Below are 54,448 nucleotides of genomic sequence, written 5' to 3'. Positions count from 1 at the left end.
TCGTCGTCGTTCACGTAGACGTTCACGAAGCGGCGGAGCTTGCCCTGGTCGTCCAGGACGCGCGCGGCGATGCCCGGGTGGCTCTGCTCCAGCGAGTCGATGACCTCGGCCAGGTTCGCGCCCTCGGCGGAGACCTCGGCCTTGCCGCCGGTGTAGGTGCGCAGGATGGTGGGGATGCGGACGTTGACGCTCATGGCGCTACTGCCTTTCCGGTGTGCGAGGGGAGGGTCAGGCCAGGCCGGCGGCGCGGAAGGCGTCCAGGCTCGGGCGGATGGTGGCGGTCTGCCCGCTGTCCGCGGCCACCGCCTCCAGGGTCTTGAGGCCGTCGCCGGTGTTCAGGATGACGGTGGTCAGCGCCGGGTCGAGGTGTCCGGCCTCGATGAGCTTCTTCGTGACGCCGACGGTCACGCCGCCCGCGGTCTCGGCGAAGATGCCCTCGGTCTGCGCCAGGATCTTGATGGCCTCGACGACCTGCTCGTCGTTGACGTCGTCGACGAAGCCGCCGGTGCGCCGCGCGATGTCCAGGACGTACGGGCCGTCCGCCGGGTTGCCGATCGCCAGGGACTTGGCGATGGTGTTCGGCTTCTGCGGGCGGACCACGTCGTGACCGGCCTTGAAGGCGGTCGAGACCGGGGAGCAGCCCTCGGCCTGGGCGCCGAAGATCTTGTACGGCTTGTCCTCGACCAGGCCGAGCTTGATCAGCTCCTGGAGGCCCTTGTCGATCTTCGTGAGCTGCGATCCGGAGGCGATCGGGATGACCAGCTGGTCGGGCAGCTGCCAGCCGAGCTGCTCGCAGATCTCGTACGCGAGGGTCTTGGAGCCCTCTCCGTAGTACGGGCGCAGGTTGACGTTGACGAAGCCCCAGCCCTCGCCGAGCGGGTCGCCGATGAGCTCGGAGCAGAAGCGGTTGACGTCGTCGTAGTTGCCCTCGATGCCGACGAGGTCGCCGCCGTAGACCCCGGCCATGACGACCTTGCCCTGCTCCAGGTCGTGCGGGATGAACACGCAGGAGCGGAAGCCGGCGCGGGCGGCCGCGGCGCCGACGGCGCCGGCCAGGTTGCCGGTGGAGGAGCAGGAGAGCGTGGTGAAGCCGAAGGCGCGGGCCGCCTCCACGGCGATGGCCACGACGCGGTCCTTGAAGGAGTGCGTCGGGTTGCCGGAGTCGTCCTTGACGTACAGCTTGCCGGTGACGCCGAGCTCCTTGGCCAGGTTGGCCGCGTCCACGAGCTTGGTGAAGCCCGGGTTCAGGCTCGGCTTGGAGGCCACGTCGGCGGGGACGGGCAGCAGCGGCGCGTAGCGCCAGATGTTGTTCGGCCCGGCCTCGATCGCGGCGCGCAGGGCCTCGGGGTCGCCGGTGGGAAGGTCGTAGGAGACTTCCAGCGGTCCGAAGCACTCGACGCAGGCGAAGATCGGGCCGAGTTCGAAGCGGGTACCGCACTCGCGACAGGAAAGTCCGGTGGCGGGTCCGAGATCGACAGAGGTGGTTTCAGTCTGTACAGCCATGATGGCGAGGCCCTTTCTCCTCATCTTCCCCATGGCGCACTTCGCCATGAGACGGAATTGGCACCTTCCCTAGCCGGGGACCTCGCGGAGTGTGCGCAGAACGCATCGCGAGAACCGACTGGAGGGTTGCCGGGGCTTCAACGGGCCGTGTCCCTCTGCCCCTCTGGATGAGCGGTATGGCACCGGGCCGCGCGCTCTTGGCGCGTCCGGGCGTTTGTGCGCGAGCACCCCCGGCATGCGGTGGTGCTTCGCGTTGTTCAAGACTGTAACGGAAGGTCCGGGGGGTTGAGACAGCCGTCCGAACCGCGAGATGGATCACATTTCGGCTTATACCGCCGAGTAACCAGGGAGTGCCGAGAGTGCTGGAAGAGGTGGAGCGCTGGCTGGCCGAGCGTTCCTGGGCCGCCGCCGACCGACCGCTCGCCCAGCTGATCGAACGGAAGCGGGCGACGGGCGCCACGGTCAGCGTGGTGCTGCCCGCGCTCGACGAGGAGGCGACGGTCGGCGAGATCGTCGAGGTGATCCGGCGCGAGCTGATGGAGGGACTGCCCGTCCCCCTGGTGGACGAACTCCTCGTCGTCGACTCGGGTTCCACCGACCGGACCGCGGAGGTGGCGGCGAAGGCCGGCGCCCGGGTGGAGCACCGCGACGGGATCCTGCCCCGCATCCCGGCGCTGCCCGGCAAGGGCGAGGTGCTGTGGCGCTCGCTGCTGGCCACGACCGGGGACGTCGTGTGCTTCGTCGACGCCGACCTGCGGGACTTCTCGGCCTCCTTCGTCTCCGGCATCGTGGGACCGCTGCTGACCGACCCCGAGGTGCAGTTCGTCAAGGCGATGTACGACCGCCCGCTGGGCGGCGCCCCGGGCCAGGGCGGGCGGGTGACGGAACTGGTCGCCCGGCCCCTGCTCAACCTCCACTGGCCGCAGCTGGCGGGCTTCGTCCAGCCGCTGGGCGGCGAGTACGCCGTGCGGCGCTCGCTGCTGGAGCGGCTCCCCTTCCCCGTCGGGTACGGGGTCGAGCTGGGCCTGCTGGTGGACGCGCTGCACACCGTCGGGCTGGACGCGCTGGCCCAGGTCGACGTGGGCGTACGGGTCCACCGCCACCAGGACGGGCAGGCGCTGGGCCGGATGGCCGCGGCGATCTACCGCACGGCGCAACTGCGGCTCTCGCGCGGGCACCTCGTACGGCCGGAGCTGACGCAGTTCGAGCGGGGCCCGGACGGCTTCGTGCCGCGCACCTACGCGGTGGACACCGAGGAGCGGCCGCCGATGTGCGAGGTCGAGGAGTACGCCGTACGCCGCGTGGCGTGACGAATCGGACGGTTTGAGGGGGCCCGGGCCCGGCTAGGTTGGCGGCATGGCTTCTCAGGTACTCGTTGCAGCGAACCGCGGCCCGCTCTCCTACGCCCTCTCCGGCGACGGCGAGCTCAGCGCCCGCCGCGGCGGGGGCGGACTCGTCTCCGGGCTCTCCGCGGCCCTCGCGGAGCAGCCGGACGCGCTGTGGATCTGCGCGGCGCTCTCGGACCCCGACCGGGAGGCGGTGCGCCGGGGCGTCTCCGAGCCCGGCGTCCGGATGCTGGACATCGATCCCACGGTGTACGACGACGCGTACAACGGCATCGCGAACTCCGTGCTCTGGTTCACCCACCACCACCTGTACGACGTCCCGCGCGAGCCGGTCTTCGACGCGCGGTTCCGCCGGCAGTGGGACTCGTACACCGAGTACAACCGCGCCTTCGCGCAGGCCCTCGCGCAGGAGGCGGCGCCCGGCGCCCGCGTCCTGGTGCAGGACTACCACCTGGCGCTGGTCCCCGGGCAGCTGCGGGAGCTGCGGCCGGACCTGCGGATCGCCCACTTCACGCACACCCCGTGGGCCTCGCCCGACGTCCTCGGCATGCTTCCCGACGACGTCCGCCAGCAGCTGGTGTGGGGGATGCTCGGCGCCGACGTGCTGGGCTTCCACACGGGCGAGTGGGCGCGGAACTTCGTCGCGGGGGCGCAGGCCGACGACGCGAGCGGCGTCGCGGAGGGCTTCTGGCCCGCCGCCGGGCCCAGCGGGGTGCGGCACCGCAGGACGGTGGAGGACGGGCGGCGCGAGGAGCGGCCGGAGGAGCCCCGCTTCACCGAGGTGACCGCCTTCCCCCTGGGCGTGGACGGCGACGACCTGCGGGCGCTCGCGCACCGGCCCGAGGTCGACGCGAAGCTGGCGGAGCTGCGGGCGGAGGTCGGTGACCGCAGGACGATCGTCCGCGTGGACCGCACCGAGCTGTCGAAGAACATCCTGCGCGGGCTGCTGGCCTACCGGGAGCTGCTGACGGTCCACCCCGAGTGGCGCAGCCGGGTGGTGCACCTGGCCTCCGCGTACCCGTCGCGGCAGGACCTCAAGGTGTACCGGGACTACACGGCGGCGGTGGCCGAGCTGGCGGCCGAGATCAACGCGGAGTTCGGCACGGAGGGCTGGGAGCCGGTGCTGGTGTCGGTGAAGGACGACTTCGCGCGCTCGCTCGCCGCGTACCGGCTGGCGGACGTGGCCCTGGTGAACCCGGTGCGCGACGGGATGAACCTGGTGGCGAAGGAGATCCCGGTGGTGTCCGAGGCCGGCTGCGCCCTGGTGCTGTCGACGGGCGCGGGGGCGTACGAGGAGCTCCGCGACCACGCGCTGACGGTGAACCCGTTCGACGTGACGCGGACGGCCGAGGCCCTGAACGAGGCGCTGACCATGCCGGAGCCGGAGCGCGCGGAGCGTACGAAGCGGCTGGCGGCGGCGGCCACGGCGCTGCCCCCGGCGGCCTGGTTCCGCGCCCAGCTCGACGCCCTGGACGCCCCGGAGTCCTGACCCGCCGGGGCGGCGCGGGTTCCGGGGCCGGACCCCGGAGCCGCGCGCGCCCGGCGCGGGGGTCAGGACCGCAGCGCGTCCGCCAGGGCGGCCAGCAGGGCGACGACCTGGGCGGGGCCGGCGAGGACGATGTCGGCCCGCGAGGCCAGTTCCGGGACCTCCGCGGAGCCGCTGCACACCAGCAGGCCCGGGTGCCCGTCGGTCCGCCGCTTCTCGACGGCGGCGTACGCGGCGAGGTCGCCCAGGTCGTCCCCGGCGTACAGCACCGCCTCGGCGCCGGTCTCCTCCAGGAACTCGGTGAGGGCGACGCCCTTGTCCATGCCCGGGGGCCGCAGCTCCAGCACGGCCCGGCCGGGCTCCACCATCAGCCCGTGCCGGGCGGCCAGGTCGGCCAGCGGCTCGCGCAGGGCGTCGAAGGCGGCGGCGGGGTCGGCGGCGCGCCGGGTGTGGACGGCCAGCGCCTGGCCCTTCTCCTCGATCCAGGTGCCGCGCCAGGCCCCGATCGACTCCAGGAACCCCGGCAGCTCCGCCCGGACCGCCGCGACCCCGGGGTGCTCGGCCGGGGCGTGGACGGTGCCGGTGACGGCGTCCCAGCGCTCGGCGCCGTAGTGCCCGAGCACCACGAGGTGTTCGAGTCCGGGGACGCCGGCGAAGCCGCCGTAGCGTACGGCGACGCCCGCCGGGCGGCCGGTGACCACGGCCACGGAGGCGACCTCGGGGGCGAGCGCGGCGAGGGCCGGCACGGCTCCGGGGTGGGCGCGGGCCTGGTCGGGGTCGGGAACGATGTCGGCCAGGGTGCCGTCGAAGTCGAGGGCGACCACGGAGCGGCGGGGCGCGCGGAGCAGGGCTTCGAGGCCCTCGCGTCCGGCTGCGGTGACGGGCATCGGCAGGTCGTGCGGATGGCTCCCCATACGGACGACCCTAACGGGCGAGCCCGGCGACGGCTACGGCGCGGTACCGGTCCGCGGCGACCGGCCCCGTTCGGTCACCGCCGCGCCCGCTGGGCCTCGCGGATGCGTCGCAGCCGGTTCACCGTGCCCGGGGCGTGGGCGAGCGCCCGGGGATCGTCCATCAGCGCGTTGAGCAGCTGGTAGTACCGGACCGGGGTCATCCCCAGTCCCTCCCGTACCGCCCGCTCCTTGGCGCCGGGTCCCGGCCAGGTCCGGGCCTCGTACGCGAGCACCTCGGCCTCCGTGGCCGTCAGCCGCCCCTCGTCCGTCATACGGCCAGATTAACGCCGCCCGCCGACACCGGCCCGCGCCGGGCGGGCCGGTGGTCCGGCGGGCGTACCGGCGGGCGCCGGTCAGCTCGGGTCGGCCTTGCGGGCCGCCGTGGCGATCTCCTCCAGCACCTTCGCGGGCTGGCCGCCGGGCTGCACGGTCTTGCCGATCTTCTGCTTGATGTCCTCGCTCACGCCCGCCCAGGACTCCTTGCCGACGGGGTAGAGCCGGGAGTTCGGCAGGGCCGCCAGGAACGTCTTGAGCTGCGGGGAGGAGCCGCCCGTGCCCGCCTCGGCGGCCCGGTAGCCGCTCGTGGTGACCGGCAGGAGGTCGTACTTCTCGGTGAAGGCCGTCACGTTCTTCGCCTCGTACAGGTAGTCGAGGAACTTGCCGGACTCCTTGCGGTGCCCGTTCTTGAAGGCCATCACCCAGTCCGCGACGCCCATCGTCGGGTGGTCGGTGCCGTCGGCGGTCGGCAGGGCCACCATGCCGAACTTCACGCCCCGGTCGCCGGCCTGCTTGAGCAGCGTCGGGTGGCCGTTGAGCATGCCGACCTCGCCGCGCGCGAAGGCGTCGAAGGCGGCCTGCCGGTCCAGCTTGCCCGGCTCGACCGAGCCGGTCAGGCCCTGGCCGACCAGCTTGTCCCGCAGGAACTCCAGCGTCTTGGTGTTGTCGGCGGAGTCGAGGGAGTAGTTCTCCTCGTTGTCCGTGTAGCCGCCGCCGCCCGCGAGCATCCACATCATCGTCTCGGCCTGGGCCTCCTCGCGGCCCAGCGGCAGCGCGAAGGGGGTCGGGACGCCGGAGCCCTTCAGCTTCTTCGCGGCGGCCTCCAGCTCGCTCCAGCTCTTCGGCTGCCAGGCGGTCCTGCCGTCCTTGGGGACGACGCCGGCCTCGCCGAGCAGCTTCTCGTTGTAGAAGAGCAGCCGGGTGCTGGCGACGAAGGGCAGGCCGTACTGGACCCGCTTGACCTTGCCCGCGTCGGCGAGCGGCGCCAGGAAGTCCGCCTCGGTCTTCACGGAGAGCAGCTCGTCCGCGGTGTACAGCTTGCCGTCGGCCGCGTAGTCGGCGTAGGCGCCGATCTGGGCGATGTCGGGGGCCTTGCCGGCCTTGACCATCGCCGCGACCTTGGCGTCGACCTCCGACCAGTTGAAGACGCTGACCTCGACCTTGATGCCGGGGTGCTCCTTCGCGAAGGCGTCGCCGAGGTCCTTCCAGTAGCCGGCGGAGGAGTTCTGCGGATTGTCCCCGTAGTCGGCCGCCACGACCCGGAGGGTCACCTCGTTGTCCCCGGCGAGTCCGTCGACGGCTCCGCAGCCCGTCAGCGTCACGCCCGTCAGGCAGAGTGCGGCGCCGGAGGCGGCCAGGCTCAGGTAACGGCGCTTCACAGTTCTCGTTCCACCCCTTGTTGTACGTACGATCCACGTAAGGTCTACACCACTTTGGCGACTGGCTCACATCCCGGGAGCGGTCCGTGTCCGCTTCGTACCCGGACCGGCGTCCCGATTTTGTATGGCCACTCAACAATCCCTCCCAATGGACTAGACCTTTCCCCGTCGAGCACGCGAGACTGTCACCTGTGAAACCCGTGAAACACGTCATCGCCCTCGATGTGGGCGGCACCGGGATGAAGGCCGCCCTCGTCGCCGACGACGGCACCCTGCTGCACGAGGCGCGCCGCGCCACGGACCGCGAGCGGGGCCCCGACGCCGTCGTCGAGACGATCCAGGACTTCGCCGCGGAGCTGCTGCGCACCGGCGAGGAGCGCTTCGGGCGGCCCGCCTCGGCCGCAGGGGTCGCCGTACCCGGCATCGTCGACGCCGAGAACGGGATCGCCGTCTACGCGGCGAACCTGGGCTGGCGCGACGTCCCCCTGCGCGCCCTGATCGGCAGACGCCTGGGCGGCATCCCGGTGGCCCTGGGCCACGACGTCCGCACGGGCGGCCTCGCCGAGGGCCGCATCGGCGCCGGCCGCGGCGCCGACCGCTTCCTCTTCGTCCCCCTGGGCACCGGCATCGCCGGCGCCATCGGGATCGCCGGCCGCATCGAGGCCGGCGCCCACGGCTACGCGGGCGAGATCGGTCACATCGTGGTGCGCCCCGGCGGCCCCGCGTGCGGCTGCGGCCAGCGCGGCTGCCTGGAGACGCTCGCCTCCGCCTCCGCCGTCTCCCGCGCGTGGGCGGCGGCCTCCGGCGACCCCGCGGCGGACGCCGCGCAGTGCGCCGAGGCCGTCGAGGCCGGCGACGAGCGCGCCCGCACGGTCTGGCTGGCGGCGGTCGGCGCGCTCGCCGACGGCCTGGTCACGGCGATCACCCTGCTGGACCCGCGCACGCTGATCATCGGTGGCGGGCTGGCCGAGGCCGGGGAAACCTTGTTCACACCACTACGGACGGCCGTCGAGGAGCGCGTGACGTTCCAGCGGCTGCCGCACATCGTTCCGGCGGCCCTCGGGGACACGGCCGGATGCCTGGGCGCAGGGCTGCTCGCCTGGGACCTACTCGCCACGGAGGTACCCGCCTGATGTCCGGAAGCGCTCACAGCACCGTTCTCTCCGGCGCCAGGGTGGTGCTGCCCACCGGAACCGTCGCCAACGGCCGGGTCATCGTCGACGGCACCCGCATCGCCGGCAGCGCCCGGGAGGGCGCGAACGTCCTGGACCTGACCGGGCACTGGATCGTCCCCGGCTTCGTCGACGTGCACAACCACGGCGGCGGCGGCGCCTCGTTCACCTCCGGCACCCCCGAGGAGGTCCTCAAGGGCGTACGGACGCACCGCGAGCACGGGACCACCACCCTGGTCGCCTCCACCGTCACCGGCGACCTGGACGAGCTCGCCCGCCGCGCCGGGCTGCTCGCCGAGCTGACCCAGCAGGGCGAGATCGCGGGCATCCACTTCGAGGGGCCGTTCATCAACCCCTGCCGCAAGGGCGCGCACAAGGAGGAGCTGCTCCGCCACCCCGACCCGGCCGAGGTCCGCAAGCTGATCGACGCCGCGCAGGGCGCCGCCCGGATGGTCACCCTCGCCACCGAGCTGCCGGGCGGCCTGGACTCCGTACGGCTCCTCGCCGAGCACGGGGTCATCGCGGCCATCGGCCACACCGACTCCACGTACGAGCAGACCCGCCAGGCCATCGACGCGGGCGCGACCGTGGCCACCCACCTCTACAACGCCATGCCGGGCCTGGAGCACCGCGCCCCGGGCCCCATCGCGGCGCTGCTGGAGGACGAGCGGGTCACCGTCGAGCTGATCAACGACGGCGTCCACCTGCACCCGGCCATGCTGGAGCTGGCCTTCCACCACGCCGGCGCGCACCGCGTGGCGCTGATCACCGACGCGATGGACGCGGCCGGCTTCGGCGACGGGACCTACCACCTCGGCCCGCTGGAGGTCGAGGTCAAGGAGGGCGTGGCCCGGCTCGTGGAGGGCGGCTCCATCGCCGGTTCGACCCTCACCCTGGACACCGCCTTCAAGCGGTCGGTGACCCTGGACCGGCTGCCGGTGGAGTCCGTGGTCCAGGCGATCTCCGCGAACCCGGCCAAACTGATCGGCCTGTACGGCGAGATCGGCTCGCTGGAGGCCGGCAAGTACGCCGACCTGGTCGTCCTCGACGCCGCGTTCGACGTCAAGGGCGTCATGCGCCGCGGCGAATGGATCGTCACCCCGGCCGTACGGGCCGGTTCCTGACGGTCCGGCACGCCGGCAGGACACGCACGGAAGGCGGTCGGCCCGCGGGACTGGGCCGACCGCCTTCCGTTTGGCATGATCCCGGCAGCAACAGATCCGGGAGTGCCCATGATCCTGACCGTCACGCTCAACACGGCGCTGGACGTCACCTACCGCGTGCCGCGGCTGCTCCCGCACGCCTCGCACCGCGTCTCGGACGTCGCCGAACGCCCCGGCGGCAAGGGCCTCAACGTCGCCCGCGTCCTGGCCGCGCTCGACCACGAGGTCACCGCCACCGGCTTCGCGGGCGGCCGGACCGGCGGCGTCGTACGGGACCTGCTGGCGCACTCCGCCGGGGTGACCGACGCACTGGTCCCCTGCGCGGGCACCACCCGCCGCACCGTGGCCGTGGTCGACGCCGCCTCGGGGGACACCACGCAGTTCAACGAGCCGGGCCCGCTGATCACTGCTCCGGAGTGGTCGGCGTTCCTGACCCGGTACGACGCCCTGCTGGCCGGCGCCGAGGCCGTGGCCCTGTGCGGCAGCCTCCCGCCGGGCGTGCCGGTGGGCGCGTACGCCGTGCTCGTACGGGCCGCCCGCGCGGCCGGGGTCCCGGTGCTCCTGGACACCGCCGGCGAGGCCCTGCGCCGCGGGGTCGCCGCCCGGCCGGAGGTCATCAAGCCGAACGCCGCCGAGCTGGCGGAGCTCACCGGGTCCCGCGACCCGCTCCCCGCCACCCGTGACGCCCGCCGCCGGGGCGCCCACGCGGTGGTCACCTCGCTCGGCCCGGGCGGGCTGCTGGCCGCCACCCCCGACGGCACCTGGCAGGCCGCCCCGCCGCGCCCGCTGGCCGGCAACCCCACCGGGGCCGGCGACTCCGCGGTCGCGGGGCTGCTGTCCGCCCTGACGCAGGGCCTGGACTGGCCGGCCCGCCTGACCCGTGCGGTCGCCCTGTCGGCGGCGACGGTCATCGCCCCGGTGGCGGGAGAGTTCGACCCCCGCACCTACGAGGAGGTACGGGGGTCGGTCAAGATCACCGCGGCCTAGGGGGCCCGACGGGTCAGAACTGCTCCAGCCACAGCTGGTCGATGTTGACGTTGCAGCTGTTGCCCGCCTCGCACGAGAGCTTGATCGTGTTGGCGCCCTTGTCGAGGTTGACCTGGCCCCACGTCGTCTGCCAGCCCTTCTCCCAGTCCCCCTTGGGCGACTTGGCGAAGTTGCGCATGCTGATCGGCGCCTCGTTGGCCTTGCCGTTGACGGTCAGCGTGCCGTTCGCGTCCTCGCCCGGGATGCCGAACCGCACGTAGAACTTGTACTTCCCCGCCTTGGGAACGTCCAGGGTCCACGTCACGGCCGCGCCGGGCTGGTTGAACCGGCCCACGTACTGGCCGCCCGAGCTCTTCGCCCCCGGCACGGTGCTCTCCAGAGCGGCACCGCCCGTGATGGACATGCCCGCACCGGCCGCCTCGCCCTTCGGCAGCGGGGCCTCGGAGGGCTTGGCCGAGTCGCTGGGGGCCGGGGACGCCGGGTTCTGCGGGGCGGCCGACTGCTGACCGCCGTCACCGCCGCCCGCCTTGTCGTCGTTCTTCTCCTTGCCGTCGCCGCCGAAGGCGAGGGCCGCGCCGATGCCGATCACGACCGCGCCGACCACGGCGACCGCCGCGATCAGCAGGCCCTTGCGGCTGGAGCCGCCGCCGCGTCCGGTGCCGCCGTGACCGTGGGCACCGCCGCCGCCGTGCGTGGAGATCGCCTGGGTCTGGGAGGACTGCGACGGGCCGCCCTGCTGCGGCGGAACGCCGTAGCCGCCGGCCTGGAGGGCCTCGGGGGCCTGGTACTGCGCCTGGTAGGACGGCTGGCCCTGCTGGGGGACGGGGCCCCGGGGGCCGCCGCTGCTCCTGCGGTCGCCGACCGTGCGCACCTGGTGGTGGGAGGTCCGCGGGACACCGGGCTGCGTACCGGGGTGACCGCCGCCCGGGCCGGGGTAGCCGTATCCGCCCTGCCCGGGCGGGGTGGCACCGGCTGCCTGACCGTCCTCGTAGAGGTAGCCGAACGGATCGTCGTCCTCGGGCTTGTTCGCCCCACTGTGCGAGCCGTTGTTCGCAGGCGTCGTCATCGCAGGTCACTCCTTTCGACCCCCGGGAGCCTACCCCGAACGCATGCACCCACGAGCGGCCGATCGCCTCATCCGGCCCGGCGGTGCGACTTCGACCGCGACCGCTTCTCGATGTACATCCGCTGGTCGGCGGAGCGCAGCACCTCGTCGGCGGACATCCCGCAGCTCGCCCATCCGATCCCGAAACTCGCCCCCACGCGCACCGCGCGGCCGTCGACCCGGATCGGCGGGATGATCGCGTTGCGCAGCCGGACCGCGAGGTCGGCGGCGTCCGCGGCGCCCAGGCCGTCGGCGAGGACGACGAACTCGTCACCACCCAGCCGGGCGACGGTGTCACCGTCCCTGACGCCGGTCGTGAGCCGCCGGGCGACCTCGATCAGGACCGCGTCGCCCGTGTGGTGCCCGAACCGGTCGTTGATCGACTTGAAGCCGTCGAGGTCGCAGAAGAGCACCGCGAGCCCCTTCGTCCCGTCGTCGACGTCGGTCGCGGGCGCCACCGTGTGCACGTGGTGGTCGTACGGCCCGTCCGTGGGGCCCGCCACGGCCCCGGGGAACTCGAAGGCGTCGGCCCCGCCGAACCGGTCGGGACCGTCGGGCTGGAAGTCGGGCTGAAAGCCGTGCTCACCCGCACCACCCGCCTCGCCGTGCACCTCGTACCCCGTGCGCACCTCGCGGCCCTCGTAGGCCGCGTCCAGGGCCTCGACCGCGGTGGCCCGTACGGACTGCGGGCGGCGGCAGAGCCGGGCGCCGAGCCGGGATCTGAGCTCGGCGCTGTTGGGCAGGCCGGTCAGCGCGTCGTGGCTGGCCCGGTGGGCGAGCTGGAGCTCGTGCCGCTTGCGCTCCTCGATGTCCTCGACGTGGGTCAGCAGGAACCGCGGCCCGTCGGCGGCGTCCGCGACCACGGAGTTGCGCAGCGAGACCCACACGTACGTGCCGTCGCGGCGGCCGAGGCGCAGCTCGGCGCGGCCGCCCTCGGCGGAGGTGCGCAGCAGGGTGCCGATGTCCTCGGGGTGGACCAGGTCGGAGAAGGAGTAGCGGCGCAGTACGGAGGCCGGTCTGCCGAGCAGCCGGCACAGCGCGTCGTTGGTCCGCAGCAGGCGGCCGTGCTGGTCCCCGCCCATCTCGGCGATGGCCATGCCGCTGGGCGCGTACTCGAAGGCCTGGCGGAACGACTCCTCGCTGGCACGGAGCGCCTGCTGCTCGCGTTCCAGCCGGACCAGGGCCCGCTGCATGTTCGCGCGGAGCCTGGCGTTGCTGATCGCAATCGCCGCCTGGAAGGCGTACATCTGGAGCGCCTCGCGCCCCCACGCCCCGGGGCGGCGCCCGTTGCGCGGCCTGTCCACCGAAATGACACCCAGGAGTTCCCCGCCGGACGCGTACATGGGCGCGTAGAGCCGGTCCTCGGGGTGCCACTCGTCCTCGAAGCGCGGTTCGGGACCCTCGGTGTGCCACTGGGGGACGTCGTCCTCCATGAGGACCCAGCCCTCGGTGTGCGGGATGAAGCGCAGGCCGTCCCAGTTCTCGCCCATCGTCAGGCGGCGGTCCCAGGAGGCGCGGGAGCCGACCCGGCCGGTGATGAGGGCCTCGGCGGCGGGATCGCCGGCGAAGGCGGCGACGACCAGATCCCCGTCAGGGCGTACGAGGTTGACACAGGCGAGTTCGTAGCCGAGCCCCACGACGATGCCGTCCACGACGGTCTGCAGGGTGTCCGCCAGGCTCCGGGCCGTATTGAGCTCGGCCACCACCCGGTGCAGCTGCCGCAGGGTCGCAAGACGGACGTACGGCTCCGACTCGGTCTCCATTGCTCGCTCTCCCCGAGACCTCGACAGCAACTCCAGGTTTGTCATCGGCGTTTCGTTGCGGTGTCCCGTCCACTGAATCACAGTGAGCTGTGCGGCAGGTACACAGGGTCAACAAATCTTGCTCTCTGTGACTCAAGTCACATGAGATGAATAACGGTACGCAACGGACCTCCCCGGGCTGGGAGCGCTCCCCCTCCTTCCCGCGAGCAAACGATACGCCCGGGCCTAGGACAAGAGGCGGGGGCGCGACTCGGGCCGGGGCCCGATGTGCGCCCGGGGAGCGCGAGATTAGCGTTTCACCGTGCACCAGACGACCCCCGTACCCACCCTGCCCGAGCCGACCCCCCATGCTGAGGGCGTGAGCAATGACGAGTTCCGCGCCGCGATGGCCCGGCTGGCGGCGGGCGTGTGCCTGATCACCGCGCACGAGGCCCCCCTGACGGCCGGCGGTCCGCGCGGCGAGGACGTCGGCATGACGGCCACCGCCTTCATGTCCGTCTCGCTGGACCCGCCGCTGGTGGTCGTGAGCCTGCGCGAGGGCTCCCGGATGGACGACCTGCTGGCGGAGCAGCCGCTGTGGGCGGTCTCGGTGCTCGCCGACCACCAGCTCCAGATCGCGGGCCGCTTCTCGATGAAGAACCGCATCAGCGACCGCCTGCTGTTCGCGGACCTCCCGTACGTGCGCGGCGAGACCTCCGGGGCCCCGCTGCTGAGCGGCGCCCTGGCCACCCTCGAATGCCGTACGGAGAACCGCGTGGAGGCGGGCGACCACACCCTGGTCGTCGGCCGCGTGCTGACGGCGGGGCTGCCGTCGCCGGACTCGCCGCCGCTCACGTACTTCCGCGGGCGCTACCGGCACCTCGGGCAGTAGCCGGGGCCGGGGGGCGTCCGCGGGGCGGGCCGGGCAGGCTGCCCGGCCGGGCGCGTACGGACGGGGCGCAGGCCCCGGCGCACGGCGTGCGCGCCGCCCCGGAGGGGCGTGCGACGGTACGGGGGGCGTGCGGTTTCCGGCGCGCTACCAGTCGCTACCAGTCGCGGCCGGTGCGGCCGCGCTTGGTCTCCGCCCTGGCCTTCTTCTCGCGCAGCCGGCGCTCGTTGATCCCGCGCGGGATCTTGGTCGCCCGGCGCTGCCGCGGCGGCGGCGCCGTGGCCTCGGCGAGCAGCGACGTCAGCCGGACCAGCGCCATCTCCCGGTTGCGCAGCTGCGAGCGGTGCTCGGAGGCCCGTACGGTCACCACCCCGTCGACGAGGCGGGAGGCGAGCCGCTCCAGCGCCCGTTCCTTCCACACCTCGGGCAGCGCCTTGGTGGCCGCCAGGTCGAAGAGCAGTTCCGCGCGGGAGTCCGAGGTGTTCACGTGCTGTCCGCCGGGCCCCGAGGAACGCGAGAAGCGCCAGGCGAGCTCCGCCTCCGGGAGCACGACCGAACCGCGGATGACATAGGGACCAGGCATGCCCCTATGATCCGTGCCCGCCGCCGCTCCGTCACCCTTATTTCGTTCGGGAACCCGGCAGGCCCCTCCTCGCGTTAGAGGGGGCAGCGGTACTTTGGCCGCCTGTACGTGCATGTTGGATGAGGAAAGGGACATTCCCATGGCTGTAAGCCTGTCCAAGGGCGGCAACGTCTCGCTCTCGAAGGAGGCCCCCGGTCTGGCTGCCGTCACGGTCGGCCTCGGCTGGGACACCCGCACCACCACCGGTGTCGACTTCGACCTCGACGCCTCGGCCATCGCCGTCAACGCGACCGGCAAGGTCGTCTCCGACGGCCACTTCGTCTTCTTCAACAACAAGTCCACGCCGGACCAGACCATCGTCCACACCGGTGACAACCGCACCGGCGAGGGCGCGGGCGACGACGAGGCCATCAACGTCAACCTCGCCGGCCTGCCGGCCGACGTGGACAAGATCGTCTTCCCGGTCTCCATCTACGACGCCGAGACCCGCAACCAGAACTTCGGCCAGGTCCGCAACGCGTACATCCGCGTCGTGAACCAGGCCGGCGGCACCGAGATCGCCCGCTACGACCTCTCCGAGGACGCGGCGACCGAGACCGCCATGGTCTTCGGCGAGCTCTACCGCAACGGCGCCGAGTGGAAGTTCCGCGCGGTCGGCCAGGGCTACGCCTCGGGCCTCACGGGCATCGCGCAGGACTTCGGCGTCAACGTCTGATCCGTGTGACGGATCGACCGCGTGACGGGTAGGCCGATCGTCCGGCCGACCCGTCGCCGGCCCGTTGCCGGCCGGTGTGACCGCCGGCGCGCCCGCTGGTGCGTCCGCCGCCCGGCGGACACCTGTGCTGGTGAAGCCCCCTCCCGGCCGTCCGGGGAGGGGGCTTCGCTACCGTTCGGCAGGTGATCCTCCAACCGCTCGTCCCCGTGGACGGCGCCCTGCCCGGCCCGGTCCTCACCGAGATCGCCGCCCTCTACGCGACGAACCACGCGTTCTTCGAACTGAGCGGCGATTTCCCCGACCCCGGCCGCATCACGGTCGAGCAGGTCGCGGCCGCCCTCGCCGACGAACTCTCCCGCCCCGGCGCCGAGGTCCTCCTCGCCCGCTCGGCGGGCCGGCTGGTCGGCCTCGCCACCACCCTCGCCCACCATCCCGACCCGGCGTCCGAGGACCCCGACCCGTGGATCGGGCTGCTGCTGATCGACGCCACCGCGCACCGCGAGGGCTACGGCCGGACCGTGGCGGGCCTGGTCGAGGACCGCTTCCGCGCCGCGGGGCGCGCCGGACTGCGGCTCGCGGTGCTGGAGAACAACCCCGGCGCGCTCGCCTTCTGGGAGTCCCGCGGCTACGCCTTCGTACGCCGGGCCCGGGACCGCGAGCTGGGCCGCGACTGCGTGGTGCTGCGCAAGCCGCTCGACACTCCCTAGCGGGGCCCGCCCGGGCGGTCCTTCCCGTACAGCCAGACGTCCCAGACGTCCTTGAGGTCGTGTCCCGTCGACTTCTCGGCGTAGGCGGTGAAGTCGGCCGTGCTCGCGTTCCCGTGCCGGTGCGCGGCGGCCCAGCCGCGCAGGAGCGCGAAGAACTTCTCGTCGCCCACCTCCTGCCGGACGCGGTGCAGCACCATCGCCCCGCGGTAGTACACCGGGTTCCCGGAGATGTCGGCGGGTCCGGGCGGGGCGGCCGGCGGGAAGGCGTCCCAGTCGGAGTCGGCGTTCTCGTCGACCTCCGTGTCGCCCTCCACGAAGGCGTCGAACTCCTCCTGCGCCGTGGGCCCGTCGTGGTCCTCGGTCCACAGCCACTCGGCATAGGTGGCGAAGCCCTCGTTCAGCCACATGTCCTTCCAGGACTCGGGCGACACCGAGTTGCCGAACCACTGGTGGGCGAGCTCGTGCAGGACCAGTTCCTCGCTGCCGGGCGCCCCGGGGAAGACGGGCTTGGTCTGCGTCTCCAGCGCGTAGCCCAGGGTGCCGGCGGGCAGCACGACGGCGCCCGCCGTGCCGAAGGGGTACGGGCCGAACCGGCCGCTGCCCCACTCCACCATCTCCGGCAGCCGCGCGAGCACCCCGGCGCTCGACGCGGCCTCGTCGGGCGTCACGGCGTTGTAGAGGGCCACTCCGGAGGGCGTGCGCCCCGTGGTCACCCGGTACTTCCCGACGACGGCGGTGGCCAGGTAGCTCGCCATCGGCTCCGGGCTGTGCCACGCGAAGGCGGTCCGCCCGGCGCCGGCCGGGGTGCGGGAGCGCAGCGCGCCGTTCGACACGGCCTCGTAGCCGTCCGGGACGGTCAGCGTGATGTCGTACGCGGCCTTGTCGCTGGGGTGGTGGTTGCCGGGGAACCACGTCATCGAGCCGACCGGCTCGCCGACGCCGACCGCGCCGCCCGCGCTCCCGGCGCCTCCCGGGGTGGTGATCCACCCCTCCTTGGAGCCGTCCGGATCGGTGAGGGCCTTCGGGTGGCCGCTGTAGTCGACCTCCGTACGGAAGACCTCGCCCTTCTTCAGGTCCTCGGCCGGACGCACGGTCAGCTCGGTCCCGGTGCGGTTGTACCGGGCGCCCTCGCCCTGCACGGTCACGGCGTCGACGCGCAGCCCGCTCAGGTCCAGGTTGAAGGAGCTGAGGCCCTGCCCGGCGCGGGCGGTGATGACGGCGCGGCCGCGCAGCCGGTTGCCGGCGGGTTCGTAGTCCAGGTCCAGGGCGTAGTGCTCGACCTGGTAGCCGCCGTTGCCGGCCTTGGGGAAGTACGGGTCGCGCAGCCCCGACGCGCCCGGCCGTCCCTGCACGGTGCCGCCCGTACACGCCGTGGTGAGGGCGAGGAGGGCGGCAGCGGCGGGGACGGCGAGGCGGGAGGAGCGGGATCGGGCGCGGTGTTCCACGCACTCGATCCTAAGCGGGTGAAGGGGCGGGCTACTTGCCCAGCGCGTCCACGCCGGCCTTGGCGAACTTCTCGTCGAGGTCGCCGCTGGGGGCGCCGGCGACGCCGATTCCGGCCACCGGGGCGCCCTTGGCCTGCACCGGGGTGCCGCCGCCGAGGAAGAGGGTGCCGGGGATGTCCTTCAGGTTCGGGGTCTGGGCGAGGCGGCCGGCGAGGACGGAGGTGGGCGCGTTCCAGGACACGGCGGTGAAGGCCTTGCGCTCGGCGGACTCGTAGGACTGCGGGCCCGCGCCGTCGCCGCGCAGGGTGACGAGGGTGTTGCCGTTGCGGTCCACGACCGCGACCGTCACGCGCTGGTTCTCCTTCTCGGCGGCGTCCAGCGCGGCCTGGGCGGCGCGGGTGGCGGCGTCGACGGTGAGGTGGGTGGAGGTGGTGAAGTTCCGGTCGTCGTCCTTCTTCGCCGCGGCGGCGGCCGGGGCGGCGGCGGGCGCGCCGGCCGGTGCGGCGGTGGCGCTGGCGCTGACGGCCCCGAAGGTCCCGGCACCGATGACGGCGGCGAGGGCGGTACCGGTGAGGACGCGGGTACGGGTGTTCATCTCTGCTCCTGAGGACGGTGACACGGGGGTGGGCGGCATCGGTGGGGCCGTCCGCTCCGGCGGTGCGGGGCGGGCCGGCTCCTTCACTGCTCCAAGCCTGGGCCCGGAACCCCCGCCGCCCCGTCCCCGTACCGGCTCCCGCCGCCGACCGCACCGGTTGACCCGGGGGTCAACCGATCGGCCGATGCGCCGCCCCCCACCCCGGTATTGGCTGACACCACCCCACCCCAACCCCACCCCACCCCGACCACCCCAGCCCGACCACCCCGACCACCGGCACCGGTCCGGCCGCCCGGGCCCGCGCGGGAACCCCGGCTCCGGCACGGCGGGCCCGGGCGGGGCGGCAGCGCCCGTACCCGGCCCCGCGGCCCGGCGCATCCGTAACGGCGCCGGACCCCCCGCGCCGCAGCCCCGCGAGGGGTCCGCGCCGCCCCGCGTGGACCCGGCAGGATGGGAGGGCCGCACCCCCCACCCCTGGAGACCCCGTGAGCCACCCCCCGCCGCGGCGACCGGACACCCGCACCCTGGCCACCGTCACGCACGCGGCGTTCTTCCTGCTCCTCGGCGCCTCCCTGGCCCGGTTCCTCCTCCGCCACCCCGGCGAACCCCGCACCCCGTGGATCATCGCGCTCAGCATCGCCCTGTCCCTGCTGTACGTGCTCGGCCCCGCGGTCGGCGCCACCCCGCCCCCCGGTGCCCGGGCCGCCGGAGGCCCCGCACCGGCCCCGCCGCTGCGACGGCTGCTCTGGCTCGGCCTGGTCGTCGCCACCTGGGTGGTCCTCGTCCTGCTCGCGCCCAGCTTCGCCTGGTGCGCCGTCCCGCTCTTCTACACCGCCCTGCGCACGCTGCGCCCCCGCGCGGCCGTCGTCCTCGTCGCCCTCCTCACCGCCTTCGTCGTCATCGCGCAGCTCCAGCTCGCCACCGCCTTCGACCCGAACCTGCTCCTCGCCCCGCCCGCCGTGGCCGCCCTCGCCACCGCCGTCTTCGTTCACACGGAGCGCCAGGCCGAGGCCCAGCGGGCCCTGATCGACGACCTCATCCGCACCCGCCGGGAACTGGCCGCCACCGAGCGCCGCGAAGGCACCCTCGCCGAACGGCAGCGGCTGTCCATGGAGATCCACGACACCCTCGCCCAGAACCTCTCCAGCCAGCAGATGCTGCTCCAGGCCGCCGACCGCACCTGGGACACCGACCCCGCCACCGCCCGCGCGCACGTCCGTACCGCCACCGGCATCACCGCACGCGGCCTCGCCGAGGCCCGCCGCCTCGTCCACGACCTGGCCCCGTCCGAACTCGCGGACGGCGCCGGCCTCGCCGACGCCCTGCGCGCCCTGGACGCCGGCCCGCACATCGAGGTCCGCTTCCACCTCGAAGGCACTGCGGCGCCGCTCCCCGACCGCGTCCAGTCGGCCCTGCTGCGCATCGCCCAGGGAGCACTGGCCAACGTCCGCGAGCACTCCGGCGCCCGTACCGCCGCCCTCACCCTCAGCTTCCTGGGCGACCAGGTCGTCCTGGACGTGGCCGACGACGGCCACGGTTTCGCCGGGCCCCGCACCGGCCCCGACGACACGGGCACCGGCCCCGGCACCATCGCCGACACCGGCGCCCGCGCCCGCTCCCCCGAACGCGGCCACGGCCTCCCGGCGATGCGCGCCCGTGTGCGCCAGCTGGGCGGCACCCTGACCATCGAATCCACGCCCGGAGAAGGCACCGTCCTCTCCGCGGCCGTCCCCCTGGAGCCCACCGGATGACGACGATCCTGCTCTGCGACGACCACGTGGTGGTCCGCGCCGGACTGCTCGCCCTGCTCGGCAGCGAGCCGGACATCGAGGTGCTCGGCGAGGCGGGCAGCGGCGAGGAGGCGGTCGCCCTGGCCGCCAAACTGCGGCCCGACGTGGTCCTGATGGACCTCCAGCTGGGCGAGGGCATCGACGGCGTGGAGGCCACCCGCCGCATCACGGCCCTGCCCGAGCCCCCGCACGTCCTGGTCCTCACCACGTACGACACGGACGCCGACATCACCCGTGCCATCGGCGCGGGCGCCACCGGCTACCTGCTGAAGGCGGAACGGCCCGAGGAGCTCTTCGCCGCCATCCACTCCGCGGCCGCCGGCCGCACCACCCTCTCCCCGCCGGTGGCCAGCCGTGTGATGGCCCACATGCGCGGCACCCGCCCCACCCTGACCGACCGCGAGCTGGACATCCTCGGCCAGCTGGCCCGCGGCCTCGGCAACCGGGACATCGCACGGGCCCTGTTCATCAGCGAGGCCACCGTGAAGACCCACCTGGGCCGCATCTACGACAAGCTCGGCGTCGACACCCGCGCGGGCGCCGTCTCGGTGGCGAAGGAGCAACGCCTCCTCCCGTGACCCGCCACTGCCGCACCCCCGCACGGCCGGGGGCGGGGGCGGCCCGGACCCGTGACACCATCGGGTACGTGCTCGACATCGGCTACTCCCTCTCCCGGCGCTTCCCGGACCCCCCGCAGACCGACTACCGCTCGGCGGACGTCCGCACCCTGCGCCACGACCTGTTCTGCGGGGACGTCTACCTCGCCGACACCCACGCGGACCGGGAAGTATCCACAGCCTGGGGATGGGTGCCCGTACTGGACTTCGCCTGGGCCCTGTGCGACATCGTCGAGCAGCTCGACCGGGACCCGCGCGGCAGCCGCTCCGCCCACCGCCAGTACGCCGAACTCGACTTCACCGAGTCCACGGACCGGATGCTCTTCGAGCGCCGCTTCGGGTGGGTCGACGTCGAGGCCGACTGGATGCCGGCCGAGGAGGCGCCGCTGACCTTCAGCCACCGCCTGCTGCGCCGCGAGGCCCGCGACTTCCTGCACGACGTCATCGCGGACCTCGTGGACATGCACGAGGGCCTCGCCGACAACCCGGCCATCTGGACCCTCCAGTCCCGCTTCCCCCGAGTCCCTGCCTAACCCCACCGGGCCAAATCCAGCCCCGCCGGCGCTTGAGGCGCGGGGTCCGGGGCGGAGCCCCGCGGCCCCCGGGAGCAGCCCGCCCCCACCCGGCCCGAGCCCCCGCCCAGGCCACCCGGGCAGCGCCAGGCCCACCGGGCCCGCGCGCGAAGCCAACGCGCAACCCACCCCGGGGCAGCACCCGCGCCATGGCCCGGTACCGCTACGCCACCACCCGTACCCCCAGCTGCGCAGCCAACGCCGGCGCCAGGTCGAACAGCTGCGCCGGGCTGATCACCGCCCCGGACAGCGCCTCCACCCCGCGGGCGATCTCCAGCACGGCGGCGTCCCGCAGGTCCACGTCCGTCATCCGCACCCCGGTGAAGTCCACCCCGCGCAACGCGCAGTCCCGGAACTCCACCCGCTCCAGCACCGCACCCGCGAAGTCCGGCTCCACGAGCACGCACCCCTCGAAGACCACGTCCTTGAGCCGCGCCTTCCGCAGGTTCAGGTAGTCGATCTTCCCCCCGCGCACCACCACCCGCTCCAGCACCGCCCCGTGCAACTGCACCCCGCCCAGCCGGGCGTCCACCAGCTCCACGTCCCGCAGGGACGCCCCCGACAGGTCCGTCCCCACTCCCCGGATCCCCTCCAGCACCGAGTCCAGCACGCGCGCCTTCGCCAGCCCCGCCTCGTCGAGTACGCAGCGCCGCACCGCGCAGTCCATGAACCGGGCCCCGATCCCCTCCTGCCCCGTCAGATCCAGGTCGGCGAACTCCACCCCGTCGTAGTCACCGTCCGGCTCCAGCTCGCCGTCCGCCCACACCGCGAGCTCCGGCAGCCGCACCTCCGGCCGCTTCGCCGCCTTCACGCCCTTCACGCCCTTGGCCGTCCCCTGCTGCTGCTGTCCGTTTCGCGCCATTCCCCCATCCTGACGCACCGCACCGACAACCCCCCTTGACCTCAACCACGCTTGAGGTCACAGCCTGATCCCATGCCGACCCCGACACCGAACCCCACGCCGACACCGACCCCCACCCCGACACCGGTCCCCACCCCAACACCCACACCCACACCGGCACCCCCGTCCATGCACGCCGTCCGCCTCCACGCCTTCGGCCCCGCCGAGAACCTCACCTACGAGCCCGCCCCCACCCCCGTACCGGCCCCCGGCCAGGTCCGCATCGCCGTGGCCGCCGCCGGAGTGCACCTCCTCGACACCACCCTGCGCGAGGGCGACCCGGGCCCCTTCCCCGGCCTCCCCGAACTCCCCACCGTGCCCGGCCGCGAAGTCGCCGGTACCGTCGACGCCCTCGGCCCCGGCACCGACCCCGCCTGGCTCGGCCGCGACGTCGTCGTCCACCTCGGCCCCGCCCCCGGCGGGTACGCCGAGTACGCCGTCGCCGACGCCGACCGCCTGCACCCCGTACCGCCGGGCCTCGGCCCGGCCGCGGCCGTCGCCATGATCGGCACCGGCCGCACCACCCTCGGCATCCTCCAGTTCGCCGACCTCGGCCCGGACAGCGTCGCCCTGGTCCCCGCCGCCGCCGGCGGCATCGGCACCCTGATCGTCCAGTACGCCGTCCACGCCGGAGCCACCGTCATCGCCCTGGCCGGCGGCCCCGCCAAGACCGCGCGGGCCGCCGCGAACGGCGCCCACCTCGCCCTCGACTACACCGACCCCGCCTGGTCCGACAGGGTCCGCGCGCAGTACCCCGGCGGCGCCACCGTCCTCTTCGACTCCGTGGGCGGCCCCGTCACCCGCACCGCCCTCGACCTGCTCGCCCCCGGCGCCCTGCGCCTCGTCTTCGGCTGGTCCGCCGGCCCCCTGGCCCTCACCGACGCCGAGGAAGCCGCCCTGACCGCCCGCGGCGTCACCACCCTGAACGTCCTCGGCCCGGCCATGTTCCGGCAGGTCGGCACCTCCGACCCGCTGCGCACCCTGGAGACCCGCGCCCTCGCCGAAGCCGCCGCCGGCCGCTTCCGCCCGGCCCTCACCCGCTTCCCCCTCGCCGAGGCGGCCGCAGCCCACCACGCCCTGGAAACCCGCGCGACGACGGGCAAGGTCATCCTCGAACCCTGACCCCCACCGACTCGGGCAGGCGCCCGCCGCTACTCCGCCCCCGCCAGCTTGCGGAGCGCGTCGTCCGTCAGGCGGTTCACCGTCCACTCGTCCATGGACACGGCTCCCACCGACCGGTAGAAGTCGAGGGCCGGCGTGTTCCAGTCCAGGACCGACCACTCCAGCCGCTCGTACCCCCGCTCCACGCAGGTCCGCGCCAGTTCCGCCAGCAGCGCCTTGCCGTGGCCGCCCCCGCGCGCGCCGGGGCGTACGTACAGGTCCTCCAGGTAGATCCCGTGCGCCCCGCGCCACGTCGAGAAGCTCAGGAACCACACCGCGAAGCCGACGGGCTCGCCGTCCTCGGACTCCGCGACGTGCGCGAACACCGCAGGCCGCTCCCCGAACAGCGCCTCGCGCAGCTGCTCCTCGGTCGCGCGGGCCTCCCCCGGCACCTTCTCGTACTCCGCCAGTTCTCGGATCATGTCCCGAATGACGGGAACGTCGGCGACACGCGCGTTACGGATCATCCCCGCACTCTAGACATCCCGCCCCATCAGCAGCTCCGCCACCGCCCGTTGCTCCTGCGGCAGCCGTTCCTCCCCGTCCTCCACCTCCCACAGGCAGTTCTGCAGCACCCGGGCCAGCGTCCACGCCCGCGCCCGTTCCCGGTCCAGCCCGACCGCCTCCGTCAGCAGGTCGAACCGCCACCGCACCTCACCCGCCGCGAACCGGTTCACGATCGCCGGCAGCAGCTCGAAGCCCGGGTCGCCCGCCAGCGGCTTCGGGTCGATCGCCAGCCACTCCCCGCGGCCCCCGGCCCCGGCCCCGGCCCCGCCGCCGCCGCCCAGCACGTTGCCGTAGTGCAGGTCCCAGTGCAGCAACCGGTCGCCGGGCTCCCCCGCCACCTCCGCCAGGGCCGCCGCGCAGTCCGCCAGCACCCGCCGGTCCCGCCCGTCCGCCAGCCGCCCCAGCGCCCCCGGTACGTCCTCCAGCATTCCGGCCGCCATCGCGCCGAGCCCCCGCAGGCCCGCCGGAGCCGGCGTCGCCGTCAGTCGCGCCAGCAGCCCGGCGACCACCTCCACCGCCCCGCGCGCGTCCCGCTCCGCGACCGCCGTCAGCGGCCGCCGTTCGTCCAGCCGCTCCAGCAGCATCGTCCCCGACGCCGCGTCGTGCTCCCACAGCCGTACGGCGCCGTCCCCGTCCCACGCCCGCAGCGCCACCGGCTCCCCGACGGTCTCCTCGTCCACCGCCTGGAGCTTCAGCGCCGCCCGCGTACCGTCCGCCCGCTCCACCGGCAGCACCAGCGCGGCCACGCCGTGCATCCCCGGCCCCGTACGCCGCAGTTCCCACCGCTCCAGGAACCGCCCCGCCAGCGCGGGCAGCCCCGCGACGAACGCCCGGCCCGCGTCGCCGCCGTACGTCGCCTGCGCCTCGACCAGACCCGGCGGGACCTCGATGGCGTTCCCGCTGTTCACGGCGTTCCCGACGTTCCCGACCCTGTCGACCATGGCCCCGAGGCTACGGCGGCCGCTTCCGGGGTAGCCACACGGCGCACGAGCACGACACCCCACCACCGCACACCCGCACACCCGCACACAGGGAGACCGCATGAGCGTGTCCGACCGCTACCGCACGTCCTGGGACGGCTTCTGGGAGCAGAGCTCCGGCGAGCCGGGCGAGCCCTTCTGGGACGCCGACCCCTCCCTCACCGCCGCACGCGACCTCCCCCGCCTCACCCCGCACGCCGACCCGGGGCTCCCCATCGCCGACCTCGGCTGCGGCAACGGCACCCAGACGCGCTACCTCGCCACCCGCTTCCCCCGCGCCGTCGGCGTCGACCTCTCGGCCGCCGCCGTCGCCCACGCCCGTCGCGCCGACCCCGCCGGCAGCGCCGCGTACGAGCAGCTCAACCTCGCCGACGCGGACCAGGCCCCGGCCCGCGACCTGCACGCCCGCCTCGGCGACACCCACGTCTACATGCGGGCCGTCCTGCACCAGAGCGACCCCGAGGACCGCCCGGCCGTCGCCGCGGCCGTCGCCGCCCTCGTCGGCGCGCAGGGCCGCGCGCTCGTCCTGGAACCCACCGGCGACGCCAAACGGGTCATCGCCGCCATCGCCGAACAGCCCGGCGGCCCCTCCCCGAAGCTGCGCCGCGTCAAGGAGCACGACCTCCGCCCCGGCGAGGTCGCCGAGGGCGAGGTCGCCGCACTGCTGCGCGGCGCCGGTCTCACCGTCCTGGAGGAGGGCCCCACCACCCTCGCGATGAGCGAGAACCGGGCGGACGGCTCCCCCGTGGAACTGCCCGCGCGGTGGTTCGTCGCGGGCCGCCCCTGACCCCCACGCCCCCGGCCCCCAACAGCCCACCCCCCTAACCGCCGACGCCGGCCTCCCCCGCTCCGGCCTTCCCCACTCCCGCCTCCCCGAGCGCCGCGGTGAGCGCCGCCCCGTCGAAGATCGACCCGGCGGCGCGCTTCCCCAGCGGCTTCCCGTCCAGCAGCACCAGCGGCGTCCCCTGCGCACCGGTCGCGCGGAACGCCTCGGCGGCCTCGGCCACCCATCCCCGGTACGTCTGCTCCGCGACGGCCTTGTCGAAGTCGTCCGCGCCGCGCAGCCCCGGCACCCCGTCCGCGATCCGCAGCAGGGCCTCGTCCGTGAACCTCCCCTCCGGCCGGCTCGCGAACACGGCCGCCTGGTACTCGGCGAACTTGCCCTTGTCCACCGACGCCCGCAGCGCGTTCACGGCGATCGCCGAGCCGCTCCCCCGCGCGTCGAGGAAGGAGGCCAGGACGTACTGGATCTTCAGCCCGCCGTCGCCCGCCAGCTTGAGCAGCGCCTCCCCGCCGGTCTGCTCGAACTTCGCGCAGTAGCCGCAGTGCGGGTCCACGAGCACCTGCACCGTGTGCGGCGCGTCCTCCCGGCCCACGACGACCGTCCCGCCGTCCACAACGGCCGGCAGCTTCGCCAGCCGGTCGGCGATCGGGCTGGTCCGTACGACGAAGTCCGCGCCGGCGCCCGCCTTCCCCGCGTCCGCCGCCCCCGCCTTCCCCGCGTCCGCCGCGCCCGCCTTCGCCGCGTCCGCGCCGCCGCCCCCGCAGCCCGCCACGGTCCCGCCGAGGAGGGCCGCCACCGCGACCGCCACGACGGCGCGACCCGCGCGCCCTGCCTTCCGTACCCGCGCCATAAACCGCACCTCTCAGCTAAAACAATGACAAATCCCCCAGCCCACCGTACGGATCACCGCCCCACCCCCGCATCGGTCTTTCGGCCTCCGATCCGCCCCCGGAACACGACACTCCGTCCCTGGACACCCCTTCGGAACCGGGTGTAGCAACTCCCCCATGACGATCAACGGCGGCATCTCCTTCTGGTACGCGACCGACCCCACCGCCCCGACCACCCCACCCCGCGCGCCCCTCACCTCCCACGCCACCGCCGACGTCGTCATCGTCGGCGGCGGCTACACCGGCCTCTGGACCGCCTACTACCTCAAGCGCGCCGCCCCCGACCTGCGCGTCATCGTCCTGGAGCAGACGTTCTGCGGCTACGGCGCCTCCGGCCGCAACGGCGGCTGGCTCTACAACGGCATCGCCGGCCGGGACCGTTACGCCGCCCTGCACGGCCACGCCGCGGCCCTGCGCCTCCAGCAGGCCATGAACGACACCGTCACCGAGGTCGTCGACACCGCGGCCGCGGAGGGCATCGACGCCGACGTCCACCGCGGCGGCGTCCTCGAAGTCGCTCGCACCCCCGCCCAACTCACCCGCCTGCGGGCCTTCCACGCCACCGAGCTCTCCTTCGGCGAGACCGACCGCGAGCTGTACGACGCGGCCGCCACCCGGGCCCGCGTCGCCGTCGCCGGCGCCCTCGGCTCCAGCTGGACCCCGCACGGCGCCCGCATCCACCCCCTCAAACTGGTCACGGGGCTGGCCGCCGCCTGCGAGCGCCTCGGCGTGGTCATCCACGAGTCCACCCCCGTCACGGGGATCGCCCCCGGCCGCGCCGTCACCCCGTACGGAACCGTCCGCGCCCCCCACGTCCTGCGCTGCACGGAGGGCTTCACCGCCGCCCTCAAGGGGCAGCGCCGCTCGTGGCTCCCGATGAACTCCTCGATGATCGTGACGGCCCCGCTCCCCGCCGCGGTCTGGGATTCCCTCAACTGGTCGGACGCCGCCACCCTCGGCGACACCGCCCACGCCTACATGTACGCCCAGCGCACCGCCGACGGCCGCATCGCGCTCGGCGGCCGCGGCGCCCCGTACCGCTTCGGATCGCGCGCGGCGGGCGCCGGCAACTCCGGGCGCACCGAGCCGGCCACCATCACCGCCCTGACCGACCTGCTCACGTCCTTCTTCCCCCAGCTCGCGGGGACGGAGATCACCCACGCCTGGTCCGGCGTCCTCGGCGTCCCCCGCGACTGGTGCGCCACCGTCAGCCTCGACCGCGCCACGGGCCTCGGCTGGGCCGGCGGCTACGTCGGCTCGGGCGTCGCCACCTCCAACCTCGCCGCCCGCACCCTGCGCGACCTCGTCCTCGGCGAGCCCACTGGCCTGACGACGCTCCCCTGGGTCGGCCACCGCGTCCGCCGCTGGGAGCCGGAACCGCTGCGCTGGCTCGGCGTCCACGCGCTGTACGCGGCCTACCGCGCGGCGGACCGCCGCGAGGCGTCCACCGGCAGTCCGCGGACGACCCCCCTGGCCCGCCTGGCCGACCGCGTCGCGGGCCGCCACTGACGGCACGACGAAGGCCCCGGACGTCTCGTCCGGGGCCTTCGTGCGCGGAGCCCCCTGTCGGGTTCGAACCGACGACCCCCGCTTTACAAGAGCGGCGCTCTGGCCAGCTGAGCTAAGGAGGCAAGGCGCTCTCACTCTACACAGAGGGCCCTTCGCGGGACCATCACGTTGCCGGCGCCACCGGGCACCCCGCCGCGGGGACCCGGACCGGCAATCCGACCGGGCCAGGGTGCTGACAGGAGGCGTCCGGACGGGTAGCGTCGAGCGGAGTCCGACAACTGGACTAGACCTTCCACTCGGATCGTCCGGCACGTTCCTGCCGGTAGAAGGGATTCACCACCATGGCTTCTGTCACCTTCGACAAGGCGACTCGTCTGTACCCCGGCGGCGACAAGCCCGCCGTCGACCAGCTGGAGCTGGAGATCGAGGACGGCGAGTTCCTCGTCCTCGTCGGCCCCTCCGGCTGCGGCAAGTCCACCTCGCTGCGCATGCTGGCCGGCCTGGAGGACGTCAACGGCGGCTCCATCCGCATCGGCGAGCGCGACGTGACGCACCTGCCGCCCAAGGACCGGGACATCGCGATGGTGTTCCAGAACTACGCGCTGTACCCGCACATGTCCGTCGCCGACAACATGGGCTTCGCGCTCAAGATCGCCGGCGAGGACAAGGCCACCATCCGCCGCAAGGTGGAGGACGCGGCGAAGATGCTGGACCTGACCCAGTACCTCGACCGCAAGCCGAAGGCGCTCTCCGGCGGCCAGCGCCAGCGCGTCGCCATGGGCCGCGCGATCGTCCGCAAGCCGCAGGTCTTCCTCATGGACGAGCCGCTGTCGAACCTGGACGCCAAGCTCCGCGTGTCCACCCGCACGCAGATCGCCGCCCTCCAGCGCGACCTCGGCATCACCACCGTCTACGTCACCCACGACCAGGTCGAGGCCATGACGATGGGCGACCGGGTCGCGGTCCTCAAGGACGGTCTGCTCCAGCAGGTCGACACCCCGCGCAACATGTACGACCGCCCGGCGAACCTGTTCGTCGCCGGCTTCATCGGCTCCCCGGCGATGAACCTCGTCGAGGTCCCGATCACCGACGGCGGCGTGAAGTTCGGCGACAGCGTCGTCCCGGTGTCGCGCGAGGCGCTGTCCGCCGCGGCCGACGCGGGCGACCGCACCGTCACGGTCGGCGTCCGCCCGGAGCACTTCGACATCGCCGCGACCGGCGGCCTGACCGTCACCGTGAACGTCGTCGAGGAACTCGGCGCCGACGGCTACGTGTACGGCTCGACCTCCGCCGCCGAGGGCTCGCAGGACCTCGTGGTCCGCGTCGGCGGCCGCCAGGTCCCGGAGAAGGGCTCCGAGCTCCACGTGGTGCCGCGGGCCGACGAGATCCACGTGTTCTCGACGTCCTCGGGCGCACGGCTCTCCAAGTAGCCGACGCGGCACGGTCCGACGCACGAGGAGGGGCGCCCCGCCAAGGGGCGCCCCTTCCGCGTCCGTTGCCCCGCGCGGACGGCCGCCGCAACCCCGGCAGAACGGGCCATTCGGCCCCAACCGTCAACCCCGTATTCGAAAAGCCACGTCGAACCATCCCCCGACAGGGTGACTAAATGTCGCCAATTCTTCACCGAGCGCTACTCTCGCCCTCGTGACCCACTCTGCCCGCCGTATCGGCCGTTCCCTCGCCCTGGTCCTGCCCGTCGTCCTGGTCCTGTCCGGGACCCTCGCGGTCACCATGGTCCCCTGGGCGGACACTTCCTCCTCCCAGGTCCTGACCGCCTCCGCCGAGAACGTCTCCGTTCCCGCCAAGCCGCGCGCCGCACAGGACGTGCTGCGCGACAAGCTGCTGAGCGAACTGCAGCAGGGCGAGGAGCCGGGTGACGTCCTCACCCACCTCCAGCAGGAGGTGGACCGCAGGCCGTCGCTGGCCGAGCACTGCGTGGGCATCGCGCGTGCCCTGGGGCGCGCCGCCGTCGACGCCTACGGCCCGACGAAGGCCCAGTCCTTCGCGCGTCCCGTGTGCGACACCTCGTACGCGACCGGCGTCGCCTCCATGGGCTGACACCCGCCGCGTCCCTACGCTGGCGGCCATGACCGACGCAGCTCCCGAACCCGCAGCACCCCAACCGTCCGATCCCGCAGCCGCGTTCCCCGCAGCCCCCGTCCAGGCAGTCGTCCTGGCGGGCGGACAGGGTTCGCGGCTGCGGCCGTACACGGACGACCGCCCGAAGCCGATGGTCGAGATCCCGGGGACCGGCGTGCCGATCATCGGGCACCAGCTGGCCTGGCTCGCCGCCGAGGGCGTCACCGACGCGGTGGTCTCCTGCGGGCACCTCGCCGGCGTGCTCCAGGAGTGGCTGGCCGGGGCGCGGTTGCCGCTGCGGGTGACCACGGTCGTCGAGGAGGAGCCGCTGGGGCGCGGCGGCGGCCTGAAGTACGCGGCCCGCAGCCTCCCGTACCCGGAGCTGTCCTGGTACGCGACCAACGGCGACGTCTGGACCCGGTTCTCGCTCCGCGAGATGGCGGCCTTCCACGCCGAGCGGGGGGCGACGGCGACGCTGGCGCTGGCCCGGCCGCGCATTCCGTGGGGCGTGGTGGAGACCAACGAGTACGGCCAGGTGCTGGACTTCATCGAGGCTCCGCAGTCGCCGTACCCCGTCAACGCCGGGGTGTACGTCTTCGCGCCCGAATTCACCGCGCTGCTGCCCGACTTGGGCGACCACGAGCGCACCACCTTCCCGCGGCTGGCCCGCGAGCGCCGCCTGGCGGGCTTCCCGCTGCCCCAGGGGGCCTACTGGCGGGCGATCGACACCGCGAAGGACCTGACCGAGGCCGCACGGGAGTTGGCCGCGCAGACGGGCTCCTGAGGCTTTTCACACGCCCGTACGGAACCTCGCGCACCCGTACGACACCCCGCGCTCGGCCCCTCCCGAGAGCCGCACCGGGCCCCCGACGGTTCGGCCGGACTCAGCCGAGGAGGCCGCCGACCAGGCCGGGCTTCTTCGGCGCGGTGCTCCCGCCGGTCCCGCCGGTACCGCCGCTGCTCCCCGAGGTGGAGGACGGCGGCTTCTGCGGGGAGGACTGCCGGGGGGTGCTGCGGGGGGTCTGCTGCCGGCCGGTCGCGCCCTTCGTCGCGGAGGGCGACTTGGACCCGGATCCGGTGCCGGTTCCCGCGGTCTCCCGGGCGGGCTCGCCGCTCGCGCTCCGGCCGGACCTGGCGGCCGGCTCGGAGGCGGTGGCGGACGGCTTCGCCGGCGCCTTGGTGGGCTGCTGAGTCGGCTGCTGCCGGACGGGCGCCTTGGGGAGCGGCTGGCCCGGCAGGTAGTTGCTCGGCGGCTCTCCCGGCCCCGGGACGGTGACCACGGTGCTGGAGCGGACGGCCCCGCCGAGGAGCGAACCGACGAGGAGGGTGAGCCCGCAGACGACGGCGGCCATGACGGCCCCGCGGCGCAGGACCCGCCGCCGCAGCCGCCAGACCTCGGAACGCGGCCCGAGCGTGCGCCAGGCCTCGCCCGCGAGCCGCCCGTCGAGGGAGTAGACCGGGGCGCCGGCGATGATCAGCGGGCTCCAGGCGGCGAGGTAGATGATGTCGGGCGCGTCGTACGCGGGAACCGTCTTCCAGCTCACCGTCATCAGCAGCGCGGCGGAGAGCAGCGCCCCGAAGCTCGCGGCGAACCGCTGCCACAGGCCGAAGACGGTGAGCACGCCGACGATGACCTGGAGGAACGCGACGCTCAGGCCGGCGCCGACCGGGTGCGCGAGCGCGAAGTCGCGCAGCGGCTCGGCCAGCGCCCACGGGTGCAGGGTGTGCAGCCAGGTCACCATGGAGCCGCGCTCGCCGCCGTCGAAGTAGACGGGGTCGCACAGCTTGCCCATGCCGGCGTAGATGGAGATGAACCCGAGGAAGACGCGCAGCGGGAGCAGCACGACGCCGAGGTTCATGCGGCGGCCCGGGTAGTAGGAGGCCTGCGCACGGCTGTCGGCAGCCCGCCGGGCGTCCGCCCCGGCGCCCGCGCCGCCCGGCGGCTGCCCGTACGGCAGGTCCCGTACGGCGGCCAGCGGGCGGGTCTCGTCCGGGTCCCCGTAGCTGCGCTGGCCGATGACGGTCGGCGAGGCGAGCGTGTCGTCGGCGAGGTCCTGGGCCAGGTCCACCCGGGGGATGGTCTGGGTGGCGCCGCCGTCGTACTCGTCGTGGCCGCGCCCGGCCTCCCGCACGGCCTGGAGGAGTCCCCCCATGGCGGCCGCGTCGCCGGGAGCGGCCTTGCCGCTCCACACGACGGGGGCCCGGCGGCGGGTGGCTCCGGCGGCGGCGACCACGGCACCGCCGAGGACGGGTGCGCGGCCGGGGGCGTTCGCGGGCTTGGAACGCGCGCTCGGGCTCGGTGCGAGCCGCACGCGGAAGCTGGCGTGGTTGACGATGACCTGTGCGGGATCGCACGGCACCTTGACCATGCTCAGCGCGGGCTGGTCGTCGAACCCTGACGTTCTGGTGTCCACACTCATCTAACCGAGTGATCAGTGTTTAGGACACTGCCTTGACATCAGGGATCTGTCCGAGACCCGTCAAGATCAAGCCACCCCGCCCGTAACGGGCGGGGTGACACGCTCACGGGTCACTTTCCGTGAGCCAAGTGGATCAAGCCGTCGGGCCGGCCGGGCCCGTCGGGCCGCTCGGACCGGCCGGACCCGCGGATCAGGCGCGGCCGCGGTCGGCGCGCCGGCGGGCGGCCTCGTACAGCACGACACCGGCGGCGACACCGGCGTTGAGGGACTCGGCGCCGCCCGGCATCGGGATGCGCACCAGGTAGTCGCAGTTCTCGCCGACGAGGCGGCCGAGGCCCTTGCCCTCGGAGCCGACGACGATGACGACCGGGCCGCCGAGCGCCTCCAGGTCGTTCACGGTGTGCGTGCCCTCGGCGGCGAGGCCGACGACGGTGATGCCCGCCTTCTTGTACTCCTGGATGGCGCGCGTCAGGTTGGTGACGCGGGAGACCGGGGTGCGCGCGGCGGTACCGGCCGACGACTTCCAGGCGCCGGCGGTCATGCCGGCGGCGCGGCGCTCGGGGATGACCACGCCGTGACCGCCGAAGGCGGAGACGGAGCGGACGATCGCACCGAGGTTGCGCGGGTCGGTGACGCCGTCGAGGGCGACGATGAGCGGGTCCTCGCCGTTGTCGTACGCGGCGGCGGTGAGGTCCTCCGGGTGCGCGTACTCGTACGGCGGGACCTGCAGGACCATGCCCTGGTGGTTCAGCCCGTTCGTCATGCGGTCGAGCTCGGGGCGCGGGGCTTCCATCAGGTTGATGTTGCCGCGCTCGGCCGCGAGCTGGAGGGCCTCGCGGACGCGCTCGTCGTTGTCGATGAACTGCTGGACGTAGAGCGTGGTGGCCGGAACACCGTCGCGCAGCGCCTCGAAGACCGGGTTGCGGCCGACGACCATCTCGCTGGTGCCCTTGGGACCGCCGCGGCGCGGCGCCGGGCGGCGCTTGGCGGCCTGCCGGGCCATGGCGTTGCTGATGCGGTTCGCCTTGTGCTTCTTGCGGTCCTCGGCCTTGGGGGTGGGGCCCTTGCCTTCCAGGGCCTTGCGCCGCTGGCCACCGCTGCCGACCGTCGCGCCCTTCTTGTTGGACGTGCGGCGGTTCCTGCGCTGGCTGTTCCCGGCCATGACTTCTACCTGTTTTCGTTGATGCTGCGGTGTGTACGTATGAAGAGTGTGCCGCCCGGGGGGCCGGGCGGCACAGTCGGACTGCTCCGGTGGGCTCAGCGGGGGCCGAGCGTCCAGCGGGGTCCGGTGGGGCTGTCCTCGATGACCAGGCCGGACTGCTGGAGCTGGTCGCGGATGGCGTCGGCGGTGGCCCAGTCCTTGCGGGCCCGGGCCGATTCCCGCTGCTCCAGGACGAGGCGCACCAGGGTGTCGACCGCGCCGTGCAGGTCCTCGCCCCGGTCGGCCTCGCCGGCCCAGTGCGGGTCGAGCGGGTCCAGGCCGAGGACGCCGAGCATGGCCCGCACCTCGGACAGGCGCGCGATGGCCGCTTCCTTGTCGTCGGCCGCGAGGGCGCTGTTGCCCTGCCGGACCGTGGTGTGGACGATGGCGAGCGCCTGCGGGACGCCGAGGTCGTCGTCCATGGCCTCCGCGAACGCGGGCGGGACCTCGGCGGCGGGCTCGACGGCCTTGCCGGCCTTCTCCACCACGCGCTGGTAGAACCCCTCGATCCGGGCGAAGGCGGACTCCGCCTCGCGCAGGGCCTCCTCGCTGTACTCGATCATCGACCGGTAGTGCGGGGTGCCGAGGTAGTAGCGCAGGACGATCGGGCGCCACTGCTTCACCATCTCGGAGACGAGGACCGAGTTCCCGAGGGACTTGGACATCTTCTCGCCGGACATGGTGACCCAGGCGTTGTGGACCCAGTACTTCGCGAACTCGTCGCCGAAGGCCTTGGCCTGCGCGATCTCGTTCTCGTGGTGCGGGAAGATCAGGTCCAGGCCGCCGCCGTGGATGTCGAAGGCCTCGCCGAGGTACTTGTGCGCCATGGCGGAGCACTCCAGGTGCCAGCCGGGACGGCCGCGGCCCCAGGGGGTCTCCCACGAGGGCTCGCCGGGCTTGGTGCTCTTCCACATGGCGAAGTCGCGGGCATCGCGCTTGCCGGTCTCGCCGGTGCTCTCCGGCTGGCGGATGTTGTCGAGGTCCTGGCGGGACAGCGAGAGGTAGCCGGGGTACGACTTCACGTCGAAGTAGACGTTGCCCTCGGACTCGTAGGCGTGACCGCGCTCGATGAGCCCGCGCATCATCTCGACCATCTCGGTGACGTGGCCGGTCGCGCGGGGCTCGTAGGTGGGCGGGAGGCAGCCGAGGGCGGCGTAGCCGTCGTTGAAGGCCCGCTCGTTCTCGTAGCCGATGGACCACCAGGGGCGCCGCTGCTCGGCCGACTTCGCGATGATCTTGTCGTCGATGTCGGTGACGTTGCGGACGAAGGTGACCTCGTAGCCCCGGTACTCGAACCAGCGGCGCATCATGTCGAAGTTGAGGCCCGACCGGATGTGCCCGATGTGCGGGGCGGCCTGCACCGTGGCGCCACAGAGGTAGATCGAGACGCAGCCCGCTGTGAGCGGGGTGAAGTCACGGATCTGCCGGGCGCTGGTGTCGTACAGGCGAAGAGTCACGGCATCCAGGGTAGTGCGCCCATAGCAGTGCCCCGCGACCCTTTCGGGGCGCGGGGCGGGTTTGTTGCCGAAGAGGCGTCGGCGGCGGCGCGGCCGCAGGAGGTACTAGGCCCGATTCGTCCGGTACACGAGGGCGGTGGCGAGCGCGGCGAGGCCTTCGGCCCGGCCGGTGAGGCCGAGGCCGTCGGTGGTGGTGCCGGAGACGGACACGGGGGCGCCCGCGGCGGCCGAGAGCGCCTTCTGCGCCTCTTCGCGCCGCTTGCCGACCTTCGGGCGCACGCCGATCACCTGGACGGCGATGTTGCCGATCTCGAAGCCCTCGGCACGGACGATGCGGGCGGCCTCGGCGAGGAGGGTGGCGCCCGGGGCGCCCGACCACTCGGGGCGGGAGGTGCCGAAGTGCGCGCCGAGGTCGCCGACGCCGGCCGCCGAGAACAGGGCGTCGCAGGCGGCGTGCGCGGCCACGTCGCCGTCGGAGTGCCCGGCGAGGCCCGTCTCCCCCGGCCACAGCAGCCCGGCGCACCACAGGTCGCGGCCGGTCTCGAAGGCGTGCACGTCGGTGCCGATGCCGACGAGCGGGATCAGCGGGGCGGCCTGCGCGGCGGGGGCGGGGGCGGGGGCGTCGTGGCCCGCCGGTCCTTCGGGACTAGTACGCATCGGTGGCCCTCCTGCGGGCGAGTACGGCCTCGGCGAGGACGAGGTCGAGGGGGCGGGTGACCTTGAAGGCCTCTTCGTGGCCGGGGACGACCACGACGGTGACGCCGAGCCGCTCCACCATGCCGGCGTCGTCGGTGGCGCCCTCCCCGTCGACGGGGATCTCGGCGTGCGCCCTCAGGAGCGTGGCGACGTCGAAGCCCTGCGGGGTCTGGACGGCGCGCAGCCGGGCCCGGTCGGGGGTGGAGACGACCGGCTCGGGCTCGCCCGGCCCGCCGGGCTCGACCTCCTTGACGGTGTCGGCCAGCGGCAGCGCGGGCACCACGGCCGGCGCGCCGGCGCGGACCGCCTCCACGACGGAGTCGACGGTGTCCACGGGCACCAGCGGCCGGGCCGCGTCGTGGATGAGTACGGAGGTGACGTCGGCGGGCAGCGCCTGGAGCCCGGCGCGCACGGACTCCTGGCGGGTCTCCCCGCCGGGGACGACGCGGACCTCGGCGCGGTCGGGCAGCGGGTGCTCGTCGAGCAGCAGGCGCACCTCGGCGGCGCCGTCGGCGGGGGCCACGACGACCACCAGGGAGACGGCCCGGGAGCGGGCCATGGCCCGGACGGCGTGGATCAGCATCGGGGTGCCGCCCAGGGCCCGCAGGGCCTTGGGGGCGCCGGGGCCCAGGCGCACCCCGCGTCCGGCGGCGGGGATCACCGCGGCGGTGCGGTGCGGTCGCGTTTCGTCAGACATCGGTAGCTCCGGGTTGCGCAGCCAGGTTTGTGGCTTCGGCCGACATGGGTATGGCCCTGGGTGATGTGCCGGGTGCGACGCCCTCGCCCCTTCCGTGACGACCGGTCGAGCCGGCTGCCCGGACCCGGTACACCGGTGGGGTCAGGGGATCAGTACGGTGCCAGATGGAGCACGTCGGACGGTGCGGACGCAGACATGCCGCAGCGCCCGGCGACAGGTCCCTCGTGGAGGAGGGGCCTTGTCATCGGGCACCGCGGCACAACTGTGCGAACACTGTTCTGATGTACTCAGATCAGAGGAACGGGATACTCGCGTCAGGACGCGAGGACCTCGTCGAGGAGGGCCTCGGCCTTGTCCTCGTTCGTGTTCTCGGCGAGCGCGAGCTCGCTGACCAGGATCTGGCGTGCCTTCGCGAGCATGCGCTTCTCACCCGCGGAGAGTCCGCGCTCGCGCTCACGACGCCACAGGTCACGCACAACTTCGGCGACCTTGATGACATCGCCAGAAGCGAGCTTCTCCAGATTTGCCTTGTAGCGTCGGGACCAGTTCGTCGGCTCTTCTGCGTACGGTGCGCGAAGCACCTCGAAGACCCGGTCCAGCCCGTCCTGGCCGACTACGTCGCGAACACCGACGAACTCCGCATTGTCCGCAGGCACACGAACAGTCAGGTCGCCCTGGGCGACCTTGAGCACCAAGTAGGTCTTGTCCACGCCTTTGATCTGACGAGTCTCAATGGCCTCGATCAGCGCGGCCCCGTGATGGGGATAGACCACGGTGTCGCCAACCTTGAACGTCATGTGACAGGTACCCCTTCCGTGGCTATCCAGGGTAACACGAGAACTGACTGTTATGAATGGCGTTTTCGCAGGTCAGGGCACCTCTCGGGGCTTGACAACAGCGACACGAACGTGCTGCGGAAGGCCTCGGGAAGGGGGTATCCGCAGGTCGGGGGCGCTGTACGGACCAGGCGAAAGGGTCACGCTACACCCGCCCGGCAGCTCCGCCGGAGTGACGTACGTCCCGTTTTGCGGCGTTCGGAGGTCGGAAAACGAACTACTCCGTTCGACTGGCGGCGCCGTCATCCAGCGGGTTCCGGCCCAATCCTGAATTGATCACGGATCGGCGTTCGAAGGAATCCGGAATTGATCACCGGGCGGTCGGCACCGGATATGCGGGCCCCGCGTGATCGTCGACATGATCGACGGGCGAAGGCCGGGGGAACGGCAGAGGAACGGCCGGGGGAACCGCCGGGGGAACGCCCGGCACGGAATGCAAGATCGCGGGGCCGGCCGAGCGCGGGGCCGCGCTGCGGAGGGTCGGGTGCGGGGGCGGGGCGGCGGCTCGGTAACCTAAGCGCGCTGACACACCCTTAGAGCGGCTTTACCTCGGCCGTTCCGAGCGCCCACCCTCCCCTTCCGTTCGTCCAAGGAGATGCCGCCGCCGTGAGCCGCAGCCTTCGACGCGGCGCCCTCGCCGCCACCGCCGTCGTGTTCTCGATCGCCTCGCTGGCTGCATGCAGTGCGGGCAACAACGCTGAGACCCTGCAGATCAAGCCGGACAACGCCGCCGTCACCAAGGGCGAGATCAAGATCCAGAACGCTCTGGTCATCACCCAGGGCGAGAAGGACAAGAACACCGCGGCCGCCGTCTCGGCCACGGTCTTCAACTCCGGCACCAAGGCACAGACCCTCGACGGCATCACCCTCCCGGGTGGCAAGGCCAAGGTCGTCCTGAAGGCGGCCGAGGGCACCGGCAAGGTGACCGTGCCCGCCGGCGGCTCCGTGATCCTGGGCGGCAAGGGCAACGCCTCCGCGCAGATCGAGCAGGGCGCGGGCGCCGAGGCGGTCAAGGACGGCGACGTCCAGCAGGTCGTCTTCCAGCTGAGCAGCACGGGCGACGTCGAGCTGGAGGCCTTCGTGGTCCCCAACACCGGCATGTACGCGGGCTTCGGCCCGACCGGGGCCCCGGCCGCCGGCGTCAGCCCGTCCGGCAGCCCCTCGGGCACGCCGTCCGGCTCCGCCTCCGGTTCCCCGTCGGGCTCGCCCTCCGGCAGCCCCTCCGCGGGCGCCACGGGCGGCGCGGCCGGCTCCTCCCCCTCGGGCTCCCCGTCGGGCTCCGCCTCGCACGCCGCGGGCCACTGAGCCGCGGAACCGCACCCGTAGCCGTACGGGAAGGGCCCCCGGTCGCACCTGCGACCGGGGGCCCTTCCCGTACACCCGTGAGGACGACGGCCCGCTGCGGGCCGTCCCGCGGTTTACGGCTCGAACTTGTAGCCGAGGCCGCGGACCGTCACCAGGTAGCGCGGCGCACCCGGGTCCGGCTCGATCTTGGCGCGCAGCCGCTTGACGTGGACGTCGAGGGTCTTGGTGTCGCCCACGTAGTCGGCGCCCCAGACCCGGTCGATCAGCTGCATGCGGGTCAGTACGCGGCCCGCGTTGCGCAGCAGCATCTCCAGCAGGTCGAACTCCTTCAGCGGGAGGTCCACCTTTCCGCCGGAGACGGTGACCACGTGGCGGTCGACGTCCATCCGTACGGGACCGGCCTCCAGGGCCGCCGGGGTGACCTCCTCCGGCTCGCCGCGGCGGCGCAGGACCGCGCGGATGCGGGCGACCAGCTCCCGCGAGGAGAAGGGCTTGGTGACGTAGTCGTCGGCTCCTATCTCCAGGCCGACGACCTTGTCGATCTCGCTGTCCTTCGCCGTCACCATGATCACGGGGACGTTGGAGCGACCGCGCAGCTGCCGGCAGACCTCGGTGCCGGGCAGGCCGGGGAGCATCAGGTCGAGGAGGACGAGGTCGGCGCCGTTGCGCTCGAACTCGTCCAGTCCGTCGGGCCCGGTCGCGGCGATCGCGACCTCGAAGCCCTCCTTGCGGAGCATGTAGGACAGGGCGTCGCTGAAGGATTCCTCATCCTCGACGACGAGCACTCGGGTCACGGAAGGACCTCCGGGGCAGGGATGGCTGGTGCGGTGTGCGGTGCGGTTGCTGCGGCGTGCAGCGGTGGAGCGGATGCGGGGGCCGCCGTCGGGCCGGGCGCGGCCTCCTCGGGTGCGGCCGCCTCGGGCAGCCGCAGGGTGAACGTGGAGCCCTGGCCCTCGGAGCTCCAGACCGACACCTCCCCGCCGTGCGAGGCAGCCACGTGCTTCACGATCGCGAGGCCGAGGCCCGTGCCTCCCGTGGCGCGGGAGCGGGCCGGGTCCACGCGGTAGAAGCGCTCGAAGATGCGCTCGCGGTCCTTTTCCGGGATGCCGATGCCCTGGTCGGTCACGGCTATCTCGATCAAGTCTCCACCCGGCGAGGTCACCCGGCGCGCGGCGATGCCGACGCGGGTGCGGGCGGGACTGTAGTTGACGGCGTTCTCCACCAGGTTTCCCAGGGCGGCCGCGAGCTGGCCGCGGTTCCCCCAGACGCGCAGGTCGGCGGTGCCGCCGGCGGCCATGGTGATCTGTTTGGAGGTGGCCGTGTGGCGGCAGCGGTCCACGGCCTCCGCCACCAGGGTGTCCACGCGCATCGGCTCGGCGTCCTCCAGCGGGTCGTCGTTCTGGACGCGGGAGAGGTCGATGAGCTCCTGGACGAGGTTGATCAGCCGGGTGGACTCGATCTGCATGCGGCCGGCGAAGCGGCTGACCGCCTCGGGGTCGTCCGAGGCGTCCATGACCGCCTCGGAGAGCAGGGAGATCGCGCCGACCGGCGTCTTGAGCTCGTGCGAGACGTTCGCGACGAAGTCGCGGCGCACGGCTTCGATGCGCCGGGCCTCCGTGAGGTCCTCGACCAGGAGGAGCACGAGGCGGGACCCCAGCGGGGCCACGCGCGCCGAGACCGCGAGGGCCTCGCCGCGGCCGGTGCCGCGCCGGGGCAGGTCGAGCTCGACCTGGCGTATCTCGCCGTCCCGGCGGGTGTCGCGGGCCATGTGCAGCATGGGTTCCACGGCGAGCTTGCCGCCGCGGACCAGCCCGAGGGCGTAGGCCGCCGAACTGGCCTTGACGACGGCGTCGCCCTCGTCCAGTACGACGGCGGATGAGCGGAGGACGGAGAGGACGGTGTCCACTCCGGGAGGGAGTACCGCGTTGATGTCGGGGCGCATGGAGCTCCTGGTGGGGCGGGCTTGGTCGCGCTCGCTCCAGCGGAACGCCAGCATGGCGATGACACCGGTGCAAAGACCGGCTATCGCTGCAGCTGCGGCGACCGCCGCGTTCACGTCCATGCATCCAGGTTAAGCAGGCAGAACGACACTTCCACAGCCGTTCGGGTGGCACCTCGAACACTCGTCGCCCAGAGTTCACCCTGGCGACGGGGTTGATTCACTTGCGGGGCCGGAGTCGGACGCGTTTGCGGCCCACCGTGTCAACGTGGGGCAAGAGGCCGCCCCGGCCCGGCCCCCGGGCAGTAGCGCAGTAGGTCAAGAGAGGGACACCAGACATGCGTGACGCGTACCACGAGGAACTGGACTCGATCGGCGAGAGCCTGGTCGAAATGGCCCGGCTGGTCGGTTCCGCGATCGGGCGGGCCACGACGTCCATGCTCGACGCCGACCTGAAGCTCGCCGAGAGCGTGATCGCCGGCGACCAGAAGGTCGACGACCTCCAGCACGATCTGGAGGCCCGCGCCATCGCGCTGCTCGCCCGCCAGCAGCCGGTCGCCACCGACCTGCGCATCGTGGTGACCTCGCTGCGGATGAGCGCCGACCTGGAGCGCTCCGGCGACCTGGCGCAGCACGTGGCGAAGCTGGCCCGGCTGCGCTTCCCGGACACGGCGGTGCCGCGGGACCTGCACGCCACCATCCTGGAGATGGGGCAGCTGGCGCAGCGGCTGATGGCGAAGGCCGCCGAGGTGATCATCACGAAGGACGTCGACCTGGCGCTCCAGCTGGAGCAGGACGACGACGAGATGGACCAGCTGCACCGCACGCTGTTCCAGCACCTGATGGACGACCGGTGGAAGCACGGCATCGAGACGGCGGTGGACGTGACGCTGCTGGGCCGCTACTACGAGCGCTTCGCGGACCACGCCGTGTCGGTGGCGAAGCGGGTCGTCTACCTGGTGACGGGCGAGCACGCGGACGAGCTCCAGCCGCCGACCGCGGTCGAGGGCGTCTGACGGCACGGCCGGGGCCGGCGCCGTCCCGCCGGGCCGGCGGTCGTGGTGGCGTACGGGCTTTGCGGGGCCTCGACCCAATGCGCCGTTGACGCGCCGGTGCGGCTGGGCATGAATGAGGCGAAGGCGGTCCGTCGTGCGACGTCCCGTACGCCGCCTGCGAGGAGGAACCATGCCCGATTCCCCCGTCCCCATCACCCCGGAGCAGGAGCAGCCGCCGAGGCCGGAGCCGCTGCGGCTGCCCCTGCTCGCCGCCTGCGGCTGCGGCTCGGGCTGCGGCTGCGGGTGCCAGTCCGGCGCCCCGTGCCAGTGCGGCGGCTGAGCCGCCCGCCCGGTTCGACGCGTACAGGGCCCCGCCCCGGCACCCCCGGGACGGGGCCTCTGCGCGCGGCCCGGGGCCCCGCCCTCCCCTTCCGTCCGCGATGAGTTTTCCGGGCCGCGTCGGTCTGTACGCGTAAGACCGATTCACGGAAGGCTGGCGCCATGCGGAAACTGATCTACGGCATGAACGTGTCCCTGGACGGCTACATCGCCGCGCCCGGCGACGACATCGGCTGGAGCGTGCCGAGCGACGAGATGTTCCAGTTCTGGTCCGACCAGCTGCAGGCGACCGAACTGACGCTGTACGGGCGCAAGCTGTGGCAGACGATGAGCTCCTACTGGCCGACCGGCGACCTGCGGCCCGACGCCACCGCGGCGGAGGCCGAGTACGCGCGCCGCTGGCGGGACATGTCGAAGGTGGTGTTCTCCTCGACGGTCGACGAGGTCGACTGGAACACCCGCCTGGTCTCCGGCGACGCGGTCGCCGAGATCACCCGGCTCAAGGCCGAGGACGGCGGCCCGATGGACATCGGCGGCGCGACGCTCGCCGGGGCGGCCGTGCGGGCCGGGCTGGTCGACGAGTACGTGCTGGCCACCGCGCCCGTCCTGGTGGGCGGCGGCACGCCGTTCTTCGCCGCGGTGGACAACTGGGTGAACCTCGACCTGGTGGAGACGCGGACGTTCCCCGGCGGCGTGATCCTGACCAGGTACGAGACGAAGCGCTGAGGGCCCCGGCGGGCCCGGGCAGACGAATGGCCCGGGGCAGACGAATGCCCCCGACCTGCGCCGTACGCGCAGGCCGGGGGCATGATCGCTTTTCCTACTTCTTCTTGCCCTGGTTCTTGACCGCCTCGATCGCCGCCGCCGCGGCGGCCGGGTCGAGGTAGGTGCCGCCCGGGTTGAGCGGCTTGAACTCGGCGTCCAGCTCGTACGCGAGCGGGATGCCGGTCGGGATGTTCAGGCCGGCGATGTCCTCGTCGGAGACGCCGTCCAGGTGCTTGACCAGCGCGCGCAGGGAGTTGCCGTGCGCGGCGACCAGGACCGTGCGGCCGGCGAGCAGGTCCGGGACGATGCCGTCGTACCAGTACGGCAGCATGCGGACGACGACGTCCTTCAGGCACTCCGTCTTGGGGCGCAGCTCCGGCGGGATCGTCGCGTAGCGCGGGTCCTCGGACTGCGAGTACTCCGTGCCGTCCTCGAGGGCCGGCGGCGGGGTGTCGTACGAGCGGCGCCACAGCATGAACTGCTCCTCGCCGAACTCGGCGAGGGTCTGGGCCTTGTCCTTGCCCTGGAGGGCGCCGTAGTGACGCTCGTTCAGGCGCCAGGAACGGTGGACCGGGATCCAGTGGCGGTCGGCTGCCTCCAGCGCCATCTGCGCGGTGCGGATCGCGCGCTTCTGGAGCGAGGTGTGCACGACGTCGGGGAGCAGGCCGGCGTCCTTGAGCAGCTCACCGCCGCGGACCGCCTCCTTCTCGCCCTTCTCGTTGAGATTGACGTCCACCCAGCCGGTGAACAGGTTCTTCGCGTTCCACTCGCTCTCGCCGTGACGGAGGAGGATCAGCTTGTACGGTGCGTCGGCCATGCGTACGAGCCTAATGGACGCGCCGGGCCCCCCGCGCGCGGTGTCCACCCCCGTCGATTGACGCCCCGCGTCAATTCACTGGCGCCGGCCGACCCCCGCTCGTAACGTGCACGGAGCAGGAGAGACGCTTACACCACCGGGGGGATTCCTTATGTCCGTTGCCAGTCTGAGAGTGGCGGCCCGGGAGAGCGTGTCGGGGCTGCCGCGCGAGTTCTGGTGGCTGTGGACGAGCACCCTGGTGAACCGGCTCGGGGCCTTCGTCGCCACATTCATGACCTTGTACCTGACGATGGACCGGGGCTATTCGGCCTCCTTCGCGGGACTCGTGGTCGCCCTCCACGGCCTCGGCGGCGTGATCTCCTCACTGGTCGCGGGCGTGATGACCGACCGGCTGGGGCGCAGGCCCACGCTGATGGCGGCGCAGGCGTCGACGGCCCTGTCGGTGGCGCTGCTCGGCTTCATGGAGCGCCCGGCGGCGATCGCGGCCGTGGCGCTGCTCGTCGGCATGACCTCGAACGCCTCGCGGCCCGCCGTGCAGGCGATGATGGCCGACATCGTGCGGCCCGAGGACCGGGTGCGGGCCTTCGCGCTCAACTACTGGGCCATCAACCTGGGCTTCGCCGTCTCCGCCACGGCGGCCGGCTTCGTCGCCGAGTACAGCTACCTCGCCGGCTTCCTGGGCGAAGCGGTGCTGACGCTGGTGTGCGCGGTGCTCGTGTACGTCAAGCTCCCCGAGTCCCGGCCCGACAAGGGCGACGCCGCGGCGGCCGCGGACGCGGAGATCGGGCTGGGCACGGTGCTGCGCGACGGACGCTTCATGGGGGTCGTCGGGCTGTCGTTCCTGATCTCGCTGATCTTCATGCAGGGGTCGTTCGGACTGCCGCTGGCCATGGGCTCGGCCGGCTTCACCACCGGGGACTACGGCCTGGTCATCGCCGTGAACGGCGTGCTGATCGTGCTGTTGCAGATCCCGGTCACCCGCTTCATCGAGCACCGCGACCCGCAGCGGCTGCTGGTGCTCTCGGCGCTGCTCGCGGGGTACGGGTTCGGGCTCACCGCCTTCGGCGGTTCCCTGGGGGTCATCGCGCTGACCGTCTGCGTCTGGACGCTGGCCGAGATCATCAACTCGCCGACGCAGATGGGCCTGGTCGTACGGCTGTCCCCGCTGCACGGGCGCGGCCGCTACCAGGGCATGTACACGATGTCGTGGGCGGTGGCCTCGCTGGTCGCACCGCTGCTGGCGGGCTGGGTCATCGACCGGTTCGGCGCGCAGTGGCTGTGGGGCACGACGGCGGTCCTGGGGACGGTCGCCGGGCTCGGGTACTGGCTGCTGATGCGGAACCTTCCGGCGGCGCCCTCCGCCGACGGGCCGGCGTCCACGGAGCCCGCTGCCGAGAAGTCCGCCGGCGCCGGGGCCTCCGTGGGGGTGCCCGCCGCCGGGGGCTCTCCTGCGGATTCCGCTCCCGGGTCCGGGGCGGGCGACCCCGCCGGGCTGCCGCTGCCCGGGCCGGCCGTGTCGCCCGCACCCTCCTCCGCGTAGGACCGCGGGGGCGGGGGCGGGGGCCGGGGGCCCGGGGCCGGGCATGGCCCGGCGTTACGACGGGCGGGTCAGGTGCTTGAACGCGTCGAGGTTGTGGGTGGGCTCGCCGCGCGAGACGCGCCAGTCGTACTCGCGCCGGATCGCGCCGGCGAAGCCGAGCTCCAGCAGGGTGTTGAAGGCGCCGTCCGCCCCCTCCAGGACCGTGCCCAGCAGGCGGTCCAGCTCCTCCGGGGTGACCACGGAGAGGGGGAGGCGGCCCGTCAGGTAGATGTCGCCGAGGCGGTCGACCGCGTAGCCGAGCCCGTAGAGCTTGAGGTTGCGCTCCAGCAGCCAGCGGTGGACGGCCGGTTCGTTCTCGTCGGGGTGGCGGATCACGAACGCGTTGACCGACAGCGAGTGCCGGCCGATCCGGAGCGAGCAGGTGGTGCTCAGCTTGCGGGTGCCGGGGAGCTGGACGACGTACGAGCCCGGGGACGGGCTCTCCCACGACAGTCCGGCCTCGGTCAGCGTGCTCTCGACGATCGCGGCGGTGTCAGCCATGGTGCGAGCGTACGCGACGGCGATGATCATGCATGGCCGCGGTGTAGACGTCCGCCGTGCCGCTCGCGGCCGTGTCCCAGCCGAAGAACTGCGCGTGCCGCGCGGCCTGGGCCCCCATCCGCTCGGCGAGCCCGGGCTCGTCCACGAAGCGGCGCAGCTGCCGGGCGTAGTCCACCGGGTCGTGCCCGGGTACGAGGATGCCCGTGACCCCGTCGTTGACGGCGACGGGCAGCCCGCCGACCGCGGCGGCCAGGACCGGGGTGCCGGCGGCCTGCGCCTCGATGGCGACGAGCCCGAAGGACTCGTTGTACGAGGGCATGACCAGCACGGACGCGGCGCGGAACCAGTCGGCGAGCCGGTCCTGCCCGACCGGCGGGTGGAAGTGGACCAGGTCGGCTATGCCCAGCCGCGCGGCGAGCTTCTGCAGGCCCTCCGGCTTGGCCAGGCCGCTGCCGCTGGGCCCGCCGACGACGGGGACGTGCAGGCGGCGGCGGAGCGAGGGGTCCCGGTCGACGAGCTCGGCGACGGCCCGGAGCAGGATGTCGGGGGCCTTCAGCGGCTGGATGCGGCCGGCGAACAGGGGTATGACGGCGTCCTGCGGCAGCCCGAGGCGGGCGCGGGCGGCGGCGCGGCCGTCGCCGACGGTGAAGCGGTCGAGGTTCACGCCGGGGTGGACGACGGCCACCTTCCCGGGGTCCGCCTCGTAGTGGCGCACGAGCTCGTCGGCCTCCTCGGCGGTGTTCGCGATGAGGCGGTCGGCGGCGGCGACGATCTGGGTCTCGCCGATGACGCGCGCGGCGGGCTCGGGCGTGTCGCCCTCGGCCAGCGCCGCGTTCTTGACCTTGGCCATGGTGTGCATGGCGTGGACGAGCGGGACGCCCCAGCGCTCGGCGGCCAGCCAGCCGACGTGGCCGGAGAGCCAGTAGTGGGAGTGGACGAGGTCGTAGTAGCCGGGTCGGTGCCCGGCCCAGGCCTGCATGACGCCGTGGGTGAAGGCGCACAGCTGCGCCGGGAGCTCCTCCTTGGCGAGGCCCTCGTACGGGCCCGCGTCGACGTGGCGCACCAGCACGCCGGGCGCGAGGTCGACGACGGGCGGGAGGCCGCCGGTGGTGGCCCGGGTGAAGATCTCGACCTCTATGTTGATCGCGGCGAGGCGCTTGGCCAGCTCGACGATGTACACGTTCATCCCGCCGGCGTCGCCGGTGCCGGGCTGGTGCAGCGGCGAGGTGTGCACGCTGAGCATGGCCACGCGGCGCGGCTTGCGGTGGTGGCCGACGGCCGGCAGGCGCAGCCGCGGGGGCTCGTGTCGGGTGGCGCGCGCGGCGGCGAGGCGGCCGCTGATGCTGCCGCCGAGACGGGACACGTACTGGCTCAAGGGAGCAGTTCCTCTCGCTCTGACGATGCTCGGACGGACGGCGCGGCGGGACCGCCCCGGGGCGCGCTCTCGGCGTTGGCACCACGCTGTGTCGACGCTGGACGGCATGACCGCAGGGCTGGACGGCATGACGACAGGAGCGCGGTCGGCGCCCTGCACCGAGTGCAACCCGAACGGCGGTCCCCCGCATTCCGGGGATCGGGGACTTTCCTCCTCGGTTTGCCGGATTTTTATCCTGCGCGCGCCCTCCGCTTACGCTCGGCCCATGGCCTCCCGCACCACCCCGCCCTCTTCCGCGGGCCGATCCGACCGCACCGACCGCGCCGAGCGCGCCGGCCGTTCCGAGCGCCCGGGCCGCCCGGTGGGCGCGGTGACGCGCGGGACGACCAACCCGAACCGGTTGCGCCGGATGGACCGCTGGATCGCCGCGACGCACGGAGCCGCACTGCGGCGCGCCGGGGCGCCGGTCGCCGTCGACCTGGGGTACGGGGCCGCGCCCTGGACCGCGGTGGAGCTGATGACGCGGCTGCGGGAGGCGGCGCCGCACGTGCGCGTGGTCGGCATCGAGATCGAACCGGCGCGGGTCGCGGCGGCCAAGCCGTACGAGCGGGAGGGCCTCGGCTTCCGGCACGGCGGCTTCGAGGTCCCGCTGGACGGCGGGGAGCGCCCCGCGCTGATCCGCGCGGCGAACGTGCTGCGCCAGTACGACGAGGACCAGGTCGCGCAGGTCTGGGCGCGGCTGTGCGGACGGCTGGCGCCGGACGGGCTGCTGGTGGAGGGGACCTGCGACGAGATCGGGCGGCGGCACGTGTGGGTCGCGCTGGGACCGGAGGGGGCGCGGACGGTGACGTTCGCGACCCGGCTGGGCTCCCTGGAGCGCCCCTCGGACCTGGCGGAGCGGCTGCCGAAGGCGCTGATCCACCGGAACGTGCCGGGCGAGCCGGTGCACGCGTTCCTCCGCGACTTCGACCGGGCGTGGGCGGCGGCGTCCCCGTACGCCTCGTACGGGGCGCGGCAGCGCTGGATCCGGACGGCGCGGGCCCTGGCGGCGGACTGGCCGCTGGCGGACGGGCCGGGGCGCTGGCGGCAGGGGGAACTGACGGTGCGCTGGGAGGCGTTGCGGCCCCAGGGGTGAGATCGCGACCCGGGGGGGGGCGGGGTGGGGCGAACGGGGAACCGGGGGCGCGGGCGACCCGTTGAGCCGTCAGGAACGGGGTACCCGGGGGGGCGGTGGGGCTAGGCCGTCTCTTTCGGATCTTGCCGGGCCCGCTCGACGGCGCTGCTCCGGTGGTGCGCCCGGCGCTCCGGCGGCGTTCCTGTGGATCCCCTGTGGACCGCCTGTGGACCGCCTGTGAGTTGCTGTGGCGTTGCGGCGGACGAGCGGGATCCGGCGGTTATCCACAAGGGTGTTGGAATTCACCGACTCGTGGCACCATCCCGATGGCAGTGAAAAGTTACTGATGAATAGTCAGATTCGATACGGGATCCGACTCGGGTGCCTGGGGGGACCATGGTGGCCGTAAGGCGACGACGCGGCGCAAGCACGCTCGTACTGCTCTGCGCGATGGCGATAGTGACGGCCCCCGGCCTCGCGGCGGGCGTGGCGCACGCGGCGCCGGCGGCTCCGGCCGCCCCGGCGCCCCAGCCCGGCGCCAAGTCGCTGGAGCAGGTGCGCAAGGAGATAGAGGAGCTGTACCGCCAGGCCGGCAGCGCCACGGACGCCTTCAACCTGGCCGAGTCCGAGACCAAGGCCCAGTCCGAGAAGATCGTCGAGATCGCCAACCTCGTCGTCGCCGGGCAGAACCGCATCACCGCCCTCAAGGGCCGCGCGGGCGCCGCCGCCCGCGCCCAGTACCGCTCGGGCGGCCTGCCGGCCGGCGCGGAGCTGGCCCTCAGCGAGAACCCGGGCCAGTACCTCGACGGCGCGGGACGGTTGCGGCAGGGCGAGAAGGCCGCTTCCGACCTCCTGTCCGAACTCGACCGCACGCAGGCCGACTTGAACCGGTACGCGACGGACGCGGCGGCGCACTGGGCGACGCTGGAGGCCAACCGCGTCAAGCAGGAGACCGCGAAGAAGCAGGTCGAGGAGAAGATCAAGGCGGCGGAGGAGCTGGAGAGCAAGCTGGAGGCCGAGGAGAAGGCCCGGCTGATCCAGCTGGAGCAGGAAGCCCAGTACAAGGCGCAGACGGCGTGGCTGTCCACGGGCGCGATGAAGGACGTCAAGGGCACGGCGACGGACGCGGGGAAGCGGGCGGTCCAGTTCGCCACCGCCCAGATCGGCAAGCCGTACATCTGGGGCGCGGTCGGCCCGGACTCCTTCGACTGCTCCGGCCTGACCTCCAAGGCGTGGCTGGCGGCGGGCAAGGGCATCCCGCGCACCTCTCAGGAGCAGCTGCGGCTGCTGCCGAAGGTCGCGCTCAAGGACATGCGGCCGGGCGACCTGATCATCTACTTCGACGACGCGAGCCACGTCGGGATGTACGTCGGCGACGGCGCCATGGTCCACGCCCCGCGGCCGGGCCGGCACGTGACGATGGCGGGGGCGGGCTCGATGCCGATCAAGGCGGTCGTCCGCCCCGACGCGTAGGCACCGCCCCCGGACCGCGGTGGCCCCGGTCACGCCGGACACCCCGGAAGCTCCGGCCGGCCGGCGGCCCGGGCGGCTGCCCGGCCGGCGGCTGCGGCCGGCGGCCGCAGCCCCGTGGCGAAGGACACAGCCCCCGTTCGATGCGGCCGCGTCGCCACCGCGGCGCCGCCGGATCCGCCCGGCTCCGCCCGGAGCGCACGCCGCGGCCTGCGGAACGGGCATACGGGGAGGTGGGATCGGCCCGCCGAGGCAACCAACCCGCCGCCCGCAGCGTCTCGCTTCACGGGACGGACCCCGGGCCGCCGTGACATTGGTCATCCAGTGAGGCCGATTTTCCCCCGCGATAACGGCATATGACGGAGGTCCCGGCCGGGACCGGCATTCCGCTCCCCGGTCCAGGACCGCTAGGGTCTGCCGGACGAGCGCACCCTCGGGGGGAGGGAAGGAACCGGAGACGATGCCCGTACCCGTACCGCGGCAGAGGGACACCCCGGCCGCGGAGAGCGGTCAGGCCGTTCTGCACACCGCCACACCGCCTGCAGCCGCACCCACCACGCTGGTCGCCGCACCGGTGGTCCCGCAGACGGGCCCGCTGACGGCCCCGCCGGCCACCCCGCTGACCCTCCTGGTCATCCAGGACGACCCCGCGGGCGGCCTCACCGTCCCCGAGGTCCTCGACGCCGACGGCCACCGCATCCGGCTCCGCACCGCCCGCAACCTCACCGAGGCCGCGCGCCTGCTCACGCCCGACGTGCACTGCATCCTGCTCGACCTGTCGCTGCCCGCCCCGGGCTCCGCCGACGACGACCTGGCCGCGCTCCGCCAGGTCCTCGGGCTCGCGCCCCGCCACGCCGTCCTCGTCCTCACCTCCGAGACGGACGCCGAACGGGCGGCCGAAGCCGTACGCGTCGGCGCCCAGGACTTCCTCTTCCGGGACGAGCTGGACGGCCGGCTGCTGAGCCGCGCCATCCGGTACGCCGTGGAGAGAAAACGGGCCGACATCGCCCAGTACAAGCTCGCGGAATCGAAACTGCGCGCCCAGGAGAACGCCCGCCTGGAACGCGGTCTGCTCCCCAACCCCCTGCTGGAGGGCTCCGACCTCCGCTTCGCCGCCCGCTACCGCCCCGGCCGCAGCCGGGCGCTCCTCGGCGGGGACTTCTACGACACCGTCCGCACCCCCGACGGCACCGTCCACGCCATGATCGGCGACGTCTGCGGCCACGGCCCCGACGAAGCCGCCCTCGGCGTCGAACTGCGGATCGCCTGGCGGGCGCTGACCCTGGCCGGTCTGTGCGGCGACGACCTGCTCGCCACCCTCCAGGAGGTCCTGGAGGTCGAGCGGCCCTGCGACGAGATCTTCGCGACGCTGTGCACGGTGGACATCGCCCCGGACGGCCGCCGCGCGGGCCTGTGCCTCGCCGGCCACCCGGCGCCGCTGATATCCCGGCCGGGCCGCCCGGCCCGGCTGCTCCCGTACGAGAACAGCGGGCCGGCGCTCGGCCTGCTGCCCCGGGCCCGCTGGCCGCGCCGCCAGGTCGAGCTCGGCGGCGCCTGGAGCCTGATGCTGTACACCGACGGCCTCATCGAGGGGCGGATCGGCGAGGGCCGCGAACGCCTCGGCCAGGACGGCATGGTCGAGATGATCAACCGGCACCTGGACGACGGCCTGACCGGCGAAGCCCTGCTGGAGGCCTCCGTCACCGAGGCCCGGCGCCTCAACGGCGGCGAACTCACGGACGACGTGGCCGTGGTCCTGCTGTCCCGCGCCGGCGGCTGAGCCGCCCGGGCCGGCGGCCCGGCCCGGCCGATCGGGCCGGCCGAAAGGGTCAGCGGCCGCCGTTGTAGGGCCCGTACGGCCCGTCGCTGCTGCTTCCGCCCCGGCGCCGGCCGCCGCCCGAGACCTGCTTGAGGGCCGGGCGCACGTCGACGAAGAAGACGATGGTCGCGACCAGTCCCGCGATCTGCAGGAACAGCATGCCCAGGAAGAAGTCCACGAGCACGGTGATGCCGAGGAGGACCATCCAGAAGGTCTTGCTCTGCTTCTCCGCGGCGCGATAGGCGTCCTCGCGGGCCACCAGCGCCATGACGAAGGCCACGACGGCGAGCACCAGCATGGCCAGTCCCAGCAGCGGGACCACACCTCGATCGAACCCGTCCATCAACCACATCGCGATGACCGCTTTCTCCCGCTCCGCACGCCGGACGACGTCTGCCTCCACGCTACCGGCAGTGGTTCCTCCACGGAGAGCACAACGGGCCGGACACCTGCAAGGTGCCCGGCCCGCCACGCGTCATGCGGATCAGCTCGCGTCGCCCTGCGCGGCGGCGGTCTTCTTCGCGGTGCTCTTGCGCGCCGCGGGCTTCTTCGCGGCGGGCTTCTCCCCACCGGCGGCCACCTCGGCGGCGACCGGCTCGGCGGCCACCGGCTCGGTGACGACCGTCTCGGCGACGGCGGTCCCGGCCGCGGCCTCCGGCGCGGGCTCGACGGCCACGGCGATGTCGACGATCTCGTCGGAGACCTCGCCGCGCCAGGTCCGGACGGCCTGCTCGCCGTGCTCGGCGACCTTGTCGTACGTCTCCTTGGCGCGCACCGCGTACTCGGCGGCCACACCGACACCGCGCAGCGCCAGGTCCTGGGCGGTCTCGCCGAACTTCTTCGGGTCGATCGCGCCGAACACCTCGGCGACCTTCGCGGAGACCGCCTCCTGCGCCTCCTTGGCCGCGCCCCGGGCCTTCTCCTGCACGGCCTTCGGGTCGGTGTTCTTGACCGCCTCGATGCGCGCGGGGGCCTCGGCGCGCAGCTGCTCGATGAGCCCCGGCACCTTCTTGGCCTGCTGCACGGCCAGGTCGGCGGTGCCGGCGGCGAAGTAGAGCGGGGTGGGGTCGGTGAGGGTCTTCTTCAGGTCATCGGCGATGGCCATGTGCGGGTCCTCCCGGATCCATGTCGGTTCGTCTTCTACGGCATCTCGTCGGCGGGCGCCCCGGGCGTCCCGGCCGCGGCGGCCGTACCGGCCGTGTCGAGCGCGTTCTCCTTGCGGAAGGACTCGTAGATCTGGAGCAGCACCTGCTTCTGCCGCTCGTTGATGGACGGGTCGGCGAGGATGACGGCCCGCGTCTCCACCTCGTCCCGGTCCCGCTCGTCCAGGATCCCGGCCTGCACGTACAGCGTCTCCGCGGAGATCCGCAGCGCCTTGGCGAGCTGCTGGAGGATGTCCGCGGACGGCTTGCGCAGCCCGCGCTCGATCTGGCTCAGGTACGGATTCGACACGCCCGCGGCCTCGGACAGCTGCCGCAGCGAGAGCTGGGCCTGCCGACGCTGCTCGCGGAGGTATTCGCCGAGGTTTCCGACGTTGAGCGATGCCATGCCCCGATCCTGCCCGAGCTTGCTAACTATTGCAAGCAGCCGCTTGCAACATCTAGCAGCCCGGAGCCCGGGCGATCGCCACCGTCGCGTACAGCTCCTCCGACGTCGCCGTGCGGACCTCCAGGCCCGCCGAGGACAGGGCCGCCGCCGTGTGCGGGGACTGGCGGGCGCTCGTCTCGATCAGGAGGTGCCCGCCCGGTGCCAGCCAGGGCAGGGCCCCCGCCGCGATCCGGCGGTGGACGTCCAGGCCGTCCGCGCCGCCGTCCAGTGAGACCAGCGGCTCGTGGTCCCGGGCCTCCGCCGGCATCAGCGCCACCTCCTCCGTCGGGACGTACGGGGCGTTCACCACCAGGACCTCCACCCGGCCCCGCAGCGACGCGGGCAGCGGCCCGTACAGGTCGCCCTCCCACACCGCGCCGCCGTACGGGGCCACGTTGCGGCGCGCGTACGCCAGCGCCGCCGGGTCGATGTCCGCGGCGTGCAGCTCCACCCCGCCCGTCACCCGCGCCGCGACCGCCGCTCCCAGGGCGCCGACCCCGCAGCACAGGTCGAGCACCACGGCGCCGGGCCGGGCCAGCGCCACCGCCTCCCGCACCAGGAACTCGGTGCGCCGGCGCGGTACGAACGCCCCCGGCCCGACCTCCACGCGCAGCCCGCAGAACTCCGCCCAGCCCACCACGTGTTCGAGCGGCTCGCCCGCGACCCGGCGGGCCGCCATGCCCGCCAGGTGGCCGTCGTCCCGCGCGGCCGAGACCAGCAGGTCGGCCTCCTCCTCGGCGAAGACGCACCCGGCGGCGCGCAGCCGATCCACAAGTGACGTCGAAAGCGTCAAGTACCTCAGTCCTCGGTCCTCGGTGTGCGGTGTGCGGTGTGCGGTGTGCGTCAGCGGTGTGCGGTGTGCGTCAGCGGTGTGCGGTGTGCGTCAGCGGTGTGCGGTGCGTGCCCGGTCCGGTGCCCGCCTCCAGCCTGCCCGGTCAGAACACGTCCGGGCACCACGGGCGCCGCGCGGTGCGGAACACCGCGTCCGCGAGCGCGACCGCCCCCGGGCGCTCCTCCGTGATCCGGCCGAGCAGGGCCAGGCGCACCGCCGACTCGTCGCCGAGGTAGAGGGAGCCCAGCGCCGACACCTCCAGCCGCAGGTCCGCCGGATCCGTGGTGCGCTCGCACGCGCCCTTGGCCGCGTCCAGCCGGTAGCGGCCGTCCGCGAGGCCCGCCGCGTCCGTCACCTCCAGCACCAGCACCCCCGGTACGGCGTACGTCCGCGCGCCCAGCGCCCGTACGACGTCCAGCACCCGCACCCACAGGAAGTCGGCCGCGGTCACCAGCGCGGCCGCCCGCGGGTCGGGCAGCAGCTGCGCGACGAGGTCGTCGGGAGCCCGGAAGCCGGTGCGGACCTTGGCGACCCAGTCGATGGAGCACAGGAAGTGCCACAGCGCCCGCTCCGCGTCCGCGGTGACCGCGAGCAGCTGCTTGACCTGCACGGTGTTCTTCGGGAGCTTCGCGTCCGTCCAGTGCCCGTCGGCGGCGTAGACGGCGAGGCCGGCCACCTCGCCCGCGGCCGTCCGGTACACGGCGTGGAACTGCTCCTTGTACGGGCGGTACGACATCTGCTCCTCGCCCGTCGCCAGGCTCCACCAGCGCGCGTCGCGGTCCACCGCGCCGTGGGTCGCCGACCGCAGCCGCTCGTGCAGCCCGGGGCCGATCCGGCGGGCCTCGGCGGCGTCCACCAGGTCGATGCG

Annotated in this window: 55 protein-coding genes, 1 tRNA gene and 1 riboswitch (2 of these 57 only partly in view); of the genes, 25 read left to right on the top strand and 31 right to left on the bottom strand. The window is 73.5% G+C overall.

The window, feature by feature from the left end:
• Both ACZ6S8_RS08670 and thrC read right to left on the bottom strand, forming a co-directional pair.
• Positions 1–194 carry the 5' portion of a MoaD/ThiS family protein gene (locus ACZ6S8_RS08670; protein WP_469453765.1) on the bottom strand. The gene continues 85 nt to the left of window position 1, outside the view, so the window shows 194 of its 279 coding nt (coding positions 1–194); it begins with the start codon at positions 192–194; its stop codon lies beyond the left edge, outside the window.
• 34 nt (positions 195–228) lie between these two features.
• Entirely contained in the window at positions 229–1,503 is a 1,275-nt protein-coding gene (gene thrC / locus ACZ6S8_RS08665) for a threonine synthase (protein WP_469453763.1), read from the bottom strand.
• Between the two features lie 17 nt (positions 1,504–1,520).
• Positions 1,521–1,677, bottom strand: a riboswitch (SAM riboswitch).
• A 185-nt stretch (positions 1,678–1,862) separates the two neighbouring features.
• On the opposite strand from thrC, the gene ACZ6S8_RS08660 reads away from it, so the two are divergent.
• Positions 1,863–2,813, top strand: a complete 951-nt coding sequence (locus tag ACZ6S8_RS08660; RefSeq protein ID WP_469453761.1) for a glucosyl-3-phosphoglycerate synthase — start codon at positions 1,863–1,865, stop codon at positions 2,811–2,813.
• Between the two features lie 46 nt (positions 2,814–2,859).
• Entirely contained in the window at positions 2,860–4,338 is a 1,479-nt protein-coding gene (locus ACZ6S8_RS08655) for an alpha,alpha-trehalose-phosphate synthase (UDP-forming) (RefSeq protein WP_469453759.1), read from the top strand.
• 62 nt (positions 4,339–4,400) lie between these two features.
• Here ACZ6S8_RS08655 and otsB read toward each other — a convergent pair whose 3' ends face one another.
• The 3 genes from otsB to ACZ6S8_RS08640 all read right to left on the bottom strand — a co-directional run bounded on the left by otsB (position 4,401) and on the right by ACZ6S8_RS08640 (position 6,943).
• The gene (otsB, locus tag ACZ6S8_RS08650; protein ID WP_469453757.1) at positions 4,401–5,249 is read right to left on the bottom strand and encodes a trehalose-phosphatase; all 849 of its coding nucleotides are present in this window, start codon (positions 5,247–5,249) and stop codon (positions 4,401–4,403) included.
• A gap of 74 nt (positions 5,250–5,323) precedes the next feature.
• The gene (locus ACZ6S8_RS08645) at positions 5,324–5,560 is read right to left on the bottom strand and encodes a DUF3263 domain-containing protein (RefSeq protein ID WP_267724545.1); all 237 of its coding nucleotides are present in this window, start codon (positions 5,558–5,560) and stop codon (positions 5,324–5,326) included.
• A gap of 81 nt (positions 5,561–5,641) precedes the next feature.
• On the bottom strand, positions 5,642–6,943 hold the full coding sequence (locus ACZ6S8_RS08640) for an extracellular solute-binding protein (protein ID WP_469453755.1): 1,302 nt from the start codon (positions 6,941–6,943) through the stop codon (positions 5,642–5,644).
• Positions 6,944–7,143: 200 nt separating this feature from the next.
• Between ACZ6S8_RS08640 and ACZ6S8_RS08635 the strand changes: the two genes are divergently transcribed.
• The 3 genes from ACZ6S8_RS08635 (at position 7,144) to ACZ6S8_RS08625 (ending at position 10,265) form a co-directional block, all read left to right on the top strand.
• The gene (locus tag ACZ6S8_RS08635) at positions 7,144–8,076 is read left to right on the top strand and encodes an ROK family protein (protein ID WP_469454318.1); all 933 of its coding nucleotides are present in this window, start codon (positions 7,144–7,146) and stop codon (positions 8,074–8,076) included.
• Positions 8,076–9,239: an N-acetylglucosamine-6-phosphate deacetylase gene (nagA, locus tag ACZ6S8_RS08630; protein WP_469453753.1), complete on the top strand. Its 1,164-nt coding sequence runs from the start codon at positions 8,076–8,078 to the stop codon at positions 9,237–9,239. Before ACZ6S8_RS08635 ends, nagA begins: the two co-directional genes overlap by 1 nt.
• 108 nt (positions 9,240–9,347) lie before the next feature.
• Positions 9,348–10,265, top strand: a complete 918-nt coding sequence (locus ACZ6S8_RS08625; protein ID WP_469453751.1) for a 1-phosphofructokinase family hexose kinase — start codon at positions 9,348–9,350, stop codon at positions 10,263–10,265.
• 13 nt (positions 10,266–10,278) lie between these two features.
• On the opposite strand, the gene ACZ6S8_RS08620 is transcribed toward ACZ6S8_RS08625, so the two are convergent.
• Both ACZ6S8_RS08620 and cdgB read right to left on the bottom strand, forming a co-directional pair.
• A complete protein-coding gene (locus ACZ6S8_RS08620) occupies positions 10,279–11,331 on the bottom strand; it encodes a CBM35 domain-containing protein (RefSeq protein ID WP_469453749.1) in 1,053 nt (350 codons plus the stop codon).
• A gap of 68 nt (positions 11,332–11,399) precedes the next feature.
• Positions 11,400–13,133: a diguanylate cyclase CdgB gene (gene cdgB / locus ACZ6S8_RS08615; protein ID WP_469453747.1), complete on the bottom strand. Its 1,734-nt coding sequence runs from the start codon at positions 13,131–13,133 to the stop codon at positions 11,400–11,402.
• Positions 13,134–13,518: 385 nt separating this feature from the next.
• On the opposite strand from cdgB, the gene ACZ6S8_RS08610 reads away from it, so the two are divergent.
• Positions 13,519–14,004, top strand: coding sequence for a flavin reductase family protein (locus tag ACZ6S8_RS08610; RefSeq protein ID WP_469454317.1), 486 nt, complete (start codon positions 13,519–13,521; stop codon positions 14,002–14,004).
• A gap of 154 nt (positions 14,005–14,158) precedes the next feature.
• On the opposite strand, the gene arfB is transcribed toward ACZ6S8_RS08610, so the two are convergent.
• Positions 14,159–14,584, bottom strand: coding sequence for an alternative ribosome rescue aminoacyl-tRNA hydrolase ArfB (arfB, locus tag ACZ6S8_RS08605; RefSeq protein ID WP_469453745.1), 426 nt, complete (start codon positions 14,582–14,584; stop codon positions 14,159–14,161).
• Between the two features lie 139 nt (positions 14,585–14,723).
• On the opposite strand from arfB, the gene ACZ6S8_RS08600 reads away from it, so the two are divergent.
• Both ACZ6S8_RS08600 and ACZ6S8_RS08595 read left to right on the top strand, forming a co-directional pair.
• The gene (locus ACZ6S8_RS08600; protein ID WP_267724528.1) at positions 14,724–15,299 is read left to right on the top strand and encodes a TerD family protein; all 576 of its coding nucleotides are present in this window, start codon (positions 14,724–14,726) and stop codon (positions 15,297–15,299) included.
• 182 nt (positions 15,300–15,481) lie between these two features.
• A complete protein-coding gene (locus tag ACZ6S8_RS08595) occupies positions 15,482–16,006 on the top strand; it encodes a GNAT family N-acetyltransferase (protein WP_469453743.1) in 525 nt (174 codons plus the stop codon).
• Here ACZ6S8_RS08595 and ACZ6S8_RS08590 read toward each other — a convergent pair.
• Positions 16,003–17,451, bottom strand: coding sequence for a M1 family metallopeptidase (locus ACZ6S8_RS08590; RefSeq protein ID WP_469453742.1), 1,449 nt, complete (start codon positions 17,449–17,451; stop codon positions 16,003–16,005). The two genes, ACZ6S8_RS08595 and ACZ6S8_RS08590, sit on opposite strands and share 4 nt — an antisense overlap.
• Before the next feature lie 31 nt (positions 17,452–17,482).
• Positions 17,483–18,046, bottom strand: coding sequence for a GlcG/HbpS family heme-binding protein (locus ACZ6S8_RS08585; protein WP_469453741.1), 564 nt, complete (start codon positions 18,044–18,046; stop codon positions 17,483–17,485).
• A 485-nt stretch (positions 18,047–18,531) separates the two neighbouring features.
• On the opposite strand from ACZ6S8_RS08585, the gene ACZ6S8_RS08580 reads away from it, so the two are divergent.
• The 3 genes from ACZ6S8_RS08580 (at position 18,532) to ACZ6S8_RS08570 (ending at position 20,986) form a co-directional block, all read left to right on the top strand.
• Entirely contained in the window at positions 18,532–19,797 is a 1,266-nt protein-coding gene (locus ACZ6S8_RS08580; RefSeq protein ID WP_469453740.1) for a sensor histidine kinase, read from the top strand.
• Positions 19,794–20,414, top strand: coding sequence for a response regulator (locus ACZ6S8_RS08575; RefSeq protein WP_469453738.1), 621 nt, complete (start codon positions 19,794–19,796; stop codon positions 20,412–20,414). The genes ACZ6S8_RS08580 and ACZ6S8_RS08575 overlap by 4 nt, the downstream gene beginning before the upstream one ends.
• Positions 20,415–20,482: 68 nt before the next feature.
• Positions 20,483–20,986, top strand: a complete 504-nt coding sequence (locus tag ACZ6S8_RS08570) for a hypothetical protein (RefSeq protein ID WP_469454315.1) — start codon at positions 20,483–20,485, stop codon at positions 20,984–20,986.
• Between the two features lie 202 nt (positions 20,987–21,188).
• Here the strand turns inward: ACZ6S8_RS08570 and ACZ6S8_RS08565 are convergent, their stop codons facing one another.
• Positions 21,189–21,887 (bottom strand): pentapeptide repeat-containing protein, encoded by a 699-nt coding sequence (locus ACZ6S8_RS08565; protein ID WP_469453736.1) that lies wholly within the window; start codon positions 21,885–21,887, stop codon positions 21,189–21,191.
• A 168-nt stretch (positions 21,888–22,055) separates the two neighbouring features.
• Here ACZ6S8_RS08565 and ACZ6S8_RS08560 point away from each other — a divergent pair, with 168 nt between their 5' ends.
• Complete coding sequence (locus ACZ6S8_RS08560) at positions 22,056–23,048, top strand: zinc-binding dehydrogenase (RefSeq protein ID WP_469453734.1); 993 nt, start codon at positions 22,056–22,058, stop codon at positions 23,046–23,048.
• Positions 23,049–23,077: 29 nt separating this feature from the next.
• Here the strand turns inward: ACZ6S8_RS08560 and ACZ6S8_RS08555 are convergent, their stop codons facing one another.
• Together ACZ6S8_RS08555 and ACZ6S8_RS08550 are read right to left on the bottom strand one after the other, a co-directional pair.
• Positions 23,078–23,554, bottom strand: coding sequence for a GNAT family N-acetyltransferase (locus tag ACZ6S8_RS08555; protein WP_469453732.1), 477 nt, complete (start codon positions 23,552–23,554; stop codon positions 23,078–23,080).
• A 9-nt stretch (positions 23,555–23,563) separates the two neighbouring features.
• Positions 23,564–24,502, bottom strand: a complete 939-nt coding sequence (locus tag ACZ6S8_RS08550; RefSeq protein ID WP_469454313.1) for an aminoglycoside phosphotransferase family protein — start codon at positions 24,500–24,502, stop codon at positions 23,564–23,566.
• Positions 24,503–24,635: 133 nt separating this feature from the next.
• Here ACZ6S8_RS08550 and ACZ6S8_RS08545 point away from each other — a divergent pair, with 133 nt between their 5' ends.
• Positions 24,636–25,361, top strand: a complete 726-nt coding sequence (locus ACZ6S8_RS08545; RefSeq protein WP_469453730.1) for a class I SAM-dependent methyltransferase — start codon at positions 24,636–24,638, stop codon at positions 25,359–25,361.
• A gap of 34 nt (positions 25,362–25,395) precedes the next feature.
• On the opposite strand, the gene ACZ6S8_RS08540 is transcribed toward ACZ6S8_RS08545, so the two are convergent.
• Positions 25,396–26,208, bottom strand: coding sequence for a DsbA family protein (locus ACZ6S8_RS08540; protein ID WP_469453728.1), 813 nt, complete (start codon positions 26,206–26,208; stop codon positions 25,396–25,398).
• A gap of 157 nt (positions 26,209–26,365) precedes the next feature.
• Between ACZ6S8_RS08540 and ACZ6S8_RS08535 the strand changes: the two genes are divergently transcribed.
• Positions 26,366–27,757 (top strand): NAD(P)/FAD-dependent oxidoreductase, encoded by a 1,392-nt coding sequence (locus ACZ6S8_RS08535; RefSeq protein WP_469453726.1) that lies wholly within the window; start codon positions 26,366–26,368, stop codon positions 27,755–27,757.
• Positions 27,758–27,805: 48 nt separating this feature from the next.
• Here the strand turns inward: ACZ6S8_RS08535 and ACZ6S8_RS08530 are convergent.
• Positions 27,806–27,879, bottom strand: a tRNA-Thr gene (locus tag ACZ6S8_RS08530).
• 219 nt (positions 27,880–28,098) lie between these two features.
• Between ACZ6S8_RS08530 and ACZ6S8_RS08525 the strand changes: the two genes are divergently transcribed.
• The 3 genes from ACZ6S8_RS08525 (at position 28,099) to ACZ6S8_RS08515 (ending at position 30,620) form a co-directional block, all read left to right on the top strand.
• The gene (locus ACZ6S8_RS08525; protein ID WP_469453724.1) at positions 28,099–29,187 is read left to right on the top strand and encodes an ABC transporter ATP-binding protein; all 1,089 of its coding nucleotides are present in this window, start codon (positions 28,099–28,101) and stop codon (positions 29,185–29,187) included.
• 214 nt (positions 29,188–29,401) lie between these two features.
• Positions 29,402–29,815 (top strand): hypothetical protein, encoded by a 414-nt coding sequence (locus ACZ6S8_RS08520; RefSeq protein ID WP_469453722.1) that lies wholly within the window; start codon positions 29,402–29,404, stop codon positions 29,813–29,815.
• A gap of 28 nt (positions 29,816–29,843) precedes the next feature.
• On the top strand, positions 29,844–30,620 hold the full coding sequence (locus ACZ6S8_RS08515) for a nucleotidyltransferase family protein (RefSeq protein ID WP_469453720.1): 777 nt from the start codon (positions 29,844–29,846) through the stop codon (positions 30,618–30,620).
• Between the two features lie 100 nt (positions 30,621–30,720).
• Here the strand turns inward: ACZ6S8_RS08515 and ACZ6S8_RS08510 are convergent, their stop codons facing one another.
• The 6 genes from ACZ6S8_RS08510 to ACZ6S8_RS08485 all read right to left on the bottom strand — a co-directional run bounded on the left by ACZ6S8_RS08510 (position 30,721) and on the right by ACZ6S8_RS08485 (position 37,104).
• Complete coding sequence (locus ACZ6S8_RS08510) at positions 30,721–32,256, bottom strand: DoxX family membrane protein (RefSeq protein WP_469453719.1); 1,536 nt, start codon at positions 32,254–32,256, stop codon at positions 30,721–30,723.
• A 190-nt stretch (positions 32,257–32,446) separates the two neighbouring features.
• Positions 32,447–33,418 (bottom strand): 23S rRNA (guanosine(2251)-2'-O)-methyltransferase RlmB, encoded by a 972-nt coding sequence (gene rlmB, locus ACZ6S8_RS08505; RefSeq protein ID WP_469453718.1) that lies wholly within the window; start codon positions 33,416–33,418, stop codon positions 32,447–32,449.
• 95 nt (positions 33,419–33,513) lie between these two features.
• Positions 33,514–34,914: a cysteine--tRNA ligase gene (cysS, locus tag ACZ6S8_RS08500; RefSeq protein ID WP_469453716.1), complete on the bottom strand. Its 1,401-nt coding sequence runs from the start codon at positions 34,912–34,914 to the stop codon at positions 33,514–33,516.
• Between the two features lie 105 nt (positions 34,915–35,019).
• Positions 35,020–35,571: a 2-C-methyl-D-erythritol 2,4-cyclodiphosphate synthase gene (gene ispF, locus ACZ6S8_RS08495; RefSeq protein WP_469453714.1), complete on the bottom strand. Its 552-nt coding sequence runs from the start codon at positions 35,569–35,571 to the stop codon at positions 35,020–35,022.
• Positions 35,561–36,307 carry a 2-C-methyl-D-erythritol 4-phosphate cytidylyltransferase gene (gene ispD / locus ACZ6S8_RS08490; protein WP_469453712.1) on the bottom strand — a complete coding sequence of 249 codons (747 nt, stop codon included), beginning with the start codon at positions 36,305–36,307 and terminating at the stop codon, positions 35,561–35,563. The genes ispF and ispD overlap by 11 nt, the downstream gene beginning before the upstream one ends.
• 314 nt (positions 36,308–36,621) lie before the next feature.
• Entirely contained in the window at positions 36,622–37,104 is a 483-nt protein-coding gene (locus ACZ6S8_RS08485; protein WP_003953493.1) for a CarD family transcriptional regulator, read from the bottom strand.
• 645 nt (positions 37,105–37,749) lie between these two features.
• Between ACZ6S8_RS08485 and ACZ6S8_RS08480 the strand changes: the two genes are divergently transcribed.
• Positions 37,750–38,448 (top strand): DUF461 domain-containing protein, encoded by a 699-nt coding sequence (locus tag ACZ6S8_RS08480; RefSeq protein WP_469453710.1) that lies wholly within the window; start codon positions 37,750–37,752, stop codon positions 38,446–38,448.
• A gap of 113 nt (positions 38,449–38,561) precedes the next feature.
• Here the strand turns inward: ACZ6S8_RS08480 and phoP are convergent, their stop codons facing one another.
• Together phoP and phoR are read right to left on the bottom strand one after the other, a co-directional pair.
• Positions 38,562–39,233 carry a two-component system response regulator PhoP gene (gene phoP / locus ACZ6S8_RS08475; RefSeq protein WP_465270536.1) on the bottom strand — a complete coding sequence of 224 codons (672 nt, stop codon included), beginning with the start codon at positions 39,231–39,233 and terminating at the stop codon, positions 38,562–38,564.
• A 5-nt stretch (positions 39,234–39,238) separates the two neighbouring features.
• Entirely contained in the window at positions 39,239–40,510 is a 1,272-nt protein-coding gene (phoR, locus tag ACZ6S8_RS08470; RefSeq protein WP_469453708.1) for a two-component system sensor histidine kinase PhoR, read from the bottom strand.
• 215 nt (positions 40,511–40,725) lie between these two features.
• On the opposite strand from phoR, the gene phoU reads away from it, so the two are divergent.
• The 3 genes from phoU to ACZ6S8_RS08455 all read left to right on the top strand — a co-directional run bounded on the left by phoU (position 40,726) and on the right by ACZ6S8_RS08455 (position 42,447).
• Positions 40,726–41,403 carry a phosphate signaling complex protein PhoU gene (gene phoU / locus ACZ6S8_RS08465; RefSeq protein ID WP_383918359.1) on the top strand — a complete coding sequence of 226 codons (678 nt, stop codon included), beginning with the start codon at positions 40,726–40,728 and terminating at the stop codon, positions 41,401–41,403.
• A gap of 169 nt (positions 41,404–41,572) precedes the next feature.
• Positions 41,573–41,722: a hypothetical protein gene (locus ACZ6S8_RS08460; RefSeq protein ID WP_167344738.1), complete on the top strand. Its 150-nt coding sequence runs from the start codon at positions 41,573–41,575 to the stop codon at positions 41,720–41,722.
• A 161-nt stretch (positions 41,723–41,883) separates the two neighbouring features.
• Positions 41,884–42,447, top strand: a complete 564-nt coding sequence (locus ACZ6S8_RS08455) for a dihydrofolate reductase family protein (RefSeq protein ID WP_469453706.1) — start codon at positions 41,884–41,886, stop codon at positions 42,445–42,447.
• Positions 42,448–42,541: 94 nt separating this feature from the next.
• Here ACZ6S8_RS08455 and ACZ6S8_RS08450 read toward each other — a convergent pair whose 3' ends face one another.
• Positions 42,542–43,303: a phosphoglyceromutase gene (locus ACZ6S8_RS08450; protein WP_386527957.1), complete on the bottom strand. Its 762-nt coding sequence runs from the start codon at positions 43,301–43,303 to the stop codon at positions 42,542–42,544.
• Positions 43,304–43,454: 151 nt separating this feature from the next.
• Here ACZ6S8_RS08450 and ACZ6S8_RS08445 point away from each other — a divergent pair, with 151 nt between their 5' ends.
• A complete protein-coding gene (locus ACZ6S8_RS08445) occupies positions 43,455–44,843 on the top strand; it encodes an MDR family MFS transporter (protein ID WP_469453704.1) in 1,389 nt (462 codons plus the stop codon).
• 54 nt (positions 44,844–44,897) lie between these two features.
• Here the strand turns inward: ACZ6S8_RS08445 and ACZ6S8_RS08440 are convergent, their stop codons facing one another.
• Together ACZ6S8_RS08440 and mshA are read right to left on the bottom strand one after the other, a co-directional pair.
• The gene (locus ACZ6S8_RS08440; RefSeq protein WP_469453702.1) at positions 44,898–45,383 is read right to left on the bottom strand and encodes a type III secretion system chaperone family protein; all 486 of its coding nucleotides are present in this window, start codon (positions 45,381–45,383) and stop codon (positions 44,898–44,900) included.
• On the bottom strand, positions 45,376–46,758 hold the full coding sequence (gene mshA / locus ACZ6S8_RS08435; protein ID WP_469453700.1) for a D-inositol-3-phosphate glycosyltransferase: 1,383 nt from the start codon (positions 46,756–46,758) through the stop codon (positions 45,376–45,378). Before mshA ends, ACZ6S8_RS08440 begins: the two co-directional genes overlap by 8 nt.
• A gap of 409 nt (positions 46,759–47,167) precedes the next feature.
• Here mshA and ACZ6S8_RS08430 point away from each other — a divergent pair, with 409 nt between their 5' ends.
• The 3 genes from ACZ6S8_RS08430 (at position 47,168) to ACZ6S8_RS08420 (ending at position 51,122) form a co-directional block, all read left to right on the top strand.
• Positions 47,168–47,893 carry a class I SAM-dependent methyltransferase gene (locus ACZ6S8_RS08430; RefSeq protein ID WP_469454310.1) on the top strand — a complete coding sequence of 242 codons (726 nt, stop codon included), beginning with the start codon at positions 47,168–47,170 and terminating at the stop codon, positions 47,891–47,893.
• A 429-nt stretch (positions 47,894–48,322) separates the two neighbouring features.
• Positions 48,323–49,345: a C40 family peptidase gene (locus ACZ6S8_RS08425; protein WP_469453698.1), complete on the top strand. Its 1,023-nt coding sequence runs from the start codon at positions 48,323–48,325 to the stop codon at positions 49,343–49,345.
• 457 nt (positions 49,346–49,802) lie between these two features.
• A complete protein-coding gene (locus ACZ6S8_RS08420) occupies positions 49,803–51,122 on the top strand; it encodes a PP2C family protein-serine/threonine phosphatase (RefSeq protein WP_469453696.1) in 1,320 nt (439 codons plus the stop codon).
• Between the two features lie 49 nt (positions 51,123–51,171).
• Here ACZ6S8_RS08420 and ACZ6S8_RS08415 read toward each other — a convergent pair whose 3' ends face one another.
• The 5 genes from ACZ6S8_RS08415 to ACZ6S8_RS08395 all read right to left on the bottom strand — a co-directional run.
• Positions 51,172–51,513: a DUF2516 family protein gene (locus ACZ6S8_RS08415; RefSeq protein ID WP_351271248.1), complete on the bottom strand. Its 342-nt coding sequence runs from the start codon at positions 51,511–51,513 to the stop codon at positions 51,172–51,174.
• Positions 51,514–51,645: 132 nt separating this feature from the next.
• On the bottom strand, positions 51,646–52,266 hold the full coding sequence (locus ACZ6S8_RS08410) for a hypothetical protein (RefSeq protein WP_469453694.1): 621 nt from the start codon (positions 52,264–52,266) through the stop codon (positions 51,646–51,648).
• Between the two features lie 35 nt (positions 52,267–52,301).
• Complete coding sequence (locus ACZ6S8_RS08405; protein ID WP_469453692.1) at positions 52,302–52,709, bottom strand: helix-turn-helix domain-containing protein; 408 nt, start codon at positions 52,707–52,709, stop codon at positions 52,302–52,304.
• A gap of 52 nt (positions 52,710–52,761) precedes the next feature.
• Positions 52,762–53,541: a putative protein N(5)-glutamine methyltransferase gene (locus ACZ6S8_RS08400; protein WP_469453690.1), complete on the bottom strand. Its 780-nt coding sequence runs from the start codon at positions 53,539–53,541 to the stop codon at positions 52,762–52,764.
• Positions 53,542–53,683: 142 nt separating this feature from the next.
• Positions 53,684–54,448, bottom strand: the 3' portion of a protein-coding gene (locus ACZ6S8_RS08395; RefSeq protein ID WP_469453688.1) for a GNAT family N-acetyltransferase. 480 nt of this gene lie beyond the right edge of the window; the window shows 765 of its 1,245 coding nt (coding positions 481–1,245); its start codon lies off the right edge, out of view; the stop codon is at positions 53,684–53,686.

The sequence above is a fragment of the Streptomyces sp. NPDC048461 genome (genome assembly GCF_055587105.1).
The sequence above is the reverse complement of the archived record's forward strand: the minus strand, read 5'-3'. Positions and strand labels throughout refer to the sequence as shown.

Bases quoted from the DNA above. Each gene is read 5' to 3' on its own strand.
- thrC (WP_469453763.1), bottom strand. From the start codon at position 1,503: ATGGCTGTACAGACTGAAACCACCTCTGTCGATCTCGGACCCGCCACC.
- ACZ6S8_RS08655 (WP_469453759.1), top strand. From the start codon at position 2,860: ATGGCTTCTCAGGTACTCGTTGCAGCGAACCGCGGCCCGCTCTCCTAC.
- otsB (WP_469453757.1), bottom strand. From the start codon at position 5,249: ATGGGGAGCCATCCGCACGACCTGCCGATGCCCGTCACCGCAGCCGGA.
- ACZ6S8_RS08645 (WP_267724545.1), bottom strand. From the start codon at position 5,560: ATGACGGACGAGGGGCGGCTGACGGCCACGGAGGCCGAGGTGCTCGCG.
- nagA (WP_469453753.1), top strand. From the start codon at position 8,076: ATGTCCGGAAGCGCTCACAGCACCGTTCTCTCCGGCGCCAGGGTGGTG.
- ACZ6S8_RS08625 (WP_469453751.1), top strand. From the start codon at position 9,348: ATGATCCTGACCGTCACGCTCAACACGGCGCTGGACGTCACCTACCGC.
- ACZ6S8_RS08620 (WP_469453749.1), bottom strand. From the start codon at position 11,331: ATGACGACGCCTGCGAACAACGGCTCGCACAGTGGGGCGAACAAGCCC.
- cdgB (WP_469453747.1), bottom strand. From the start codon at position 13,133: ATGGAGACCGAGTCGGAGCCGTACGTCCGTCTTGCGACCCTGCGGCAG.
- ACZ6S8_RS08610 (WP_469454317.1), top strand. From the start codon at position 13,519: ATGGCCCGGCTGGCGGCGGGCGTGTGCCTGATCACCGCGCACGAGGCC.
- arfB (WP_469453745.1), bottom strand. From the start codon at position 14,584: ATGCCTGGTCCCTATGTCATCCGCGGTTCGGTCGTGCTCCCGGAGGCG.
- ACZ6S8_RS08600 (WP_267724528.1), top strand. From the start codon at position 14,724: ATGGCTGTAAGCCTGTCCAAGGGCGGCAACGTCTCGCTCTCGAAGGAG.
- ACZ6S8_RS08585 (WP_469453741.1), bottom strand. From the start codon at position 18,046: ATGAACACCCGTACCCGCGTCCTCACCGGTACCGCCCTCGCCGCCGTC.
- ACZ6S8_RS08575 (WP_469453738.1), top strand. From the start codon at position 19,794: ATGACGACGATCCTGCTCTGCGACGACCACGTGGTGGTCCGCGCCGGA.
- ACZ6S8_RS08565 (WP_469453736.1), bottom strand. From the start codon at position 21,887: ATGGCGCGAAACGGACAGCAGCAGCAGGGGACGGCCAAGGGCGTGAAG.
- ACZ6S8_RS08560 (WP_469453734.1), top strand. From the start codon at position 22,056: ATGCACGCCGTCCGCCTCCACGCCTTCGGCCCCGCCGAGAACCTCACC.
- ACZ6S8_RS08555 (WP_469453732.1), bottom strand. From the start codon at position 23,554: ATGATCCGTAACGCGCGTGTCGCCGACGTTCCCGTCATTCGGGACATG.
- ACZ6S8_RS08545 (WP_469453730.1), top strand. From the start codon at position 24,636: ATGAGCGTGTCCGACCGCTACCGCACGTCCTGGGACGGCTTCTGGGAG.
- ACZ6S8_RS08540 (WP_469453728.1), bottom strand. From the start codon at position 26,208: ATGGCGCGGGTACGGAAGGCAGGGCGCGCGGGTCGCGCCGTCGTGGCG.
- ACZ6S8_RS08535 (WP_469453726.1), top strand. From the start codon at position 26,366: ATGACGATCAACGGCGGCATCTCCTTCTGGTACGCGACCGACCCCACC.
- ACZ6S8_RS08525 (WP_469453724.1), top strand. From the start codon at position 28,099: ATGGCTTCTGTCACCTTCGACAAGGCGACTCGTCTGTACCCCGGCGGC.
- ACZ6S8_RS08515 (WP_469453720.1), top strand. From the start codon at position 29,844: ATGACCGACGCAGCTCCCGAACCCGCAGCACCCCAACCGTCCGATCCC.
- ACZ6S8_RS08510 (WP_469453719.1), bottom strand. From the start codon at position 32,256: ATGAGTGTGGACACCAGAACGTCAGGGTTCGACGACCAGCCCGCGCTG.
- rlmB (WP_469453718.1), bottom strand. From the start codon at position 33,418: ATGGCCGGGAACAGCCAGCGCAGGAACCGCCGCACGTCCAACAAGAAG.
- ispF (WP_469453714.1), bottom strand. From the start codon at position 35,571: ATGCGTACTAGTCCCGAAGGACCGGCGGGCCACGACGCCCCCGCCCCC.
- ispD (WP_469453712.1), bottom strand. From the start codon at position 36,307: ATGTCTGACGAAACGCGACCGCACCGCACCGCCGCGGTGATCCCCGCC.
- ACZ6S8_RS08485 (WP_003953493.1), bottom strand. From the start codon at position 37,104: ATGACGTTCAAGGTTGGCGACACCGTGGTCTATCCCCATCACGGGGCC.
- phoR (WP_469453708.1), bottom strand. From the start codon at position 40,510: ATGGACGTGAACGCGGCGGTCGCCGCAGCTGCAGCGATAGCCGGTCTT.
- phoU (WP_383918359.1), top strand. From the start codon at position 40,726: ATGCGTGACGCGTACCACGAGGAACTGGACTCGATCGGCGAGAGCCTG.
- ACZ6S8_RS08460 (WP_167344738.1), top strand. From the start codon at position 41,573: ATGCCCGATTCCCCCGTCCCCATCACCCCGGAGCAGGAGCAGCCGCCG.
- ACZ6S8_RS08455 (WP_469453706.1), top strand. From the start codon at position 41,884: ATGCGGAAACTGATCTACGGCATGAACGTGTCCCTGGACGGCTACATC.
- ACZ6S8_RS08450 (WP_386527957.1), bottom strand. From the start codon at position 43,303: ATGGCCGACGCACCGTACAAGCTGATCCTCCTCCGTCACGGCGAGAGC.
- ACZ6S8_RS08445 (WP_469453704.1), top strand. From the start codon at position 43,455: ATGTCCGTTGCCAGTCTGAGAGTGGCGGCCCGGGAGAGCGTGTCGGGG.
- ACZ6S8_RS08440 (WP_469453702.1), bottom strand. From the start codon at position 45,383: ATGGCTGACACCGCCGCGATCGTCGAGAGCACGCTGACCGAGGCCGGA.
- ACZ6S8_RS08430 (WP_469454310.1), top strand. From the start codon at position 47,168: ATGGACCGCTGGATCGCCGCGACGCACGGAGCCGCACTGCGGCGCGCC.
- ACZ6S8_RS08425 (WP_469453698.1), top strand. From the start codon at position 48,323: ATGGCGATAGTGACGGCCCCCGGCCTCGCGGCGGGCGTGGCGCACGCG.
- ACZ6S8_RS08420 (WP_469453696.1), top strand. From the start codon at position 49,803: ATGCCCGTACCCGTACCGCGGCAGAGGGACACCCCGGCCGCGGAGAGC.
- ACZ6S8_RS08415 (WP_351271248.1), bottom strand. From the start codon at position 51,513: ATGTGGTTGATGGACGGGTTCGATCGAGGTGTGGTCCCGCTGCTGGGA.
- ACZ6S8_RS08410 (WP_469453694.1), bottom strand. From the start codon at position 52,266: ATGGCCATCGCCGATGACCTGAAGAAGACCCTCACCGACCCCACCCCG.
- ACZ6S8_RS08405 (WP_469453692.1), bottom strand. From the start codon at position 52,709: ATGGCATCGCTCAACGTCGGAAACCTCGGCGAATACCTCCGCGAGCAG.